The organism is Nocardioides iriomotensis, assembly GCF_004168035.1.
Classification (GTDB): Bacteria; Actinomycetota; Actinomycetes; order Propionibacteriales; family Nocardioidaceae; genus Nocardioides_B; species Nocardioides_B iriomotensis.
The window spans coordinates 392,921-450,591 of record NZ_SDPU01000035.1; the positions used below are offsets into that span (position 1 = coordinate 392,921).

General features: G+C 68.9%; 48 protein-coding genes and 1 riboswitch (2 of these 49 running past the window's edge). Of the genes, 20 read left to right on the top strand and 28 right to left on the bottom strand.

Annotated elements, in window-relative coordinates:
• From ETU37_RS21720 to ETU37_RS21740, 5 genes are all read right to left on the bottom strand, one after another.
• Window positions 1-198, bottom strand: partial view of a sugar phosphate isomerase/epimerase family protein gene (locus ETU37_RS21720; RefSeq protein ID WP_129989416.1) — the 5' end (the start) only. 627 nt of this gene lie to the left of the window's left edge; the window shows 198 of its 825 coding nt (coding positions 1-198); the start codon lies at window positions 196-198; its stop codon lies beyond the left edge, outside the window.
• On the bottom strand, window positions 195-968 hold the full coding sequence (locus tag ETU37_RS21725; protein WP_129989417.1) for a Rossmann-fold NAD(P)-binding domain-containing protein: 774 nt from the start codon (window positions 966-968) through the stop codon (window positions 195-197). Before ETU37_RS21725 ends, ETU37_RS21720 begins: the two co-directional genes overlap by 4 nt.
• A 40-nt stretch (window positions 969-1,008) precedes the next feature.
• Window positions 1,009-2,136: an FAD-dependent oxidoreductase gene (locus tag ETU37_RS21730; protein ID WP_129989418.1), complete on the bottom strand. Its 1,128-nt coding sequence runs from the start codon at window positions 2,134-2,136 to the stop codon at window positions 1,009-1,011.
• Window positions 2,129-3,136, bottom strand: coding sequence for a glycosyltransferase (locus ETU37_RS21735; RefSeq protein WP_129989419.1), 1,008 nt, complete (start codon window positions 3,134-3,136; stop codon window positions 2,129-2,131). The genes ETU37_RS21730 and ETU37_RS21735 overlap by 8 nt, the downstream gene beginning before the upstream one ends.
• Before the next feature lie 98 nt (window positions 3,137-3,234).
• Window positions 3,235-3,696, bottom strand: coding sequence for a hypothetical protein (locus ETU37_RS21740; protein ID WP_129989420.1), 462 nt, complete (start codon window positions 3,694-3,696; stop codon window positions 3,235-3,237).
• A 169-nt stretch (window positions 3,697-3,865) separates the two neighbouring features.
• Between ETU37_RS21740 and ETU37_RS21745 the strand changes: the two genes are divergently transcribed.
• The 3 genes from ETU37_RS21745 (at window position 3,866) to ETU37_RS21755 (ending at window position 7,140) form a co-directional block, all read left to right on the top strand.
• Entirely contained in the window at window positions 3,866-4,636 is a 771-nt protein-coding gene (locus ETU37_RS21745) for a hypothetical protein (RefSeq protein WP_129989421.1), read from the top strand.
• 25 nt (window positions 4,637-4,661) lie between these two features.
• Entirely contained in the window at window positions 4,662-6,014 is a 1,353-nt protein-coding gene (locus ETU37_RS21750) for a class II 3-deoxy-7-phosphoheptulonate synthase (RefSeq protein WP_129989422.1), read from the top strand.
• Between the two features lie 76 nt (window positions 6,015-6,090).
• The gene (locus tag ETU37_RS21755) at window positions 6,091-7,140 is read left to right on the top strand and encodes a threonine aldolase family protein (RefSeq protein WP_276319701.1); all 1,050 of its coding nucleotides are present in this window, start codon (window positions 6,091-6,093) and stop codon (window positions 7,138-7,140) included.
• Here the strand turns inward: ETU37_RS21755 and aroF are convergent.
• From aroF to ETU37_RS21805, 10 genes are all read right to left on the bottom strand, one after another.
• Window positions 7,068-8,108, bottom strand: a complete 1,041-nt coding sequence (gene aroF / locus ETU37_RS21760; RefSeq protein ID WP_240755885.1) for a 3-deoxy-7-phosphoheptulonate synthase — start codon at window positions 8,106-8,108, stop codon at window positions 7,068-7,070. The two genes, ETU37_RS21755 and aroF, sit on opposite strands and share 73 nt — an antisense overlap.
• A gap of 325 nt (window positions 8,109-8,433) precedes the next feature.
• The gene (locus tag ETU37_RS21765; protein WP_129989424.1) at window positions 8,434-9,270 is read right to left on the bottom strand and encodes a CAP domain-containing protein; all 837 of its coding nucleotides are present in this window, start codon (window positions 9,268-9,270) and stop codon (window positions 8,434-8,436) included.
• Window positions 9,271-9,366: 96 nt separating this feature from the next.
• Entirely contained in the window at window positions 9,367-10,344 is a 978-nt protein-coding gene (locus ETU37_RS21770; RefSeq protein ID WP_129989425.1) for a GNAT family N-acetyltransferase, read from the bottom strand.
• 47 nt (window positions 10,345-10,391) lie between these two features.
• Complete coding sequence (locus ETU37_RS21775) at window positions 10,392-11,291, bottom strand: DMT family transporter (protein WP_129989426.1); 900 nt, start codon at window positions 11,289-11,291, stop codon at window positions 10,392-10,394.
• On the bottom strand, window positions 11,288-12,151 hold the full coding sequence (locus ETU37_RS21780; protein WP_129989427.1) for a deoxyribonuclease IV: 864 nt from the start codon (window positions 12,149-12,151) through the stop codon (window positions 11,288-11,290). The genes ETU37_RS21775 and ETU37_RS21780 overlap by 4 nt, the downstream gene beginning before the upstream one ends.
• Before the next feature lie 33 nt (window positions 12,152-12,184).
• Window positions 12,185-14,230 (bottom strand): Stk1 family PASTA domain-containing Ser/Thr kinase, encoded by a 2,046-nt coding sequence (gene pknB, locus ETU37_RS21785; RefSeq protein ID WP_240755886.1) that lies wholly within the window; start codon window positions 14,228-14,230, stop codon window positions 12,185-12,187.
• Between the two features lie 166 nt (window positions 14,231-14,396).
• Window positions 14,397-15,338, bottom strand: coding sequence for a transglycosylase SLT domain-containing protein (locus ETU37_RS21790; protein ID WP_129989428.1), 942 nt, complete (start codon window positions 15,336-15,338; stop codon window positions 14,397-14,399).
• 129 nt (window positions 15,339-15,467) lie between these two features.
• Window positions 15,468-16,406 carry a formylglycine-generating enzyme family protein gene (locus ETU37_RS21795; RefSeq protein WP_129989429.1) on the bottom strand — a complete coding sequence of 313 codons (939 nt, stop codon included), beginning with the start codon at window positions 16,404-16,406 and terminating at the stop codon, window positions 15,468-15,470.
• Between the two features lie 18 nt (window positions 16,407-16,424).
• Window positions 16,425-18,035: an arylsulfatase gene (locus tag ETU37_RS21800; protein ID WP_206054111.1), complete on the bottom strand. Its 1,611-nt coding sequence runs from the start codon at window positions 18,033-18,035 to the stop codon at window positions 16,425-16,427.
• 121 nt (window positions 18,036-18,156) lie between these two features.
• A complete protein-coding gene (locus tag ETU37_RS21805; RefSeq protein WP_129989430.1) occupies window positions 18,157-20,028 on the bottom strand; it encodes a sulfatase family protein in 1,872 nt (623 codons plus the stop codon).
• A 173-nt stretch (window positions 20,029-20,201) separates the two neighbouring features.
• Here ETU37_RS21805 and ETU37_RS21810 point away from each other — a divergent pair, with 173 nt between their 5' ends.
• Together ETU37_RS21810 and ETU37_RS21815 are read left to right on the top strand one after the other, a co-directional pair.
• On the top strand, window positions 20,202-20,573 hold the full coding sequence (locus ETU37_RS21810) for an Rv2175c family DNA-binding protein (protein WP_206054112.1): 372 nt from the start codon (window positions 20,202-20,204) through the stop codon (window positions 20,571-20,573).
• Between the two features lie 85 nt (window positions 20,574-20,658).
• The gene (locus tag ETU37_RS21815) at window positions 20,659-21,099 is read left to right on the top strand and encodes a barstar family protein (protein WP_129989431.1); all 441 of its coding nucleotides are present in this window, start codon (window positions 20,659-20,661) and stop codon (window positions 21,097-21,099) included.
• A gap of 30 nt (window positions 21,100-21,129) precedes the next feature.
• Here the strand turns inward: ETU37_RS21815 and ETU37_RS21820 are convergent, their stop codons facing one another.
• The 4 genes from ETU37_RS21820 to ETU37_RS21830 form a co-directional block, all read right to left on the bottom strand.
• Window positions 21,130-21,486, bottom strand: coding sequence for a hypothetical protein (locus ETU37_RS21820; protein WP_129989432.1), 357 nt, complete (start codon window positions 21,484-21,486; stop codon window positions 21,130-21,132).
• A gap of 500 nt (window positions 21,487-21,986) precedes the next feature.
• Window positions 21,987-22,559 (bottom strand): DUF6318 family protein, encoded by a 573-nt coding sequence (locus tag ETU37_RS24010; RefSeq protein ID WP_420819123.1) that lies wholly within the window; start codon window positions 22,557-22,559, stop codon window positions 21,987-21,989.
• A gap of 87 nt (window positions 22,560-22,646) precedes the next feature.
• Window positions 22,647-23,150, bottom strand: coding sequence for a DUF6318 family protein (locus ETU37_RS21825; RefSeq protein ID WP_129989433.1), 504 nt, complete (start codon window positions 23,148-23,150; stop codon window positions 22,647-22,649).
• Between the two features lie 85 nt (window positions 23,151-23,235).
• The gene (locus ETU37_RS21830) at window positions 23,236-23,541 is read right to left on the bottom strand and encodes a hypothetical protein (RefSeq protein WP_129989434.1); all 306 of its coding nucleotides are present in this window, start codon (window positions 23,539-23,541) and stop codon (window positions 23,236-23,238) included.
• A gap of 772 nt (window positions 23,542-24,313) precedes the next feature.
• On the opposite strand from ETU37_RS21830, the gene nrdR reads away from it, so the two are divergent.
• The 6 genes from nrdR to vsr all read left to right on the top strand — a co-directional run bounded on the left by nrdR (window position 24,314) and on the right by vsr (window position 31,991).
• The gene (nrdR, locus tag ETU37_RS21835; RefSeq protein ID WP_129989435.1) at window positions 24,314-24,835 is read left to right on the top strand and encodes a transcriptional regulator NrdR; all 522 of its coding nucleotides are present in this window, start codon (window positions 24,314-24,316) and stop codon (window positions 24,833-24,835) included.
• Between the two features lie 172 nt (window positions 24,836-25,007).
• A complete protein-coding gene (locus tag ETU37_RS21840; RefSeq protein ID WP_129989436.1) occupies window positions 25,008-27,899 on the top strand; it encodes a vitamin B12-dependent ribonucleotide reductase in 2,892 nt (963 codons plus the stop codon).
• Window positions 27,900-27,967: 68 nt separating this feature from the next.
• A complete protein-coding gene (locus ETU37_RS21845) occupies window positions 27,968-28,900 on the top strand; it encodes a NaeI family type II restriction endonuclease (RefSeq protein ID WP_129989437.1) in 933 nt (310 codons plus the stop codon).
• Window positions 28,901-28,943: 43 nt separating this feature from the next.
• A complete protein-coding gene (locus ETU37_RS21850) occupies window positions 28,944-30,218 on the top strand; it encodes a DNA cytosine methyltransferase (protein WP_129989438.1) in 1,275 nt (424 codons plus the stop codon).
• 46 nt (window positions 30,219-30,264) lie between these two features.
• On the top strand, window positions 30,265-31,524 hold the full coding sequence (locus ETU37_RS21855; RefSeq protein ID WP_129989439.1) for a restriction endonuclease: 1,260 nt from the start codon (window positions 30,265-30,267) through the stop codon (window positions 31,522-31,524).
• An 83-nt stretch (window positions 31,525-31,607) separates the two neighbouring features.
• Window positions 31,608-31,991, top strand: coding sequence for a DNA mismatch endonuclease Vsr (gene vsr / locus ETU37_RS21860; protein ID WP_129989440.1), 384 nt, complete (start codon window positions 31,608-31,610; stop codon window positions 31,989-31,991).
• Window positions 31,992-32,015: 24 nt separating this feature from the next.
• On the opposite strand, the gene ETU37_RS21865 is transcribed toward vsr, so the two are convergent.
• Together ETU37_RS21865 and ETU37_RS21870 are read right to left on the bottom strand one after the other, a co-directional pair.
• Window positions 32,016-32,546 carry a hypothetical protein gene (locus tag ETU37_RS21865; RefSeq protein WP_129989441.1) on the bottom strand — a complete coding sequence of 177 codons (531 nt, stop codon included), beginning with the start codon at window positions 32,544-32,546 and terminating at the stop codon, window positions 32,016-32,018.
• 8 nt (window positions 32,547-32,554) lie between these two features.
• Window positions 32,555-33,685, bottom strand: a complete 1,131-nt coding sequence (locus ETU37_RS21870) for a DUF262 domain-containing protein (protein ID WP_129989442.1) — start codon at window positions 33,683-33,685, stop codon at window positions 32,555-32,557.
• A 282-nt stretch (window positions 33,686-33,967) separates the two neighbouring features.
• Here ETU37_RS21870 and ETU37_RS23520 point away from each other — a divergent pair, with 282 nt between their 5' ends.
• The 5 genes from ETU37_RS23520 to drmB are packed head-to-tail and all read left to right on the top strand — an operon-like array spanning window position 33,968 to window position 43,581.
• Entirely contained in the window at window positions 33,968-34,966 is a 999-nt protein-coding gene (locus tag ETU37_RS23520) for a hypothetical protein (protein ID WP_206054114.1), read from the top strand.
• Window positions 34,963-36,477, top strand: coding sequence for a hypothetical protein (locus ETU37_RS21880; RefSeq protein ID WP_165372637.1), 1,515 nt, complete (start codon window positions 34,963-34,965; stop codon window positions 36,475-36,477). The genes ETU37_RS23520 and ETU37_RS21880 overlap by 4 nt, the downstream gene beginning before the upstream one ends.
• Window positions 36,474-38,177, top strand: coding sequence for a nuclease-related domain-containing DEAD/DEAH box helicase (locus ETU37_RS21885; protein ID WP_129989443.1), 1,704 nt, complete (start codon window positions 36,474-36,476; stop codon window positions 38,175-38,177). Before ETU37_RS21880 ends, ETU37_RS21885 begins: the two co-directional genes overlap by 4 nt.
• The gene (locus ETU37_RS21890; RefSeq protein ID WP_129989444.1) at window positions 38,174-41,671 is read left to right on the top strand and encodes a helicase-related protein; all 3,498 of its coding nucleotides are present in this window, start codon (window positions 38,174-38,176) and stop codon (window positions 41,669-41,671) included. The genes ETU37_RS21885 and ETU37_RS21890 overlap by 4 nt, the downstream gene beginning before the upstream one ends.
• A complete protein-coding gene (drmB, locus tag ETU37_RS21895; RefSeq protein ID WP_165372638.1) occupies window positions 41,668-43,581 on the top strand; it encodes a DUF1998 domain-containing protein in 1,914 nt (637 codons plus the stop codon). The genes ETU37_RS21890 and drmB overlap by 4 nt, the downstream gene beginning before the upstream one ends.
• Before the next feature lie 888 nt (window positions 43,582-44,469).
• Here drmB and ETU37_RS21900 read toward each other — a convergent pair.
• The 6 genes from ETU37_RS21900 to ETU37_RS21925 all read right to left on the bottom strand — a co-directional run bounded on the left by ETU37_RS21900 (window position 44,470) and on the right by ETU37_RS21925 (window position 50,600).
• Entirely contained in the window at window positions 44,470-44,814 is a 345-nt protein-coding gene (locus tag ETU37_RS21900; RefSeq protein WP_276319702.1) for a transglycosylase family protein, read from the bottom strand.
• A 9-nt stretch (window positions 44,815-44,823) separates the two neighbouring features.
• A riboswitch (cyclic di-AMP (ydaO/yuaA leader) is annotated at window positions 44,824-44,983 on the bottom strand.
• 281 nt (window positions 44,984-45,264) lie between these two features.
• Entirely contained in the window at window positions 45,265-45,639 is a 375-nt protein-coding gene (locus tag ETU37_RS21905; RefSeq protein WP_129989446.1) for a hypothetical protein, read from the bottom strand.
• A 60-nt stretch (window positions 45,640-45,699) separates the two neighbouring features.
• Window positions 45,700-46,734 carry a ScyD/ScyE family protein gene (locus ETU37_RS21910; RefSeq protein ID WP_165372639.1) on the bottom strand — a complete coding sequence of 345 codons (1,035 nt, stop codon included), beginning with the start codon at window positions 46,732-46,734 and terminating at the stop codon, window positions 45,700-45,702.
• Between the two features lie 230 nt (window positions 46,735-46,964).
• Window positions 46,965-48,227 (bottom strand): diaminopimelate decarboxylase, encoded by a 1,263-nt coding sequence (lysA, locus tag ETU37_RS21915; RefSeq protein ID WP_129989448.1) that lies wholly within the window; start codon window positions 48,225-48,227, stop codon window positions 46,965-46,967.
• Window positions 48,228-48,233: 6 nt separating this feature from the next.
• The gene (locus ETU37_RS21920) at window positions 48,234-49,154 is read right to left on the bottom strand and encodes a universal stress protein (RefSeq protein ID WP_129989449.1); all 921 of its coding nucleotides are present in this window, start codon (window positions 49,152-49,154) and stop codon (window positions 48,234-48,236) included.
• Window positions 49,155-49,166: 12 nt separating this feature from the next.
• On the bottom strand, window positions 49,167-50,600 hold the full coding sequence (locus tag ETU37_RS21925) for an amino acid permease (protein WP_129989450.1): 1,434 nt from the start codon (window positions 50,598-50,600) through the stop codon (window positions 49,167-49,169).
• A 234-nt stretch (window positions 50,601-50,834) separates the two neighbouring features.
• Here ETU37_RS21925 and dacB point away from each other — a divergent pair, with 234 nt between their 5' ends.
• The 3 genes from dacB to ETU37_RS21940 are packed head-to-tail and all read left to right on the top strand — an operon-like array spanning window position 50,835 to window position 54,092.
• Window positions 50,835-52,397 (top strand): D-alanyl-D-alanine carboxypeptidase/D-alanyl-D-alanine endopeptidase, encoded by a 1,563-nt coding sequence (gene dacB, locus ETU37_RS21930; RefSeq protein WP_240755887.1) that lies wholly within the window; start codon window positions 50,835-50,837, stop codon window positions 52,395-52,397.
• A gap of 4 nt (window positions 52,398-52,401) precedes the next feature.
• A complete protein-coding gene (locus ETU37_RS21935; RefSeq protein WP_129989452.1) occupies window positions 52,402-53,619 on the top strand; it encodes a threonine synthase in 1,218 nt (405 codons plus the stop codon).
• Window positions 53,616-54,092 (top strand): nucleoside deaminase, encoded by a 477-nt coding sequence (locus tag ETU37_RS21940; protein ID WP_129989453.1) that lies wholly within the window; start codon window positions 53,616-53,618, stop codon window positions 54,090-54,092. The genes ETU37_RS21935 and ETU37_RS21940 overlap by 4 nt, the downstream gene beginning before the upstream one ends.
• Before the next feature lies 1 nt (window position 54,093).
• On the opposite strand, the gene ETU37_RS21945 is transcribed toward ETU37_RS21940, so the two are convergent.
• Window positions 54,094-55,377 carry an FUSC family protein gene (locus ETU37_RS21945; RefSeq protein ID WP_165372640.1) on the bottom strand — a complete coding sequence of 428 codons (1,284 nt, stop codon included), beginning with the start codon at window positions 55,375-55,377 and terminating at the stop codon, window positions 54,094-54,096.
• 73 nt (window positions 55,378-55,450) lie between these two features.
• Here ETU37_RS21945 and recC point away from each other — a divergent pair, with 73 nt between their 5' ends.
• Window positions 55,451-57,671, top strand: partial view of an exodeoxyribonuclease V subunit gamma gene (gene recC / locus ETU37_RS21950; protein ID WP_129989455.1) — the 5' portion only. The gene runs 1,223 nt beyond the window's last position; 2,221 of the gene's 3,444 nt are visible here — the first part of the coding sequence; it begins with the start codon at window positions 55,451-55,453; its stop codon lies off the right edge, out of view.

Here is a 57,671-nt window from a genome sequence, read left to right on the forward strand (position 1 = left end):
CATCCCGGTGATCTCGAAGCCCCGGACCTCCCAGGCCCGACGGACGTCGAGCAGGTCGGCGTCCGACGCGGTCAGCACGTCCGGGACGTACTTCGCGGGAGCGACGTCGACGGCGTCGACGCCGTAGGCGCGCAGGATCTCCGCGACGGCGTCGTCGTCGGCCGGCGACCAGGCGATGTTGGAGATGCTGATCCTCATGCCGACACCGCCCCGGCGGACTGTGCGTAGGCACGGATCGCCAGGATCGTGTCGCCCACGTCGTACTGGTAGGGACCGGAGGCGCCGAACACCTCCGCGTGCTTGGTGCGGAAGTCGTAGTGCGCAGGCGTCCTCTCGAGGGCGTTGGTGAACTCGCGACCGAAGGCTGCGGACGCGAGCTCTCCGACCGCCACCGGCGCGGCGGTCAGGTGGACGAGGTCCAGGCCGGCCGCGACGGCGGTGCGGACGTCCCACCATAGGTTGACCATCGGGTAGAACTGGAAGACGCTGCGGGCGTCCACGGCTTCGAGGTCGTTGTCGTGGAGCAGGTCGAAGATCACGTTCTTCTGCAGGCCCGGGCCGACCAGGCCAGGGAGCCGGACCACGGTCGAGGCCGGGAAGCGCTGCTGGACGAACTGCTCCAGGCGCCGCCGGTTCGCCCCGTAGGCGTGCAGCCCGTCGACGTCGACCTCGTCGTCCTCGTCGACGCCGACGGGTGACCCGAACACGTCGACTGTGCTGATCAACACGAAACGGTCGCAGGTGACCGTGTCGAGCCGTTCGATGAGGGAGTCGATCGTGGCGCGGTCCCGGTCGGGCTCGGCGTTCGCCTTCCACTTCTGGGCGGGCGCCCCCGCACAGACCAGGAGGTCGAAGGACTGTCCCACGATGTCCTGGATGTCCGTGGACCGGAAGTGGGCGTCGAAGAACGTCTGGCGCTTGAGAGTCGAACCGACGAAGCCGGAGTGTCCGACGAGTGCAGAGGTCACGGTGGCTCCTTGGTCGCTGATTGCTCGGTCAGGTGGCGGGCTAGAGGCTGGCGGCGTCGAGGCTCTCGAGGACGTCGTAGATGTTGTCGATCTTGCCGCCCAGCACGGAGAAGAACCCCGGCATTGCCGCGTCCTGCTCGACCAGGATCGGGCGGCCGTCGTCGTTCTCGTTCTTCATCAGCACGGCCTTGACCTCGAACGACGAGTCGACGTGGACCGACTCGGCGATCTTAGGCATGTAGCGGCCCGCGTCGCGCAGCATCCAGGCTGCCCGGCTGCCACCCTGGTAGCCGTCGAGACGGGCGTACGGGTCGAGCCCCGGCTGGTCGACCCAGCTCGAGTGCGGCGTGTAGCGGACGTGGGAGAGCGAGTGCAGGCCCCGGGAGGGGAAGGGCATGAGCGAGTAGAACGGCCCGTCCATGACGGTCACGCCGACGCGCGACAGGGCGGGCGGCACCTTGACCATGGCCATCTCGGTGATCTCCTGCTTGATGCCGGTGCGCACCCCGGCGAACGAGCCCCCCACCTGGTTGATGCCGGCGTAGGAACAGTTGAAGACCAACCGGGACACGACCTCGTCCGTGCCCCCCGGGCCCACCGTCGTTACTCGCAGCTCGGCGGGCGAGGCGGGCGAGACCTCGGTGGCCCGGGTCGATAGGCGTACGTCGACGTCGAGGCCCTCCAGCTCCTTGGCCGCCCACGACCCGAGCACGGTCGCGTCGAAGGCCCACTCGGCCACCTCGAAGATAGTGTCGATGAGCCGCGGCTGGAACAGGTTCGCGAACTGATCCGCCGCCGGAGCGACGGTCGCCCCGATCTCCCGGCAGAACTTCACGAACTGGCGCGAGGTCACCTTCGAGTTGCGCCGGGCGATGGCGTACAGCTTGGTGAAGTCCGTGACCACGGCGTCGGGCCAGTCGGAGATGAAGCGTGGAAGGTTCACCCGGCTGCGGAACGCCGTCGTGAAGCTCCGCGGGTAGTGGTAGCCGTTGTGCACGCGGGCCTGGTTGTGGAACGACGCCCTGGTGAGCAACTCGCCCTCGCGCTCGACCAGGCACACGCGCTTAAGCCCGCGTTGCCGGACCAGGTACGACGCGATGCAGACGCCGAAGAACCCACCCCCGATGACGAGCGCGTCGTGCTGGCTCCCCGGGGTGCCGTCACTCATCGTTGTCAGGAGCGGCGGAATTCACCACGGACTCCACGTTGAGTCGCTCGCGGCTGCTGATCCGGGCGCTCGTGAACTCCTGCGCCAGGTGGTAGTCGGGGGCCTCGTTGCTCAGCGCCGCCATGTGGAGGATGTATTCGCCGAGGACCAGCAGGACGAGCGAGAGGAGGAAGAACATGCCGGACTGCTGGAGGGACACGCTGGTCCAGCCCGGCTCGACGTCCTGCTTGACAAGGCCGATGGCCAGCACGTAAGCGGCGTACACGACGTTCGCGACGGCGCCGAAGAGGGACAGCGCCGTCACCGCCCGCAGCGGCGCCCGCGACGTCGACACCATGATCTGCATCCCCCGGTCGAAGCCGTCGACGACGGACCTCCGCTGGCGGGGGCTGAAACTCCGGGAGAAGGTCACGTAGTCGCGCACGAACCCACCCGTGGCGGGCAGCAGTCGGTAGGACACGGCCGGCCGGGGGTGGTGCATGACGTGGTTGACCACCTTGCGGCTCACGAGCCGGAACGTGGGCGCCTCCTTCGACAGCCGCACGCCGGTGAAGCCGCGGTACAGGCCCTCGAACACGCCCCGCGCGAGCCGGTAGCCGCGCGACCCCTTCTCGGGGCTCGCGTTGGTTGCGAACACGACGTCCGCGCCGCTCAGGGCCCTCTGGAGCATCGCGGGGACGACCGCGACGTCGTCGAGGAGGGGGTCGAGGACAACGACGTAGTCGCCGAGAGAGTTCTCCAGCCCCATCCAGCTGGCCGCGTCACGCCCGATCTCCTTGGTCAGGGCGTAGACCTGGATGTTCGGCAGGCCGCCCTCGCCGACGAGGGAACGGAGCGTGGCGATGGTGTCGTCGTCGGAGGCGTTGTCCACGACGACGATCTCGTAGTCGTTGACGAGCTCAGCCACGGCTGACCCGATGCGCACTAGCGCCTCCTCGAGCTCCGTGGCCGCGTTGCGGACCACGCAGACCAGGGACAGGAACAGCGGCTGACGTCGCACGCAACCCCCTCGATGGAACGTGTCCGAGCCCAGTACCAGGCGGACGGCCGGGGGAGACACTACCGGTGCGCCTGGGGCGGTCGGCGCAGGGTGACCCGTCAGGAGGCGACGATGCGTACCCGCGGGTTGTCCAGCGCGCGCACCATCGCGGCCATCACACCGCTGGCGCACATCCGCGTCGCCCCCACACGGAACAGCTCCAGACCGTCGCGGTGCACCCGCTCGACACCGGCCTGCGTCGACAGCGTGTCGTCCAGCGCGGCCGGGGCGGCGTCGTCGAAGAGCCGCCCGCGGGTCTCCGTGATCCGGACCAGGTAGTGGAAGGGCCCCAGCCGCTGGCCGCTGTGCGGCAGGGTCACGAACCGGTCGTCGGGCAGCACCGGCCGGGCATCGAGGGCCTCGTGGGCCAGGAGCTCGCCGACGCTCACCTCGGTCGACTCCAGGCTCGGCACCGTGTGGTCGGCGAGGGCCTCGACGTGCTCCTCGCACTGGCACAGGCCGAGCGCGGGCGGAGCCCACGGAGGCTCGACCGGCGTGCGCCAGCGCTCGAAAAGTCCCATAAGTCGAGGTTAGGAGTTTGGCGCCGCGCGTGTGGGCACTTTCGACGGACCGGTGTGAGCGTGGCCACGACCGTTTTGGCTGGTCACAGGCACACTGCTACGGTCGTCCGGCGTCCCCAGGGACGCTCGCGGGGGAGGGAACCTTGCAACGACTCTCGGGAAGGCCCCCATGCGACACCGTGCCCCCACGATCCTGTCCCGCGCCCGGGACCTCACCCAGCGCCGCGGGCTCGCCGCCGGCGCGGTGACCGTCCTCGGCGTCTCCGCCTGCGCAGGTCTCGTCGCGGTCAACGGCCACGACTTCAGCCCCGGCGACGCCGGCTCGGTCACCGCGGGCGTCTTCCCGGACCTGCGCACCGGTACGACGTACCCCGACGCGGCCGCCCTCGAGACGATGGCCTCCGAGCGCAGCGACGCCGCCGCCAACCGTGGCGACGCCCGCACCAGCCCGTCGGACAAGGTCTCCGAGGCGCCCGACCCGCAGGCCGCCGCCCCGGCGCCATCCGCGGCCACCCCGACCCCCGAGCCGGCGTCGCCGCAAGCGGGCGACGACGAGCCGCGCCAGAGCGCCGACCCGACGCCGAGCGACCCGGCCGGCTCATCGCCGAGCCCGTCGTCGCCGGAGTCCTCGTCGCCCGACCCGGAGGAGTCCGGCTCCTCCACCGCGCCGGCTCCGGCGCCCGCCACCGGACCCGAGACGACCGCGGTCACCGACCTCGCGGCGGCAGGCACCTGGACGGTCGTGCTGACGTCCGACACGGTCGCGTCGTTCGAGTGCAGCCTCGACGGCGGGGCGTGGACCGCCTGCGGCCCGGTCGCGACGTTCACCGGCCTCAGCAAGGGCAAGCACACGCTCGCCGTCCGGGCGATCGACGGCTCGGGCACGCCCGACTCCACCCCGGCCCAGCTGTCCACCACCCTGAACGGATCGGTGCTCTGACGACGGGCTCCCGTACGCTGGGTCGGTGACCCAGACCGTCCCGGACCTCGAATCGCTGCGCGCGCTCGGCGCCGCCCAGCAGCCGACGTGGCCCGACCCGTCCGCACTCGACGACGCCGTGGCCAAGCTCCGCGGCGTGCCGCCGCTGGTGTTCGCCGGCGAGTGCGACGACCTGAAGGCCAAGCTCGGAGCCGTCGCCCGGGGTGAGGCGTTCCTGCTGCAGGGCGGCGACTGCGCCGAGACGTTCGAGGGCGTCACCGCCGACAACGTCCGCAACAAGCTGCGCGTCCTGCTGCAGATGGCGGTCGTGCTCACCTACGCCGCGTCCGTCCCGGTCGTGAAGCTCGGCCGGATCGCCGGCCAGTACGCCAAGCCCCGCTCGTCCGACACCGAGACCCGCGACGGCGAGACCCTGCCGGCGTACCGCGGCGACGCCGTCAACGGCTTCGACTTCACCGGCGCGGCCCGGGTGCCCGACCCGCAGCGGCTGGTCGAGGTCTACCACTCGTCCGCGGCGACGCTGAACCTCGTGCGCGCGTTCGTCACCGGCGGCTACGCCGACCTGCGCCAGGTGCACACCTGGAACACCGACTTCGTCCGTGAGTCCCCGGTCGGTCGTCGCTACGAACGCCTCGCCGCCGAGATCGACCGCGCCCTCACGTTCATGAAGGCCATCGGCGCCGACCCCGACGAGTTCCACCGCGTCGACTTCCACTCCAGCCACGAGGCGCTGGTGCTGGAGTACGAGCACGCGCTCACGCGCATCGACTCGCGCACCCAGCAGCCCTACGACGTCTCCGGGCACTTCCTGTGGATCGGCGAGCGGACCCGGCAGCTCGACGGCGCCCACGTCGAGCTGCTGTCCAAGATCCGCAACCCGATCGGCGTGAAGCTCGGCCCGACGACCTCGCCCGACGACGCGCTCGCCCTGGCCGCGAAGCTCAACCCGGACAACGAGCCCGGCCGGCTGACCTTCATCACCCGCATGGGTGCGGGCAAGATCCGCGACCACCTGCCCGACCTGGTCGAGAAGGTCACCGCCGCCGGGGTCACCGTCGCGTGGGTGTGCGACCCGATGCACGGCAACACGTTCGAGGCGTCGTCCGGCTACAAGACCCGCCGCTTCGACGACGTGATCTCCGAGGTGCAGGGCTTCTTCGACGTGCACGGCGCGCTCGGCACCTGGCCCGGCGGCGTGCACGTCGAGCTCACCGGCGACGACGTCACCGAGTGCGTCGGCGGTGGCGAGGCGCTGCTCGAGGACGACCTGCACAACCGCTACGAGTCGGTGTGCGACCCGCGCCTCAACCGCGTGCAGTCCTTGGAGCTGGCCTTCCTCGTCGCCGAGATGCTCAGCGCCGCGCAGGTCAAGGACTGAACCGGCGGGGTCACGCCCGACGCGTCGAGCGGACCCCCGACCAGCTACCCGGTCTGCCCCACCTAGCATCGGCAAGGTGACCGCCACCGACGCACCCGGCCCGATCGATCTGCGCAGCGACACCGTCACCAAGCCCACCGAGGCGATGCGCGCGGCGATGGCCGCGGCGGAAGTCGGCGACGACGTGTACGGCGAGGACCCGACCGTCCGCGCGCTCGAGGAGCGGGTCGCCGACCTCTTCGGCAAGAAGGCCGCGCTGTTCACCCCGACCGGCTCGATGGCCAACCTGCTCGCCGTGCGCGCGCTGGTCTCGCCCGGCCAGGAGGTGCTGTGCGAGGCGCAGGCGCACATCGCGCGGGCGGAGCTCGGGGCGCACGGCGCGTTCTTCGGGGTCACGATGCGCACCTGGTCCCACCCGCGCGGCGGGGTCGACTTGCCCGCCATCGAGGCGATGTTCGCCCCCGACCTGTCTCCGTTCTTCGTCGCGACCAAGGCGATCTCGGTCGAGTGCACGCACAACTTCGCGGGCGGTCGCGTCGTGCCCCTCGCCGAGATCGAGTCGCTGCACCCGCTCGTGGAGCGGCACGACATCGGGCTGCACGTCGACGGTGCGCGGATCTGGAACGCGCACGTCGCGTCCGGCGTACCGCTGGCCGACTACGGCCGCGCCTGCGGCGTCCTCACCGTCTGCCTCAGCAAGGGGCTGGGCGCACCGGTCGGCTCCCTGGTGCTCGGACCGCGACGGATGATCGACGAGGCCCGCGTGTGGCGCAAGCGGCTCGGCGGTGGCATGCGTCAGGCCGGCGTGCTGGCCGCCGCCGGGCTGCACGCGCTCGACCACCACGTCGAGCGGCTGGCCGACGACCACTCCCACGCCCGGCTGCTCGCCGAGGCGTGCGGCGTCGACCCCGCCGAGGTGGAGACCAACATCGTCGTCCTCGACGTCCCCGACGCGGCCGCCGTGGTGGCGGCCGCGCGTGACGCCGGGGTGCTCGTGTCGGCGCTGGGGGAGCGGACGGTGCGGCTGGTCACCCACCTCGACGTGAGCCGCGATCAGGCGGAGGTCGCGGCCTCGGTCCTGGCCAAGGCGCTGGCGTCGACCCGGCCGAGCGCCGGCGGCAGCTGACGCACCGCCTGGGCGAGCGCCCGCAGCTCCGCGCCGAGCAGCGCCTGCGGGCCGTCGCACAGCGCGGTCTCCGGGTCCGGGTGCACGTCGACGATCACGCCGTCGGCGCCGACCGCGATCGCCGCGCGCGAGAGTGGGACCACCAGGTCCTTGCGGCCCGACGCGTGCGACGGGTCGACGATCACCGGCAGGTGGCTGGTCGCCTGGACCACGGGCACGGCCGAGATGTCGAGCGTGTTGCGGGTGCTCGGCTCGAAGGTCCGGATGCCGCGCTCGCACAGCACGATGTCGAGGTTGCCGCGCTGGGCGATGTACTCCGCCGCCATCAGCCACTCCTCGATCGTCGCGGTCATGCCGCGCTTGAGCAGCACCGGCTTGCCGGCCTCGCCGACCGCCTGGAGCAGCCCGAAGTTGGCGGCGTTCCGGGTGCCGATCTGCAGCATGTCGGCGTACTGCGCGACCACCGGCACGTCCCGCGCGTCGACGACCTCGGTGACCACGGGCAGCCCGGTCGCCTCGCGCACGGCGGCGAGGATCTCCAGGCCCTTCTCGCCCAGGCCCTGGAAGGCGTACGGCGAGGTGCGGGGCTTGTAGGCGCCGCCGCGCATGATCGTCGCGCCCGCCGCCTTGGCCATCTCGACGGCCTCGAGGGTCTGCTGGGGCGACTCGACCGCGCACGGTCCGGCCATGAACGTGAAGCTGTCCGGGCCCACCGGGACGCCGCGCACCCAGACCGTGCTCCGGTCGGGGTGGTGCTGCCGGCTGACCAGCTTGTACGGGTCGGAGATCCGGTGCACGTTCGCGACGCCGGGCAGGCTGCGCAGGTTGAGGCCGTGGAAGGAGTCGATGTCGCCGACGAGGCCGATGATGGTGCGGACGACGCCCTTGCTGACGAACGCCTCGCCCCCGACGCTCTCGACCTTCTCGACGACGTGGGCGATGTCCGCGTCCGTGGCTTCCGGTGTCATGACGACGACCATGGGTGGATCCCTTTCAAGTGTGCCGCCCGCTGGTGCGGGTCGTGCGCTGGTGGCGGGACGCCTCGGGCCACGTCGTCGGGGTCGGGCTGCCGTGCGCTGACAAAGCAGAACGCCCCTGGTGGCCCAGGGGCGTCGTGGTCGTGTGCAGGCCTCAGGCGGCCGCCGGACCGGGAGCCCCGGGCGGGTAGCCAAAGAAATAGGTGACGGTCTGCACCCGCAGACGGTAACCCACCGCGTCTCCCGGTGCGGACACCGGGACCAGGATGCGGACGCCGACTACCGATATCGGTAGTCCAAGCGTGACCCTCGGCGGTCAGTGGCTGGTGAACACCTGCACGACGTAGTAGCGGCGCAGGTAGCGGTCGTAGCCGACTCCGACGCCGGTCAGCCGGTACGACGTCTCCACGATGTTGTCGCGGTGGTCGGTCGAGCCCATCCACATGCGCAAGGCGTCGGCGCCGGTGCCGACGGAGCTCCAGAGCACGTTCTCGCCGTAGGTGTCGCGGGCGCCGCAGTCGCCCTCGACGACGGCGAGGTCCTGGTGGGCGAGCTGCCCGGTGCGGGCGAGGTGCTCGGCGTGCCGCTGCGCGTTGGCCATGAGGCAGGCGTCGGCCGTCAGGGCGGTCAGACCGGCGGCGGCGCGCTCGGCGTTCACCAGGTCGACGATCGCCAGGCGGGTGGTCTGGGGGTCGACCGCCGGTCCGGGCGGCAGCGACCCGACCAGCAGGACGACGCGGTGCTCACCGGCGGACCGGGCGTGCCCGAAGCCGAGGGCGACCTCCTGGGGTGCCGCGAGGAGCGGCCGCCGCGTGGAGGACCGCTTCAGCAGCCGCGCGGCCTGCTCGCTCGGGCCGGCCTCGGACGCGAAGCGCAGGCTCTGCACCCGGTCGACCTCGCACTTCCGGGCGACGGCGTCCAGTGCGCCGACGGCGCCGGGTCGCTCAGCCCAGCGCTGGGCCGTCCGGTCGAGGCAGCGTGCGGTCCCGCCGCGGGTGTGCAACCGGGTGAGCCCGCGCTCGGCGCGCTCGGCCTGGACCTGCGTGACGACCGTGGCCTGGTAGGCGTCGCTGCGCCGGACCGCGTCGGCCGGCGTGCCCAGAAGGCCGACCAGCACGACGCCGGCCAGCGCGGTCAGCAGCATGCTGCGCATCGGACCGGAGCCCCCCTCCCCGGGTGCACGAGCACCCGAAGGGAAGAGTGGCGTCCGACCTGGCCGGGTTTGCCGGTTTTTAGACGTTCTTTACCGTCAGTACCCGATCGTCCGGTGCAACCGCTGGAACGTCGGGACGAAGCCGAGCGCGGTCCAGGTGCGCGACGACAGCAGGTTGGTCGCCCGCCAGTCGGTGGCGACGACCGGGTAGCCGGTGTCCCGCGCCCAGGCGAGGACGGTCTCGCCGAGCGCGCGTCCGGCGCCGAGCCCGCGCGCCTCCGGCAGCACGGCCGCGAACCCGAGGAACCCGGCCTTCTCGGGCCGCATCAGACCCTCGTTGCTGCCGGACTTGGTGAGGTCGCAGGCCACCGCGGAGCCGATCACCCGGCCGTCGTGCTCGGCGACGAAGGTGGTGAACTCCGGGTCGTCGAAGTCCTCCTCCCACTCCTCCTGCGCCTCCTCGACACTGCCCTGCTCCCCGGCGGAGAACGTCGGCGACAGGCCCTGGTGCTGCGGCAGCGCGACGTCGAGGCGGGCCAACGTCGGGATGTCGTCACGGACGGCGCGGCGGACCACCAGCCCGACGGCGATGCGCGGGTCGGTGGCGAGCGGGGCGCGCAGCGCGTGCGCCTGCTGGTGGCCGAAGCCGAGCCGGTACCAGGCGTCGAGCAGGGCGACGTCGGTGGCCGGGACCACGACGTACTGGGCGGTGCGTCCCTCGTCGACCCACCGCGTCGCGGCGGCGGCGTACAGGTCCCGGACCGTCTCGGCCGGTTCGTCATCGGCGAGTGCCTGCCCGGCGGACTCGACCCACAGGTTGGGGCCCCAGGTCTTGCTCTGCTTCGGCGCGCCGAGCAGAAAGCCCACGACGGTGTCCCCACGGAGGGCCACGGCACCGGAGGCGTCGTCGGCGGCGAGGGCCGCCTCGACGCGCTCCTTGGCGGTCGCAGCGTCCTCGAACGCGGGGGAGAGGTCGGGCTGCGCGGCGCGGTGCCGGCGGTGCCGCGTCGCGAGCAGGCGGCCGGCGTCGGCCAGGTGCTCGTCGGTGAACGGCTGGATCTCGGGTCGGGTCATGGCGACATCGTGGGGTACGGCGTGCCGGGCGGCGACCGGTTTACGCATCAGACCGAGATGTGCGTGACCTCGGCCTCGATCTTGCGGCGCGGCGCCAGCTCGACGACCAGCATCGCGGCCAGCACCATCGTGCCGCCGACCAGCATCCGGGCGGTCAGCGACTCGCCGCCGAGCAGCACCGCGAAGAAGGCCGCGAACACCGGCTCCATGCTCATGATGATCGCGCTGCGCGTGGGCGGCAGGTGCGCCTGCGCCCAGGTCTGGGCCGCCATCGCCAGCGCCCCGGCGATCAGCGCCATGTAGACGAGCGCGAGCCAGTCGCGGCCGTTGTCGGGCAGCACGATCCCGTTCGGCAGGCTCACCAGGAAGCAGACCGCGGCGATCGACGCGAGCTGGATGATCGTCATGCCCATCGCCTCGGCCGAGGACGACCAGGCGCCAAGGCCGACGATGTGCAGCGCGAACAGCAGCGCCGACACGAACGTCAGCGCCTCGCCGTAGCCGATGCTGAACCCGCCCAGGGTCAGCACGCCCAGCCCGGCCAGCGCGAGCACGACCGCGCCCCACGTCATCCAGCCGATCCGCTGCCGCAGCAGCAGGGCGGCGAACAGCGGGGTCGCGACGACGTAGAGCCCGGTGATGAACCCGGACACGCTCGCCGCGGTGTGCTCGAGGCCCGTGGTCTGCAGCATCTGCGCGACGCCGTACAGCACGCCGAGCACGACGGCTGTACGCCGCCCGTGCGGGGTCAGCCGGAAGACCGGACGCGGGAACAGCAGGAAGGTGGCCGCCGCGGCGATCGCGAACCGGACCGCGAGGTAGTCGAGCACGGGCACGCGCTCGACCAGGTCCTTGGTGAGGAAGAACGTGCTGCCCCAGGCCGCGGTCACGCCGAGCAGTGCCAGCGCCGCGACCAGGGAGGTGCGGCGCTCGGTGGTCGTGGTCATGGGCGGAGCTTCTTGACCAGGTCGATCTGCCCGTCCTCGGGGTCCCGGGAGCCGGGCGTCTCGAGGATGACCGGCACCCCGTCCATCGCGTCGTGCGCGAGCAGCTCCTCGAAGGCGGGGATGCCGATGTGGCCCTCGCCGATGCGCTCGTGGCGGTCCTTGAACGCGCCGCGGACGTCCTGGGAGTCGTTGGCGTGCACCAGCCGCAGGCGTCCCGGTCCACCGATCTCCGCGAGCCGGTCGACCGTCGCGGTGGGGCCGCCGGGCTCGTCGAGCGGGGCGCCGGCGGCGAACACGTGGCAGGTGTCCAGGCAGATCCCGGCGCGCGGGTGGTGGTCGAGCGCGTCGAGGTACGGCGCGAGGTCGTCGACCCCGGCGCACAGCGACCGGCCCTGGCCGGCGGTGGGCTCGAGCAGCAGCCAGGGCGCGGTGTCGCCGTCGAGCGTGTCGAGCAAGGGCAGGAGGCCCTCGCGGACCTGCCGCATCGCCACGTCGTACGCCGCGGTGCCCTCGCTCTCGGCGACGCACGACCCGGTGTGCACCACGACGCCCTCGGCGCCGATCTCGACCGCCCGCCGGAGGTTGTGCGCGACGGAGGCGACGGACCGCTCGTAGGTGGCGGGGGTGGGCGAGCCGAGGTTGACGAGGTACGGCGCGTGCACGAACACCCGCATCGCCCGCTCGGCGCAGGCCGCGCGGAACGCCGCGTCGACGGCCGGGTCGCCGGGGGAGTGCGCCCAGCCGCGCGGGTTGCCGGCGAAGACCTGGATGGTCTCGCAGCCGGTCGCGTCGGCCTGCGCGAGCGCGCCCTTGACCAGGCCGGGACCGACCTGGACGTGGGTGCCGACGGGGTTGCGCATGGGCCCCAGCCTACGAGCCGAGGGTAAGGACCGTCAGACCAGGTAGAGGATGACGGTGCTGCCCTTGGGGGCCATCGAGCCGAAGCCCGGGTCGGCCGACTGGACGAACCCGAGGCCGAGGTAGCCGGGGCCGGGCTGCTCCTCGACGGTGAAGCCCAGGCCCTCGAGCGTGGCCCGTGCGTCGGCGACGCCCTGCGCGGTGAGGTCGGGGATCTGCACCATGACCGGGCCCTTTGACACGGTCAGCTCGACGGTGTCGCCGCGGAACACCCGGCCGTCGGTCGGGGACTGGGAGATCACCTTGCCCTCGGGCACGGTGTCGGAGTTCTCCGAGGAGGCGTCGATCTTGACTCCCTTGTCCTCGAAGTAGGCACGGGCCTTGTCGGCGTTCTTGCCGGTGAAGTCCTTGACCTCGATCGGCTTCGGGCCCCGGCTGACCACGATGTCGACCGCGGTGTCGGGACGCAGCTCGGTGCCGGCCTTCGGGTCGGAGGCGAGCACGGTGCCCTTGGCCACCCGCTCGTTGTAGCGGCGGGTCACGTCGCCGACGGCGAGGGTTTCCTCCTCGAGGAGGTCCTCGGCCTGGGTGAGGGAGTTCCCGCGCAACGCCGGCACCTGGTAGCGCTCGGGGCCGAGCGAGAGGAACACCGTGACCGTGCCGTCGTTGAGGATCCGCTCGCCACCGGCGGGGTCGGAGGTGACGACCAGTCCCTTGTCCACGGTCTCGGAGTAGCGCGGGTCGCCCTCGCGGTAGGTCAGGCCGGCGGCCTCGACCTGGGTGCGGGCCTGCGCGGCGGTGAGGTTCACGACGCCCGGCGTGGTGGTGTAGCGGCCGGCGCCGAACCACCAGCCGCCGACCCCCGCGGCGACGGCGAGAAGCAGCACGATCGCGAGCAGGATCGGGCCACGCTTGGACCGGCGTGGCTGCTGACGGATCGGCGCGCTCGGCCGGGAGACGTTGGCCGGCTGCCGGCGCGCGGCCGCGGGCGGGGGAGCGGTCGGCCGCTGCTCGGGGAGCTTGCCGATCACGGTCGTGCCGTCGTCGCCGCGCTCCACGCGGGCGATGACGTGGGAGATCCCGCCGACCTCGGCGGCCCGCGCGACCTGCCCCGGGGACAGGATCGTCGGGACGTCGTCCTCGGTGACGTAGTCGATGTCGTCCTCGCGCTGCACCGGGACCGTCGGGGCGAGGTCGGCGGTCAGCTCGGGGTCGTCGCGCACGCCGTGGTCGAGGGCGCCGTGCACCCGGCGTACCTGATGCAGCAGCACGCGGGCGTCGGCCGGCCGCAGCTCACGGTCGCGCGCGCAGGCGCGGGCGACCAGGGCGTCGACGTACGGCGGGATGCCCGGCACCTCCGCGGAGGGCGGCGGCACGTCCTCGTGGACGTGCTTGTAGGCGACCTGGATCGGTGACTCGCCCTCGTGCGGCTTGCGGCCGGTGAGCGTCTCGTAGAGCAGCACGCCGGCGGCGTACACGTCGGCGCGGGCGTCGGACTTGCCGTCGACGACCAGCTCGGGGGCCAGGTAGGAGACGGTGCCGATCAGCACGCCACCGGTCGCGGTGTGCTGGGTCTCGGCGCTCACCGCCCGGGCCAGCCCGAAGTCGGCGACCTTGATCCGGCCGTCGTCGGCGATCAGGACGTTCTCGGGCTTGACGTCGCGGTGGACCAGACCGGCCTGGTGCGCGGCGCCGAGCGCGGCGAGCACCGGCTCGATCAGCGTGAGCGCCTTGGCCGGCGCCATCGGCGCCTCCTTGCGGATCACGTCGCGCAGGGTGTGGCCGGGGATGTACTCCATGGCCAGGAAGAGCGTGCCGTCGTCGTCGCCCTGGTCGAAGACGCTGACGACGTTGGGGTGGGAGAGCCGGGCGGCGCTGCGTGCCTCGCGCACGAAGCGGGCCGCGAAGTCGTGGTCGTCCCCGAGCCCTGAGTGCATCACCTTGACCGCGCAGACCCGGTCCAGGCGCAGGTCGACGGCCTCGTAGACGGTCGCCATGCCGCCGCGGGCGATGCGGGGGCCGACGCGGTAGCGGCCGTCGAGGACACGCCCGATCAGCGGGTCCGCAGCGGTCTTGTCCACGTCGAGGCCTCCAGAGAACGGCCGACGTGTGGGGAAGCGTCGACCTCGTCAGCCCCGATTCTAGGTTCGGCGGCGGATCCGGGCCCACCACGGCGGGCGTCCGGCGTGGCGGGGGTCACCGCGTGCGGCGGCGTCGGGCCGGGGTCAGCCCCCGACTACCGCGGGGTCAGAGCGGGTCCCAGCCGGTGGCCAGCCGTCGCTTCAGGGCCATCACGTTGGCGACGTAGTGCTTGGTGGAGCGGTACATCCCGTGCTCCCGCACGCCGGCCAGGCCCTGGTAGTAGCCGGCGACCGCGTGCCGCGGACCGGCCTGCTGCCGGAGCAGCTTGAGCAGCACGACCCCGGCGGTGACGTTGTCGTGCAGGTTGCGCAGGTTGAGTGTCCGGCCGACCACCTGGGACATCCACACGCCGGTGGCCGGCATCACCTGCATCGCGCCGAGGGCGCCGGCGGAGGAGATGCGTTTCTGCTGCCAGCCGGACTCCATCCAGGAGACGGCGAGGGCCAGGTCGGGGTTCACGCCGTGGTAGCGGGAGCGCTTGGCGACGATCCGCCGCACCTCGCGGTGGCTGGCGCCGGCGTGCACCCAGCCGTGCTTCGCGTGCTGGTGCGCGTGGTGCTTCTTCGGCTTGTGGTGCTTCGGCTTGTGGTGCTTCGGCTTGTGGTGCTTCGGCTTGTGCTTCGCCGGTTTGGCCGGGGGCTTCGACGGCTTGGACTTCGGCTTCGACGTGGTCTTGTGCTTGTCGTGGTGGTGGCCGTAGTAGCCGGTGAAGTGGTCGCGGTGCTTCGTGCAGGCCCGGGCGCGCTTGACCACGACGGGGATCCGGACCACGTCGCCGACGTGCAGCACGGCGGAGTTCATCGCGATCAGCTCGTCGGTCCAGGCGTGGTACCGGGTGGCGATCCCGCTGGGTGTGTCGCCCAGGCGGACGACGTACTTCTTGATCTTGCGGTGCGGGTGCCCGGACCTGCTCTTGCTGACGAGGCTGACCTGCTCGGTGCGGGCCGGCTCGGCCGACGCGAGGACGACCGGTGCGCCCAGGAGGGTCACGGCGAGCGCGGTGACGCCGCCGGTGAGGTGGCGGAGGGCGCGGCGCAGGGAGGTCATCGGATCTCCTCCCGCACTCGTCGGCGTGGCGCCTTGACAAGAGACACGAAAGTGACTCGTGATGCGCCGGTCTACGACAGTGACTGATGAGGCAGCATCCGTCAAGCCGAACGGCGCAATCCGTCCCGCTCACTGGTCGGCGGCCACCCGGAAGCCCGTGTGCGAGGAGGTCGAGTCCGGGGTGTTCGCCGTCCTGGCCGAGACCCGGTACCGGTTGCAGAAGCTGTCGTGGCACATGAACGAGCCGCCGCGCACGACGCGCTGACCGGGGTCGGCCGGCCCGCCGGACACGGACCAGGGGTCGGTGCACCACTCCCAGACGTTGCCGACCATCTGGAAGAACCCGAGCCCGTTGGCCGGGAACGCCTTGACCGGCGCGGTCGCCGGCCAGCCGTCCTCGACGGTGTTGTGGTGCGGGAACGGGCCCTGCCAGATGTTGCAGCGGTGCCGGCCGCGCGGGGTCAGGTCGTCGCCCCAGGGGTACGTCGCCTGCTCGAGGCCGCCGCGGGCGGCGAGCTCCCACTCGGCCTCGGTGGGCAGCCGCAACCCGGCCCAGGTGGCGTAGGCCTCGGCGTCGGCCGCGCTGACGTGCACCACGGGGTGGTCGTCGAGGCCGTGCAGGTCGCTGCCCGGTCCCCAGGGCGTGCGCCAGGTGGCGCCGTCGAGGCGGCCCCACCACGGCGTCTCGGCGACGACGCCGACGACCTGGCAGCGCCGCGCGGCGGTGAGCAGGGGGACCGGGACGAACGACCAGCCCTCGGCCTCCGCGGTGGTGACGTGGCCGGTGCTGCGTACGAAGGCGGCGAACTGCCGGCTGGTGACGGTGGTGGCGCCGAGGGCGAACGCCTCGACGGTGACCGGCCGGACCGGTCCCTCCCCGTCGCCGGGGCGCGCCTCGGGACCCTCGCTGCCGGCGAGGTACGTCGACCCCGGCAGGTCGACGAGAGCCCGGCGAAGCCGGCGGCGCACCTCCTCGGGGGCGGTGCCGACCGTGGCCACCGTGCCGACCGCCGCCGGCGCGGTACCGGCGGCGGTCGGGGTGCGGGCGGGGCCGCAGCAGGCACTCATGCGTCGCTCATGCGTCGCTCATGCGTACTGGGTCCCGGGCTTCCACTGCCGCACGCGGACGCGGGCGGCCCAGGCCTGCCACTCGGCGTCGAGCTCGGTGACGGTCTCGGGCCGCTGGTCGGCGAGGTTGCGCGTCTCCGCCCGGTCACGGGTGACGTCGTAGAGCCGCCAGGGCTCGTCGTACCGGGCGACCAGCTTGTACCGGCCCTTGCGGATCGCCCGGTTGCCCTCGTGCTCCCAGAAGACCGGCCGGCCGTTGGTCCAGCCGCCGGGATCGGTGCCCTGCGCGACGGCCTGGAAGCTGCGGCCCTCCAGGGGCGGGACGGTGCGTCCGGCGCGGGTGGTGGGGTACGTCGCGCCGGCCGCGCCGAAGATCGTGGGCGCGAGGTCGATGAGGTGCAGTGGCTTGTCGACGACCCGGCCGGCCGGCACGCGCGCCGGCCACGACGCGAGCAGCGGCGTGGAGATGCCGCCCTCGTCGGTGTAGTGCTTGTAGCGGGTGAACGGTGTGTTGGAGGCGTGCGCCCACTCCAAGCCGTAGCTGGCGTAGGTGTTGCTCGGCCCGGGCCAGATGGTCGGGTTGTTGCCCGAGCGGACCGGGGAGCCGTCGACGCTGACCGTGCCGGCGCCGGCGTTCTTGCCGAGCACCTCGGCGCAGCCGCCGTTGTCGGAGAGGAAGAGCACGAGGGTGTCGTCGCGCACGCCGGTCTCCTCGAGCGCGTCGAGGATGCGGCCCACCCCGATGTCCATGCGGTGCACCTGGGCGGCGTACACCGCCATCCGGCGGTCCTGCCAGCTCTTGTTCGGGTCGTCGTCCCAGATCGTCGCGTCGGGATCGCGTGGCGGCAGCTCGCTGACCGACGACAGCAGGCCGAGCTGCCGCTGCCGGTCGAAGCGGGACCTGCGCAGGGCGTCCCAGCCGCCGAGGTAGCGGCCGCGGAACTGCTCGACGTCGGCCTCCGGGGCGTGCAGCGGCCAGTGCGGGCTGGTGAACGCGACGTAGCTGAAGAACGGTGCGTCGCCCCCGGCGAGCTCGTGGATGGCGTCGACGGCGTCGTCGGCGAGGGCGTCGGTGAGGTAGTAGTCGGGCTCGGTCGGCCGGCCGATCGGGCTCGCGTCGCGGTAGAGCGTGGGGCGGAAGTACGACGACTTGCCGCCGGTGGGGCCGTAGGAGCGGTCGAAGCCGCGGGCGTGCGGGGTGACGCCGTTCTGCCAGGTGCCGACGTGCCACTTGCCGCTCATCGCGGTGCGGTAGCCGGCGTCGCGCAGCACCTCGGCGATCGTGACGCAGTCGTCGTTGAGGCGGCCCTGGTACTCCGGGTAGCCGTGGTCGTCGGTCATGTACCCGACCCCGGTCTGGGTGGGGTAGAGGCCGGTGAGCGCGGACGCGCGGGTCGGGCAGCAGCGGGCGTTGTTGTAGAACTGCGTGAACGTCGCGCCCTCGGCGGCGATCCGGTCGATGTTCGGTGTCGGGATCTCCGAGCCGAAGCGGCCGATGTCCGAGAAGCCCATGTCGTCGGCCAGGATCAGTACGACGTTGGGCCGCCCGCCGGTGGGTGCGGCCGAGGCCGGTGCCGAACCTGCGACGCCGATCGCCGTGCCCGCCGCGGCCGCGGCCGTGGTCTGCAAGAGGGCACGGCGGGACAGTCCCCGAGATGACTGCACGATCTACCTCCACAAAGTCGAGTGAGTTGGAGGTATTTAACACCGGCCGGTTGCAGTCGCCAAGCACGTCCCGCCGTCGGCGCTGCTACGGCGTCGCGCGGCTCGGCGCCAGCTCGTCGACGAGGAGCTTCATCGGCTTGCCCGGGTCGAACCCGACGGGCGGGACCGGGTTGCGCGTGCGCAGGCTGCGCGGCAGCGGCATCGAGCACTCCGTGACGTCGCACTCGCGCAGCCGGTCGAGCTGCTTCGCGAGCAGGCGCACCACGGCGGCGTACCGGGGCCGCTCGACGAGGTTGGTGAGCTGCCGCGGGTCGCGGCGCATGTCGTAGAGCTCCTTGTCGTGGCTGGCGTGCTCGACGTACAGGTAGCGACCGGTGCGCACGCCTTGCGAGAAGCGCAGGCTCGACGGGCCGCGCTTGCGCTGCAGCAGCGGCGTGCGGGTGAGGGTGTCGTCGCTGAGCTCGCGGGGGCCGGTCTCTGTGAGGATCGGCCGGGTCCAGCCCTGGTCGCCGAACCGGGCGACGTCGAGCATGCTCACGCCGTCCAGCGGCTGGTCGGTGGTGACGCCGGTGGCCGCGAGGATGGTCGGGGCGAAGTCGATCATCAGGAACGGGTCGCGGCGCTCCTCGCCCTTGGGGATGCCGGGGCCGCGCATGACGAGCGGCACCCGGAGCGAGGGGTCGTAGGCGATGATCTTGCCCTGGCGCCGGCGGTGCTCACCGAGGAAGAAGCCGTTGTCCGACGTGAACATCACGTAGGTGTTGTCGAGCTGTCCGGTGCGGCGCAGCGTCGCCATGATGTTGGCGACCTCGTCGTCGACGACCGACAGCGCCTCGACCCGCTGGCGGTAGTCCTCGAGGATCGACTCCTTCTCGACGTCCACCAACGGCGGCTGGCTGCGGATGAACACCGGCTTGTCGGCGACGTCCTCACGGCCGAGCCACGGCGGGATCCGCTGGATCCGCTGGTCGAAGCGGCCCTTGACGTACTTCGGGCGCGCCGGGTTCTGCCAGGTCTGCCGCCAGCCGTCGGAGCGCAGGAACGGCTTGGGGTCGTCCTTCTCCTTCGGCGAGCCGACGTGCGGGGTGGCGAACGACGTCTGCATGAAGAACGGCTGCGGACTGCGCGCACCGCGACGGATCACCTCCTGGGTGATGTCGCTGTACAGGTTGGTCTGGTAGACGCCCTCGTGCGGCTCGAGCACGCCGTTGTCGGACAGCGTGGTGTCGAAGTAGCGGTACGTGCCGCCCTGGAGGTGCCGGGCCTCCGGCTCCTCCTTGACGTTGTCGACCGAGGGGCGCCAGTCGGTCCAGCCCGGAGGGATGTAGCGCAGCGACGACGAGCCGTCGAGCCGCTTCTGCCGGCCGTAGCCGTTGAGGTACTTGCCGACGAACGCCGTGTCGTAGCCGCCGTTCTCGTGCAGCCACCGCGGGAAGGTCTGGCGGTCGTCGAAGACGCGGAACCCGAACGGCGCCTTGTGCGACCAGACCTCGTGGTTGTGGGAGTACAGGCCACTGACGAACGACGCACGTGCGGGGCAGCACAACGGGTGCGGGCTGAACATGTTGGTGAACCGGACGCCCTGGTCCGCGATGAGCCGCTGGACGTTCGGCATGAACTGCAGGTCGTCGTCCCGCATGTCGTCCATCATCATGACGAGCACGTTGGGCCGGTCCTGGTCGCCGGTGATCCCCTCCGCCGTCACGCTGGGACGGCGCGCGTCGAACAGCTGCTGCTGGTACGGCGTCTGCCCCAGCCGCTTGCGCTGCTCGTCCTCGTCGAGCCTGGCCAGCGGCCCGGTGACGTTGCCGCTGAGGGCCGGCGTCCCGGTGTCGTCCTGGTCGGCGCTCGCGGTGGTCGTGGTGCCGGCGGTGGGCGCGGCCGTCCCGGGGAGCGCGAGGGTCGTGACGAGCAGGGTCAGCGCGGTCGCGGCGAGCACGGCCGTTCTGCGGGGCATCGAGGAGGCTCCTGGGTCGGGTACCGGGTGTCCTGGTGTCGCGCGCACGGCGCGGCAACAGTCGGGACGGTGAACCAGGTGCCTCCGTGCGCAGCCACTCTACGGAGCCGGGACACGCCGACTCACGTCGGGCAGGCGTGAGAAGGCTCTCGGTGACGTGCCAGCATTGAGCCGTGAGTACCACCGATTCCGGCCCCGGCCTCGACGAGCTCGTGGGGGAGTGGCTCGACTGGGGACAGGTGTCCGACGCGTTGCACATCAGTGTCTCCAAGGTGCGCCAGCTCATCCGCGAGCACCACCTGGCGGCCGCCGTACCCGTGCCCGGCGGGGGACAGAAGGTGCCGGCCGCGCTGATCATGGACGGCGAGATCGTCAAAGGCGTGCCCGGCGTGCTGACCGTCCTGCACGACGCGGCCTACGACGACCGGGATGCGCTCGCCTGGCTGTTCACGCCCGACGAGTCGCTGCCCGGCCGGCCGATCGACGCGCTGCGCGAGAACCGCGGGTCCGAGGTGAAGCGCCGCGCCCAGGCGCTGGGGTTCTGACTGTCCGCCGCCCCTGTTGCTCGCCGTACCGCAGGGCTACCCTGCGAAGGAACCAGTCCGGTGACCCTTCGGAGGTTCCAGCAGAATGAGCGGTCTCGCAGCACTCCTGGCAGGACACAACGCACCCGATCTCTACCAGTGGCACAGTGCCGCGCACGTGCCGGACGTCGAGCACGCGGTCGAGCACGCGGGCTGGAAGTTCGCCTACCTCGACGGCTGGACCATCGAGGACAAGCAGTCCTTCCTGAAGGCCTGCGGCCACGCCCTCGACGTCGACGGCGACCTCGGCGAGAACTTCGACGCGCTGTCGGACCGCCTGGCCGACGTGTCCGCGGGGGACCGCAACGGAGTGATCCTGCTGTGGGACGGGTGGAGCCCGTTCGCGCGCCACGACGAGCAAGCGTTCGGAGTGGCGCTTTCTGTTCTCGGGGGTCGCGCCAACGCCGACCGTGGCTGCAAGTTCGCCGCCATCCTGCGCGGCGACGGCCCGCCGCTCGACCTGCCCGAGCTCCCGGTCAAGCACTGACCCACTCCGGTTGGTCGAGCTTGTCGAGACCTACTCGTAGCTCCCCGACAGCACCGCCGTCGCCTCGGCGATCCGCAGGCTGCCCGCCGGACCGCTGATCGTGACCGTCTCGGGGATGTCCTGCCATGCGCCGCCGTTGACCCGGAACCGCGCCGCGTAGGTGACGTCCACGCTCGGCATCACCGTCACGTGCGCGTCGGTGTACTCGTGGATCACGTCCTTCGCCGGGAACCGCGCGCCGGGCGTGCTCGTCTGCGTCGACGTGCCGTCACCGTGGTGCCAGATGTACGTCGACGGCGTCGCCTCGACCTCGACCCGCTGGCCGAGCAGCGTGATCGTCCGGGCGAACGTCTCCGGCTCGGCGTAGAAGATCGTCGCGAAGTTCACCAGCGTCTTGTCTTCTGGCTGGGTCCTGGCCTCGAGGGCCGGCAGGCCGATGCGACGGAGGGCGGTCAGGACATCCCCTGGTCCGACTTCGGGTGGGCGTGGGGTGTCGGCTGGTCCAGGTGGGCGACCGAAGCATTGAAAAGCGATCGCAGTCCATCCGCCGCCTGCTTCCCTGCCCCACAGTCGCCACAACCGCTCGTTAGGGTCCGCGCAGGAGCGCGCCGACGCACAGTCGATCGCAGTGTCTCCTGCATCAGCGTCCGAGATGTCACGGCACACCGACACCCATCGATACTCCAAGAACGGCGAGCCAGTCGATTGGATCGGCTCGGAACCTGGCTGGCCGGGCGTTTGAGATCCGCCGTGGGTTTGCTTGCCGCCGATCCATGCGGCGTCGCCGTCCGCACCGCCGGAGATCTCGGGTCCCGGGGATTCGTTTGCGTTGGCCGATGGAGTGGCGATTGCGACGGCGGCCGCGAGAGCCACGACGAGTGCGCGCATCAGCTCTGAACCAATCGCGAGATGGTCCATGAGTTCTCCGTCGAACGCATGTAGATGTCGAGAATCCCTCGGATCTCGTCGGAAACGATCGGCTCTGAGTTGGGTTTCTCGTACCGTCGTTGACTGCTGACGAGGAGAGTCAGAGATATCGCTCGCTCGTTCTCCCGACCACCGCTCAAGACCTTGGTCCCGAGGACTCGCCATCCATCCCCTTCTAGATGGCCGCCCTTGGAGTAGACGTCTTGGATTCCGTCTGCCATTCCCCGGCATACGCGACAAGAGTCAGACGCGACAGCATTGATTGCTTCGACATCGCCCGTGGCGGAGGCGTAGTTGACGAGATCGACAAAGTGACGGGCGAAGGCCTTGGCCGCCCGTGTCGAACTTCCGCCGGCATCGGCAGGCAGCGAGGGGGGCGCCTCGGACGACGAACCGGTCGGACTCGGCGACTCAGTCGGCAGAGGGGCAGGTTTCGGCGGGTCGTCGCCCGACGTGCACGCTGACGTACCGAACCCGAGCAACCCCGCGGCCGCGACCGCGACCAACGAGCGGCGCCACCGAGAAGCGCGCATCCTCGACCCCCAAGACGACCGAACCGAACGCCCTGAACCTACCCAGGTCCGAGCCTCGGCTACCAGGGTCGATCGCGGATCTGTGGATCAGCGCGGCGAGAGGTCCTGGACCGCCCAGTCCCCGTCCTCACGGATGAGCTGGAACCGGAAGCCCTGGGTGCCGCCGGGGAACTCCTGCGGCTTCGACTTCTTCTTCAGGTACACCGTCTGCGGCGACACTTCGAACGTCACCATCAGCCCGACCTCGTCGTCCGTCGCGCCGGCCTCGGGGACGACCTTGTTGACAGCCCACCCGTCCGACTCGACGTGACCGCCGGCGGCGTAGATCTTGTCGAGCTGCCCCGCGAAGTCGGCGCACGCGGTGCAGTCGTCGGCCGCGAGCGACTTCAGCTCCTGCGTGTCCCCGCTAGCGGTCGCCTCGTTCAGCGTGTCGGTCCAGAACCCGACGAACTGCTCGGCCCCGGCCCGGCCCTCGTTGTCGGCATACGCCGGACGCTCGCCGGTCGTGTCGGCGGGGTCGTCGGAGCCGCAGGCCGCGGTCGACGAGAGCAGCAGAACAGCGGTCAGGGCAGGCAGGACGCGAGAAAGCACGTGGTCGATGGTGACACGCACGTGGCCACGAACCGGCACCGGGACCGTCACGGATCGGACACGGCCGGGTTCGTGCGAGCGCGTGTCAGCGAGTGCGGCGCCCCGTGGAGCGGCGCGGCTTGTACTCGCTCACCAGGCCGAGCGCCACGAGGACCCGCGCGACCAGCACGAAGAGCAGCAGCAGGCACAGAGTGGCGCCGATCGTCGCCCCGGCGGTGAACACCCACGCGACCTGGTCGCCGGCGCGCGCCACCCGGCCGAAGTCGATGGCAGCCTTCACGAGGAACACCCAGGCCACGCCGGCGGCGAGCGCGCCCAGCGCCAGCAGCAGCATCGAGAGCCGGCGCTCCGGATGCTTCTGCTTCTCCGCCCGTCGCCTGCCTTCGCTCACAGTCCCTCGTCCGGTCCTCGCCGCCGCCACTGACACGCCCTGATTCTGTCCCATGAACCACACCCGTCGCAGCCAATCGCCCGCCCGGTGGTCGATTGGTGTGCGCCGTGTCGCCGGGGCCGAGGACTGGACACCACGGCGCGCCTCGTTTCGCCGACCGATCGGTCGGGTAATCATCATCTCAAGAAGCAGTGCACGTTCCTCCAAACCGTGCAGTCGCCCCGAGTGCCCGGTGCAGGACCCACGCAGGCCGACTGAGCTCGGTGGCGAGGCCTCTGCACCGGGCCGGCGCATTTCTGATCAATCTCTCGCGTCGGCGTCCACCCGCGAATGGCCCGGACGGGCCGTGGACAGTGGCCGAACGGCCCGGTATGGACCCGTTCCGCGCTCACTGCGTGCGAGCCCCGCGACACGCCCGCGACCCGCCGTTCCGTGCCGCTCTTCCAAGGTCTGACCTGCGGTTTTACCTACGACACCAACGATCTTCGGTTTTCTTTCCCGATCTGGTTGCGCGCCTCGGGACGCCGACCTAGGGTTACCACTACATCTAGTAGTTACACCGTTGTGGTTTTCCACATCTAGGCCCACAGGCCGAGCGGGATTACCCACAAAAAACCGCTGGATGTCCCCACGTTACGCACAGTTTCGTCCCCAGATCCGGTGGCTCACCGCCGCCGGCACCCGGGCAGAAAACGTCGGTGGGGAGCGTTGAACTAGACGTGTGGACAACCACCGCCACAGGCACCACGAGACCGGGAGAGGAGTGGCCGCGATGCACTGTCCCTACTGCCGCCACACCGACACCCGCGTGCTCGACAGCCGGGTGGCCGACGACGGCGGAGCGATCCGCCGCCGGCGCACCTGCCAGGAGTGCGGCAAGCGGTTCACCACCGTCGAGCAGATGCAGCTGACCGTGCTCAAGCGCAGCGGGGCCAGCGAGCCGTTCGCCCGGGACAAGGCGATCCGCGGCGTCCGTAAGGCCTGCAAGGGCCGGCCGGTCTCCGAGGACGACCTGCAGTGCCTCGGCCAGAAGGTCGAGGACACCCTGCGCAGCGACGGCTGGGCCGAGGTGCCGGCCCACGAGGTCGGGATGGCCATCCTCGGCCCGCTCCGCGAGCTCGACGAGGTCGCCTACCTGCGTTTCGCCAGCGTCTACCGCGCGTTCGAGTCGGCCGACGACTTCGAGGCCGAGATCGCGATGCTGCGCGCCGAGCGCCCGCCGACCGCGGCCGAACCCGCCGACGACGCGTCGGCCGCCCGGTCGGCCGACGGCACCGCCGTACCCACCGGGTAACCCACAGACTGCCCGGCGCGTCGTGGGGAAGCGGCGCGTCGGGCAAACCAACTTCCCACCAGTCACATCTGAAGCACCTGTTCCGCAGACTTCGCCGCGATCGACCCGCGGCAAGCACCAACAGCAGAAGCCAGCAGCACCACCGAGAATCACAGGGGAAAGGAAGCACCACATGACGGAGACCGCGAACGGCCCGGCACGCAGCACCGCCGGGAGCCGGAAGGCCGGTGCCAAGGGCGGCATCAAGATGGAGCGCGTGTTCTCCACCGAGGGTGTGCACCCCTACGACGAGCTCACCTGGGAGCGTCGCGACGTCGTCCAGACCAACTGGAAGACCGGCGCCACCGTGTTCGAGCAGAAGGGCGTCGAGTTCCCCGACACCTGGTCGATCAACGCCTCGACGATCGTCACCACCAAGTACTTCCGCGGCGCCGTCGGCACCGACGCTCGCGAGTGGAGCCTCAAGCAGCTCATCGACCGGGTGGTGAAGACCTACACCAAGGCCGGCGCCGACCACGGTTACTTCGCGACCCCGGCCGACGCCGAGCTGTTCGAGCACGAGCTCACCTGGCTCCTGGTCAACCAGTACTTCTCGTTCAACTCCCCGGTCTGGTTCAACGTCGGCACGCAGAGCCCGCAGCAGGTCTCCGCGTGCTTCATCCTCTCCGTCGACGACTCGATGGACTCGATCCTGAACTGGTACAAGGAGGAGGGCTTCATCTTCAAGGGCGGCTCCGGTGCCGGCCTGAACCTCTCCCGCATCCGGTCCTCCAAGGAGCTGCTCTCCAGCGGCGGTACGGCGTCCGGCCCGGTCTCCTTCATGCGCGGTGCCGACGCGTCCGCGGGCACCATCAAGTCCGGTGGCGCCACGCGTCGCGCGGCCAAGATGGTCGTCCTCGACGTCGACCACCCGGACATCGAGGAGTTCGTGATGACCAAGGCGCGCGAGGAGGACAAGATCCGCGCGCTCCGCGACGCCGGGTTCGACATGGACCTGGGCGGCGCCGACATCACCTCGGTGCAGTACCAGAACGCCAACAACTCCGTCCGCGTCACCGACGAGTTCATGCGCGCGGTCGAGGAGGGCACCTCCTTCGGCCTCAAGGCCCGCGGCACCGGCGAGGTCATCGAGACCGTCGACGCCCGCGACCTGTTCAAGAAGATCGCGCAGGCGGCGTGGGAGTGCGCCGACCCGGGGCTGCAGTACGACGACACGATCAACGACTGGCACACCAACCCCGAGACCGGCCGGATCACCGCGTCCAACCCGTGCTCGGAGTACATGTCGCTCGACAACTCCTCCTGCAACCTGGCGTCGCTGAACCTGCTGAAGTTCCTCAAGGACGACGACACCTTCGACGCCGAGCTGTTCGCCAAGGCCGTCGAGGTGATCATCACCGCGATGGACATCTCGATCTGCTTCGCGGACTTCCCGACCGAGTCGATCGGTCAGACCACCGTCGACTACCGCCAGCTTGGCATCGGCTACGCCAACCTCGGCGCGCTGCTGATGGCGATGGGCCTGGGCTACGACTCCGACGGCGGCCGCTCCATGGCCGCGGCGATCACGTCGCTCATGACCGGCACGTCGTACAAGCGCTCGGCGGAGCTCGCCGCGGTCGTCGGCCCCTACAACGGCTACGCCCGCAACGCCGACGCCCACAAGCGGGTCATGCGCAAGCACCAGGCCGCCAACGACGCCGTGCGCACCCTGCACGTCGAGGACGCCCGCGTGCACAAGCTCGCCACCAAGGCGTGGGACGCCGTCGTCAAGACGGGGGAGAAGAACGGCTACCGCAACGCGCAGGCCTCCGTGCTCGCGCCGACCGGCACCATCGGCTTCATGATGGACTGCGACACCACCGGCATCGAGCCCGACTTCTCGCTGGTGAAGTTCAAGAAGCTCGTCGGCGGCGGCTCGATGCAGATCGTCAACCAGACCATCCCGCGTGCGCTGAAGAAGCTCGGCTACCAGACCGAGTCGATCGAGGCGATCGTCGAGTACATCTCCGAGCACGGCCACGTCATCGACGCGCCCGGCCTGAAGACCGAGCACTACGAGGTCTTCGACACCGCGATGGGCGCCCGATCGCTCAAGCCGATGGGCCACGTCCGGATGATGGCGGCCGCGCAGCCGTTCCTGTCCGGCGCGATCTCGAAGACCGTGAACCTGCCGGAGACGGCCACGGTTGAGGAGATCGAGGACGTCTACCTGCAGTCCTGGAAGCTCGGCCTCAAGGCGACCGCGATCTACCGCGACAACTGCAAGGTCGGTCAGCCCCTCGCCGACGGTGGCGGCAAGGCCAAGAAGGACGCCGCCGATGCGGCCGCGGCTGCGGAGTCCAAGGTCGAGACGGTCGTCGTCGAGCGTCCGGTTCGCAAGCGGCTGCCGAAGTCGCGTCCGTCGCGCACCACGTCGTTCACCGTCGGTGGCGCCGAGGGCTACATGACCGCCGGCTCCTACCCCGACGACGGTCTCGGCGAGGTCTTCCTCAAGCTCGGCAAGCAGGGCTCGACCCTGGCCGGCGTGATGGACGCCTTCTCCATGGCGATCTCGATCTCGCTGCAGTACGGCGTCCCGCTGGAGACCTACGTCTCGAAGTTCGTCAACATGAAGTTCGAGCCGGCCGGCCTCACCGACGACCCCGACGTCCGGATGAGCCAGTCGATCATGGACTACGTCTTCCGCCGCCTGGCCCTCGACTACCTGCCGTTCGAGACCCGCTCCGCGATGGGCATCTACTCGGCCGAGGAGCGTCAGCGCCAGCTCGAGACCGGCTCCTACGAGCCGATCGAGGAGGTCGCCGTCGACCAGACTTCGGTCGACCTCGAGGCGTCCGTGACCGAGGCCGTCGAGGCTGCCGTCAAGGAGGTCGAGGCCAAGGTCGAGACGGCCGCGGTGAAAGAGGCCCCGAAGGGCGCCCACACCTCCGCCGAGCTGCTCGAGGCGATCACGGGTACGGCGGTCGACAGCCCGCTGTGCTTCACCTGCGGCACCAAGATGCGTCCCGCCGGTAGCTGCTACGTCTGCGAGGGCTGCGGCTCCACCAGCGGCTGCAGCTGACAGAGCACTTGAGGTGGAGGCGTCGGGCGTCGATGCCTCCACCTATCACTTTGAAAGGTAATTGAGTCGTGGCCGTGCCGGTTGTGGGGGAGGAGCGTGACCGTGCACTCGAAGAGGTTTTTGAAACGCTCATCGCGCTCGATCCGGATCAGTCTCGAATCGCTGCAGCGCTGCGCCGCACCATCGATCAGTTGTACGACGGTCAAAACACGGGTCGCTACCGCTGGGATCAGCTCCACAAGACCGAAAAGACGCACTGCGGCACTTTGGTCGAGATCAACCTGCAGCGGGAGTTCAACTTCAAGGACGGCGTCCTCCTCGACTACGAGATCGCGAAGCATCAGGTCGACTGCAAGTACAGCCAATCCAGTGGTGGCTGGATGATCCCAAACGAGGCGCACGCGCAGGTGTGCTTGCTAGTGACAGCCGACGACGCGAAGTCGACCTTTAGCGCCGGAATTGTGCGGGCTCGCCGCGAATGGCTCAATGTGGGACGTAATCGCGACGCCAAGGCGACCCTGAGCAAGGCCGGCCGAGAAAACATCCTCTGGTTAGCGCGTAACGCACAATTGCCTCCAAACATTCTGCTGGGGCTCCCGGCCGATGACATCCTGGCGATCTTCGCTCCTCAATCCGGGCAGCGGCGCGTCAACGAACTATTCCGGAGGGCGCAAGGTCGCCGCATCACCCGTGGAGTGGTAGCTACGGTCGCCCAGCAGGCTGACTACATGAAGCGCGTACGCGGGAACGGCGGGGCCAGGAGTTCGCTCGCACCCGAGGGAATCATTGTTCTGGGTCACTACGGTGCACATCGGGCAGTCGGACGGTGTCTCGGGCTCGAGGAGCTGTTGGCAGGCGAAAGCATGAGTGTCCGAGTTGTGCCTGCCGACGAAGCCGACTATTGGACCGCCGAGATCGACGGACGGCTGTGGCGCGTCGCCGATGCACACGATCCGGTCGTCACGGCGCCAACGCTCCCACCAGTGTCGGCGGCGTGGTGAACGATGCCTTTAACTATCCGGGGTCGGGATACGGAGGAGAAGAGTGGCTGAGCTGAGTGTTGTTGAGATCTGTGCAGGCGCTGGCGGCCAGTCGCTTGGCCTGCATCGAGCCGGCTTCGACCACATGCTCTCTCTAGAGATCGACCCGCAGGCCGCCGCCACGCTCCGGCATAACCTCGAGCGAATTCAGGATCGCTCGCCGGACGTTCGCGTCGGCGACGTGGCGGACCAAGGACTGTGGAGGCCCGAGGACTACGAAGGCGTCGACCTACTGGCGGGTGGTGTGCCGTGCCCGCCCTTTTCTGTGGCGGGCAAGCAGCTAGGTAGTCAGGACGAACGAGACCTCTTCGCGTGGGCAGTCGAACTCGCCGGCCGAATCCAGCCCCGGGCATTGCTTCTCGAAAACGTCCGTGGTCTGTCAGCTCCACGGTTTGCGGGGTACCGGCAGGCAATCGCGGATCGCCTGGAGGAGCTCGACTACGCGTCCGCGTGGCGCATGCTGCACGCCAACGAGTTCGGTGTTCCACAGCTTCGTCCGCGTTTTGTCCTCGTGGCGATGCGACCAGATTCTGCAGCGCATTTCTCGTGGCCGACACCCCTCGAGGACTGCCCCAGCGTTGGGGACGTTCTGCGGGAGTCGATGGGCGAACGGGGATGGCGCTACGCGGACCGGTGGGCAGACCAGGCCGTGACGATCGCGCCCACGATCGTGGGGGGGAGCAAGAAGCACGGTGGTGCTGACCTTGGTCCCACTCGGGCTAAGCGTGCTTGGGCGCAGCTGATGGTCGACGGGCACGGTGTTGCAGACCATGCCCCGACGCGCAACGACCCCTCGTTCCGAACACGAATGCCTAAGCTGACCAACGAGATGGTTGCGCGGATCCAAGGGTGGCATCGCGGTGGTGAGGACTGGGAGTTCCTCGGCAGGAAGACGTCCACATATCGCCAGATTGGCAACGCGTTCCCTCCGCCCGTTGCGGAGGCGATCGGCAACTCGATCAACGCTGCGCTCAACGAGTCGGCGGCGGCTAGCGGTGGACTTGAGTCGACTGTTCACGATGACCTCTACAGACTTCTGAAGGGGTCATCGAAACTGCTTACGATGAACGACATCGTAAAGTCCCTCGGCCTTGGAAACGACCTATCCTCCATCGCTCGACGACTCCAAACGCTCAGCGAGGACTTCGTCCTCCATGAGATGGAGACGTCGCAGGGACTCGCATATGGACTTGGTGAGTTCAAGGCTTTCCGCGGCCAGGAAGACCACGGTCGGCACTCACACTTTGCTGATGCAAGAACGCGTGCTCGAGTGAGCTAGACGCATCGGGCTGCGCAGAAGCCGGAACCGGTGAAATCCTTAGCCCGTGTCTCAACACATCTCCGTGTCATTTGACGATCTGGCTACCAGTGATCTGGTCGTTGACGCGCTGTACGAGGGCGGACGAAGGGGGAACCGCGGCGATGATCCGATCGCGAAGCTCTTGCCCGTTGGTAACGCGGGTGGATTCCGCTTCGTAGGCAGCCCGACGGCAGGCACGGTCAGAGCGTTGGCGCTCTACACCTCGAACGCCGACGCTGATTGGCCCGATCGTCTGGATGCAGCAACTGGCACCTTCTCTTACTACGGGGACAACAAGGCACCTGGTCGGCAGCTTCATGACACGCCCCGCAAAGGCAACTTGTTCCTGAGCCTTGCGTTCGCGTTGGTTAGCGAAGGCGTTCTTGGCCGACGCCAGGTTCCTCCGATCTTGCTGTTCGCCAAGGGTGGCCGCGGCGCAGACGTCCATTTTCGTGGGCTCTTGGTGCCAAGTTCTCCGTTGGTGCCGGTTGACGAGCAGCTGGTCGCGATCTGGCGGAGTGCCGGAGACCAGCGGTTTCAGAACTATCGCGCAACGTTCTCGGTGCTAGACGTCCCATGTGTGTCTCGGGAATGGATCACGGCGGTGGTCAGTGGCGAAGACCCGGTTCGGCTGGCACCCCCTGCGTGGGAGAAATGGGTGCGGACTGGTGTCATTGAGCGTTTGCAAGCGCCGAAAGCGTTGGCGTTCAGGACGAGAGAAGATCAAATCCCCAAGCCCGGGGACGACAGTGAGATCGTCGCGGCGATTCATGAGCACTTCGCTGGCCGGCCGCATGACTTCGAGCAGTTCGCCGCCCAGATTTGGATGATGATCGCCCCTGCAACAGACGAAATTGAAGTAACGCGGCCTTCTCGCGACGGTGGCCGGGACGCGGTCGGACGCTACGCGATCGGTCCACCCGGCGATCTAGTGCGCATCGACTTCGCTCTCGAGGCCAAGTGTTACGGACCTCTCAACTCCGTGGGCGTCCGCGAGATGAGTCGGTTGATCTCCCGGCTGAGGCATCGCCAGTTCGGCGTGCTAGTTACGACTTCGTACGTCAACCGGCAGGCGTACCAGGAGGTCCGCGACGATGGCCACCCTATCGCCATCGTTTCAGGCCGTGACATCGTGGAGGTGCTCAAGCGCAGGGGCTGGGGGTCTCTCAGGGCAGTTAGGCAGTGGCTCGTGACTGAGTTCCCCAGGGCACAGGTCGGTCAAGTCGAGGTCGTGACTCCGGGGGTCATCGTGGAAGTTGACGAAAGTGTGGTTCGGTCCAATTGACGAGTAAGGGCGGGGACAACGAGGTGAACACGGACGCGCCCAGGTCCGGATCTTGGGCCTCCTCCCCGGGCGTTGCGTCTCGCATGCGTCGCCAGAAGGCGAGGGACACGCAGCCTGAGCTCGCCCTTCGTCGGCTTCTTCACAGCCGGGGGCTGCGGTACCGCGTGGATCGCGTCTTGCCACTGCCTGGGGTCCGCCGACGCGCCGACATCGTCTTTGGTCCTGCCAGAGTCGCGGTCTTCGTAGATGGCTGCTTCTGGCACGGATGCCCACTTCATGGCAACCCGGAGGTCAAGAGCAATACGTGGTACTGGCCGCAGAAGATCGAGCGCAACCGGGATCGAGATGCTGATACTGACCGTCGCCTGAGGGCTATCAACTGGCTGCCCATCCGCTTGTGGGCGCATGACGACCCCGCCGAGTGGGCCGACATCGTTACGACTGCAGTCCGGGCACGATCCCGCTAATAGCCGGGGCCGCGAACAGCTCCGCTATCCGGCAGCTTGCCTAACAATTCGCATTGCCATGTCTGGGAACTCAACAGCGGACCGAAAATGCTTCTCGATCTCGGAGGCGGTTGCCTCGAGCGTGGCTGTAGCGAGATTTTCGTGCACTATAGTGTTTCGGGCGGTACAAAGAAACATGAAGCTCTGACCAGCTTTATCAAATGGTTCGTTATCGGCTGCCTGAGCAGCATACAATTCATGGCAGGCGGTCCCGAAGCTCTTGAAGAAGCTTGTCGGCTTAGGCGAATCGAAATTGAACCATCGAAAAAACTTGCGCTCCAGAGACTCGCGTCGGATGAATTCGTAGGGCGTGCTGCCAAGTCCCGCGAAATACTCGTGCATGTGAAAGGACATTAGCGATTCGAGGTGCGACGCCGCCGCAAGTACGAACAATTTGCGGAAGTGTGTGTCCAGGGCGACGTGGTCGCTAACCGCGTCGGCTCCTAGCGAGTTCGAGAGAGAATGGTAGTCGTTAAAGAGTTGGTCCACTGGGCCGGCGGATGGCGGGAAGTCCATGCCGTGGCCTATCCGACATGCTCTGCGGCGGCCCGCAGCCGGGCGCGAACGTTGACCGTCTTAGTACTTCCTTCTTGCAGCGAGTTGACAAAGCGTTCATCGGCGGCGAGTTGGATCACCTGCTCGTAGGTAACGGATGCTCTGGAATTAGCCCATAAGGTTGCGACGACCGCTTCGAAAAGAAGCGGGCTAAATCGACCACTTCGTCGAAATGCCTCTGGCCCCGCCTGGTGGCACTGTTCGATTACGTGGCGAAGCCGCTTTTCGACGTCTGCTGCCCGATCTTGCGGCCATCCTCGTGCCGCTACGCAAAACGAGTTGATAAAAGTCGTCATAGGGCTTGAATAGATGTCGGATTTCATCGCTAGAGCGACCGAACGCAGGAGGATCTCGGCATCTTGCATTCGAGAGTCGGGCTCTTGCCTTCCAATGAGTTTGCGCCAGGAAGAATCGTGATTGATTTCATCAATGAGACTCATCAACTCAGAGCGATACAGCGATGCACGAATTTCCTGGGGGGCTAGGTTTACGCCGCCGCTGTTGAGGCGGTTGAAGATCTCGTACATGGCGTCATTGCCACGGGGGCTGACCTGCTTCACGACGACATTGCGCAACGCTCGAAGATCAAGCGTAGGCTTATATGTGTCAAGCTGCGTGTACTTCAATTTGTGGAATCGGTTCACGGATTGCGATTCGGGTGTTGAAAGATTCAGCGCGAAGTCTTGGAAAGCGGAGTCGTCAGCCAGCGCGGCTTCATCAAGTGGCCCGTTGCGAAGAAGGGCACGCAGATGACCACGCCTGGAAGGACGCGGAAAGCGTCCCTTCAGGTAAAAGTAGATAGTCAGAAGGCGCTGTTGCCCGTCGATCACGAGGTATCGATTTCGTTCTTCCTCATAGAGGAAGATTTGAGGTACGGGAAGCCCGACTAGTAGCGATTCGATGAGTCGTGACGCTCGTTTTATGTCCCACACATAATTGCGTTGAAAGTACGGGATTTGGATGGCCCCGGCTTCCATGTAGTTGCCGATTGTCAGAACGTTCCAGTCGTTGGGCGATGACAGGATGTCAAACTCTGTCGGCGTGGCCTCATCTAGGTCGTCGATTTCGTCGCTCGCAACCCAATCTTCACCCTCCGACATCGTGCTCCCCTCGTTGGACGCATGCAGACTGCAAAGTCGCCAAGTGAACGTGACGCACGTGAGCTTAGCTGGCTCTGTCCAGGGCAACGCCCAACGACGCACCGCTACACACCGCCGGCGAGCCAATGAGGGTCCACGTGAGGTGATTGAAGTGACCCTCCGAACCGCTTTCGCGCGTTCCTCGGAGATTCAGGCCGCGTTGGTCTAACCTTGCCTTCTCAAGCCTTACGAAGGTTGTGTACCGCGGGGGAATATGCCTTTGACTGCGTCACGAGCATCCACATGACAGTTGCATTTTCGCTGGCTGAGGACCCGGTGGCGGAGAGCATGCCGGCGCCGTGGATCGGACCGCTGATCGCTCTCGGGGCGCGGGCGGCGCGTTTTGCCCCCAAGGTCACGAATCGCCAACTTGTCGTGGCGGTTTCCCTTCCTCAACGTGACTTCGCGGCAACCCTTATCGCCGCTGGCTGGGTAATGGCCCAACCGGCGCCCGACTTGCCGGATCCACTGGAGATCTTGCGGGCGATCGAGCCGGGCACGGTCCTGCGAGTCGTCACTGAGCGCGACGTCATCCTGGATCAATTCAGGTGTCTCGACGAGGCGAAGACCCCGCCGCGTCTCCACCTGTCGAGCTCGCAGTGGCAGGTGCCGAAGATCCGGGCACTTCAGGTCGTCAACGGCGTTCTGCTCGACAAGCCGCTTCGGATGGCGCGTCCCCAGCCAGGCGCGATGGGGCGACTCGCACGAATGACGGATGGCTGGGACTCCTGTTTGGCGGCCCCCACGACAGACCTCGCCATTATTGGCACCCGCATCTGGCTTCACGAGGATCTCGACGCCTTCCTAAGTCGCGAAGGAGAAGCGGAGGCAGAGAAGCCCAAAGAGCTGGTCGAGGATCTTGCCAAAGCGAAAGAGAAGGGCAAGCCGTACAAGGTGGGGTTCGGGCACGGTGCCCTGCTCGACGTGGTGCTGCCCGAGTCGGGGAAGTCGGCGACAAGTTTCACCAAGGTCTATTCAGCAGCCCGGCTAGCCGACATGCTACCGCTCCCAAGCGCACTCAGCGCGGCAATCCTCGATGGCAGCGGTGCAATCAAATATGTGGCAGAGATCGAGACGTCTGTCGTGATCTGCATCCTGGACCGCTCTGTTGCCGACGAGACGGCAGCTGAGATGGTGGTGCAGTTGCGCAACACCCGTGGGGAGCCACTGTCCCTTACCGAGGACCTTCGTTGGCGCCCGCCAGCTGGGGTCGAAGCCCTCGCGTTCACGGTGGCGCTGTGAGCCGAATCGATGCGCTGAACCAGCGCTACGCCGCATGCGCCAACCTCGCGGAAAGCGGCGTCGAAATCGTTGCCGTCGGCGACCCGGCCGGCGCACGATTCAACGCCGCCGTCCGCCGTCTCTTGGTGCTGCTCAAGGACGAGGGTGGCGGCTATCTGGATGATGTCGTTGGCGCCGCGAAGGCGCTGCGCTGGCGGCAGATCACCCAGCCCCAGCCCCTTGACTTCAATCCCGGAATGCTCGAACTGGCAGGCGAGGTGAGCAAACACACCGCGAGGCTTCGGGGGGCAATCGGCGATCAGGCGTTGCTTGATGAGCTCGCGGCAGCGGCCGTCGAGGTGGCTGCGACTGACCCCGTCGCCGGCACCTTGCTACTGCATTCATGCGAGGAGATTGGCTCCGAATCGTGCGTCGTGATCGCCGCTAGCAAGGCCGCCGCCGCAGGGCTGAAGCCTTGGCTGCGCGACCACGGCGTCTTGGTGCTCACGGCGGGTGAACTCGAACGCGACCAACCCAAGAGCGAACAGGCATACGTCATCGGCCCTCCGAGGTTCTTTCGGTCGTCGTTGGTGACGGCGCCGGTGACGAGTGGGATCACTTTCATCCTGCCCGCGTGGTTCGGCGACCGGGGCGTGCCCCGATCGGCGATCGCTGCATATGCCGAAGGAGCGATCCGCATCGAGGCACGCGTGTTCACCGAGGGCGACACGACCGAGCCGGAGCTGGATCTCCCAGGCGACGCCGAGGACGAGAATGAGTTCCTTCCGCAGCCGGCGTGGGGTCATCGGCAATCAGGCGACCGTGAACCGACTAGCGAGGAAGTAGAAGCGCGCAAGGTGCTGCTCAGCGGCAACCTCGCGATGTGGCTCGACGATGGGGAGCGCATCCGCTCGCTCGACCCTGCTCAGCCAGTCGGCGAGCGCGTCACCTACACGGAGGTTCCCGCTGTCCGAGCGGGCACCTATCTGCTCCTGCGCCAAGGCGCGACCGAGCGTGGCGCGCTGTACCAGGCCGCCATCGCCCGGGTAGCCCGCGGTGAGGTCATACACCAGGCTCAGGCGGCGTGGAAGCACCTTCTCACCGACAGGCTGCACGAGGCCGGCTACCGGCAGGTCGTGAAGCAGTTGCGGACTGCAGGGGTCATGGCAGCTGACCAGGCGCGTGCGTGGACGACCCCACACCTCATCCGGCCGCACAGCGACCAGGACTTCGAACGCTTGCTGCAGTGGCTCGGCATCAACACCCAGCCGACGTTCGGATATGCGTCAATGCTGCGGAAGACCCTCTATCAGGTGAGTGCTGAAATCGGAAAGCAACTTGAAGCAGCCGTTTCAGCCGCTGACCTTTCGGAGCTGGAGACCACCGGGTACCTCAGCCTCGATGTCAAAGCAGAGGGCTTCCGGGGCATTCTGGCCACCCGCGTCCTGGCGATTTCACCCTTTACGGAAATCGTGCCCCGGCACGATGCGAGGGTGCCTTTTGAAGATCGGAGTGGACAGTGGCTCGAATGATGCCCGCCTTCTGCCCGGACGATGCGCCACCGGGGGAGAAGGCCGTCTACGCGGCGCTACAGGAGAGCAGCGAAACCGGCGATTGGATGGTGCTCCACTCGCTCGGTATCGCCGCCCACGTCCGCCAAGTCGAGGGTGAAGCTGACTTCGTCGTGATCGTCCCTGGTGCTGGCATCCTCGTCATCGAGGTAAAGTCCCATCAATCAATTGACCGCCGCAGTGACGGAACCTGGAAGCTCGGGAACGACGCACCCACCGCACGGGGACCGTTCCAGCAGGCCAGTGGCGCGATGCACAGCTTGCGCGACTATCTGGAAAAGATGAGCGTCGACCTGCGGTCAGTGCCGATGTTGTCGGCTGTCTGGTTCACCGGTGTCCGCGCCCGCGCGATGCTGCCGCCTAACCCGGAGTGGCACGACTGGCAGGTACTGGACTCGAAAGACCTAAAGACGGCATCGAGCGCAATCCTGCGGACGCTCGCCGCCGGGACCAAGCACCTCGACGACAAGATCAAGTACTTCGCGTACGGCGGCGTCGGCCCGGACGGAGAAGCTACAGACAAGATTGCCAGAATGCTTCGCCCCAAGTTCGAGCTGGCCACCGTCGCCGGAGACCGCAGGCGCGCCCGCGAGTCTCAGTTGATCTCTTTCATCGAAGAACAGTTCCTCGCCCTCGACGCCGTGGCCGAGAACGGCAGCGTGTTGTTCTCGGGGCCAGCCGGGTGTGGGAAAACCTTCCTCGCCATGGAGTCTGCCCGCCGCGAACTGGCGACTGGCAAGCAAGGATGGCTTCTCTGCTTCAACCGCTTCCTCGGCCACCGCCTGAAGCAGGACATGGCTGACCTCGACGGCCTGACGGTTGGCACCTTCCACCAGGAGTTGCTCCGCCTCGCCGGGCTCGCCCGTGCGCCCGACAACCCGACCTCCGAATTCTGGAACGAGGTACTGCCGGAGCGGGCCATGGAGGCACTCATTGACGGTGGTGCATCGCTGACCAGCGACTTCCTGATCGTCGACGAGATTCAGGACATCGCCACCGAGCCTTACCTGGACATCATGGATTTAATGGTCGATGGCGGGCTGAAGGCAGGACGGGTGCTGCTGTTCGGGGACTTCGAGCGGCAGGCGATTTTTGAGAATGAGACGGGGCGCGAGCGCCTCCGCGCGCGTGCGCCGTACATGACGAGTCACAAGCTAATGCAGAACTGCCGCAATCTGCCGCGCATCGGCTACCAGGTGAACCTGCTCAGCCACCTCGAACCGGGTTATCAGCAGTTCCGCCGCCTCGACGATGGCGTGGACCCTGAGTTTCGCCAATACCGGGCAAAGCAGGACCAGTCCGCCCTGCTTGTTTCGGCCATCCGCGGCCTAAAGGACGAGGGATACGAGCTCAACGAGATCGTCGTGCTCAGCCCACAGCGCGACGGCTCTACAGCGACTACCACGCAAGACCCGTGGCTCCGGCAGATCTTGAAGCCCGCCGACGGGCTGCCCTCCCGGGCTGGACAGGTTCAGTACTCGACCATCCATGCCTTCAAGGGGCTGGAAGCGCCGGCGGTTGTCGTCACCGACCTCGACCAATCTGCGACCACAGACAACTTCGATTCGTTGCTTTACGTCGGACTCACGCGAGCAACTGATCGACTCATCGCCCTCATCGAAAGAAGCACGCTCAGGAGAGCTGTAGGAGGCACCGCATGAGCGGACTCGAAGCCCGCGCCATCATCGAAGCCGAGTTGCGACGCGAGCTATTCGGACCCCTCGGAGACGAGGAACCCGCTGGAAGGCCGGTCGACTGCTCCAGCGGCACGATCACCTTCGCCACCGCCGAGGAGAGCCGGGGCCAGTTCCACGACGGCACCAGTAAGCAGGAGATCCTCACAATCGGGACGCCGCTGTCTCGGTACGGCATCGGCGTGCTCTACAGCGGAGCAGCCGTGGGCGGTACGGCCATAGGCGAGGCTAATGGATACGACGTCGACCTGACCGGCTTCCCGGGCGTAGCCACTAGCGAAGAAGACCCCGACGGCCCGCCGGTCGAGATCAAGGGATCGCTCCGCCATGACGTAGCCGACTCCGACGATTTCGACCTGACGGACGCTAACAGGTTCAAGCCGTCCGCGATGGCCATCTCCTTTCAGTGCCGCGTCCCCGCTACCGGCTCGCTGCACGTAAGAGTTGTCGGCGCCCACTACGAAAAGTTAAGCGTCCACATCCCCGGAGTCAGCAAGCCAGTTGACTGGTGGCGCCGCCGCCCCTTCGCGCTCGTCGGCACCGTGCCGGGACGCGTGCTCCGGGACGAAATCAACCGTCTGAAGATCGTGAGTACCAGCCCGGAGGGCGACGTACCGGGCATCGCCCCCACGACGCGCATCTTCAGTCGACCCGTTCCAGGGGAGCATGATCCTGACCTGCGGCTCGTGACCGTCGCGGTGGTCAACAACGTTTTGGGTACCGGGCCGAGCAGCGCCTTATTCCAGATGGGCTTCACCGTCACCCCAGCGGACGGTCTCGTGATCGAGCCATACCCCGAAGTCGAGCTCCCTGACCGAAACGACGAGGACCAATCCATCGATCTGCTGTACCGCAACAAGCGCACCTACGCGATTGGGCATGGGTGCGCTGCTGAATGGGACGGTGGTGCACGGTCACCGGTGCCACACGTTCGGGCGGTGGCGATGCCGGCTTTCGAGGTGGTCAGCCTGACACCGAACATCTACCGCACGGATGCAGAGGGCAACTACTTGTTGGACACCAAAGGTCAGCGCCAGTCGGTAACGGTCAGCATGAAGGCCTTGGCTGACGGAACCAACGAGGGCGCGGAACAGGTAGAGACCGTGCTCCGGCTCTACGACGAGTGGATCGAAGCCAGGAGGGCTGAGATCGACGACCTCCCCGAGCGATTCCGCCCGGCGGCTACACGTCACATGGAACTGGCGGGTGACGCACTCAAGCGGATGCAGGTTGGCTGGGACTTGGTGGGCTCAAACGACGTCGCGGCCCGGGCGTTCCGTTGGGCCAACGAGGCGATGTTCTATCAGCAGGTTCGTTCCAACTTCCCGCTGCGAGAGGTCGAGCGTGGCCGCGACGACGTGCTCCGAGTCAAGGGCGTTCACCCCCAGCCGACCATCCCCGAGGGGAGGGGGACCTGGCGTCCCTTCCAGATCGCCTTCATCCTCGCCAGTCTGCCGGAGTTGGTCGAGCCGACTCGAAAGACTCGCTCGCTCGTCGACCTAATCTTCTTCCCGACTGGTGGCGGTAAGACCGAGGCATATCTCGGCGCGTGCGCGATCAGCCTGCTAGCTCGGCGCCTGAGGAATCCGGAGGACGTCGGCACGGACACTTTGATGCGGTACACGCTGCGGCTATTGACCGCGCAACAGTTCCTGCGCGCTGCCTCGCTGGTGTGCGTTCTGGAAGACATTCGCGACCAGAACGCAGAAACGCTCGGAGAATCGCCGTTCGGGATCGGAATCTGGCTCGGTGGATCATCGACCCCCAACAGCTGGAAGAAGGCCGTCGATGTGCTGGCCAAGCTCCGCCGCAACCCACACGAGCAGAACCTCTTTCTCCTGCTGCGCTGCCCGTGGTGCGGGACTCAGATGGGCACGAAGCCGAAGGGCAGAGGCGGACAGGACGTCATCGGGTACGAGCAAGTCGGGCAGAAGGTTTCATTGCGCTGCGTCGACTCCCAGTGTCGCTACTCCCGGAGATCCGGTCTGCCCGTTCATGTGGTCGACGAAGACATCTACGCAGTGCGCCCCTCCATTGTGATCGGCACCGTCGACAAGTTTGCCATGATGGCTTGGCGTCCTGAGGCGCGGAACCTCTTCGGTTTCGATGACCACGGCGAGCGGGTGCTTTCGCCGCCCGGCCTGATCATCCAAGACGAGCTGCACCTCATCTCCGGGCCACTCGGCTCCATGGTGGGGCTGTATGAGCCCGTCATCGACGAGCTGTGCACCGACCGTCGCGGCGAGGCACCCATCCCGCCCAAGATCATCGCCTCGACCGCCACCATCCGGCGGTTTGAGGACCAAATCAAGGGACTTTTCGGTCGTCAAGAAGTGGCGCTATTCCCGCCTCATGGCTTGGAGGAGGGACACTCCTTCTTCGCCGAACCGGCTCGGCTTCCGGATGGCACGCTGGAACGGGGACGCCGCTATATCGGCGTCATGAGCGCCTCGCTCGGCTCACTGCAGACTGTCCAGACCCGCGTTGCCGCAGCCACCCTCCAGGGTGCCACCAAGGTGCCCGAGGAAGACCGCGATGGATACTGGACCAACCTCAATTTCCTAAACTCCTTGCGCGAGCTCGGTAACACCGTCTCCCTGCTGGAGTCCGACGTCCCTGACTATCTGACTGGCCTCGTGCGCCGCGACGGCATCGATCCGCGTTGGCCGAACCGCACCATGGAGCTGACGTCCCGGCGCCGTTCGGATGAGATCCCCAAGGCGATCGAGCAGCTTCAAGTTCGCTATGTGCCGGACCAGCAGCGCCAGGACGCTGTCGACATCTGCCTCGCCTCGAACATCATCGAGGTCGGGGTCGACATCGACCGCCTCGGCCTGATGACCATCGTCGGCCAGCCAAAGACCACCGCGCAGTACATCCAGGTCAGCGGCCGCGTCGGTCGACGTGCGGATGTCAGCCCCGGACTGGTCATCACCGTCTACGGTGCCGCCAAGCCCCGTGACCGCAGCCATTACGAGCGCTTCCGGACATACCATCAGCAGCTCTACGCCCAGGTCGAGCCGACCTCAGTGACGCCTTTCGCTACACCGGTCCTGCGTCGGGCGCTCCACGCAGCCGCCGTGGCGTACGTCCGCCAGACCTCGCCCGAGGACCTTCCTCCATACCCGTTTCCCGCCAACGGGTACCGGGAGGCGATCGAGCTTCTCCGCGAACGCGCGCTTATTGCCGACAAGGGGGAAGTGCCTGTGCTGGAGCGCATGGCTGAAAAGCGCGCCCGCCAGTGGGACGGCTGGGAGCGGACGATCTGGGAAGCCAACCCCGCACCGTGGGGTGACCCCAAGCAGGGGCTCATGCGCTACGCCGGCACGCTCCCAGATCTCGACAGCAAAGCCACCATATGGGATGTGCCAACCAGCATGAGAAACGTCGATGCTGAGTGCCGACTAGCAATCTCGATGGCCTACATCTACGCCGATGCCGCCACGGAGGACGGACTATGAGCACCGGAGCAATGCGGCGAGCCCAGCTCGTCACCCCTTTCGGCGTCGGTGCAATGAGCGTGCTCGTCAACGGCACCTCGGTGATCACCGCCGGGCTCGATCACTGGTATGAGTCCGGTGACGCCAGCTCGCTCGCTCTGGAGGAGTACCAGGAGCACGACTGGCGGCTCGAAGCGCGCCTCCGAGTCTCGGAGTTCCGGCTGCCCCCAGACTTCCGCTACCAGGGACAGGGCAACGACAACCGAAACGTCAAGCTGACCGTGCCGGTGCTGCGTTTTCCCCGCTGGTGCTTCTGCATGTTCTGCAAGCGAATGGAACTCTCCACCCTCACCATGCAGCAGCCCATGGTCTGCAAGGACAAGAAGCACGCTGACTGGAAGTACAAGCCCCGCATGTCGCAGGTTCCGTTCGTCGCGGTCTGCGCTGATGGGCACCTGGATGACTTCCCGTTCGACAAATGGGTGCACCGAGCACATCGGCCGTCGTGCAATGGGACTCTGCGCTTGAAGTCCCTCGGGGGCGGTGGCCTTGAGGGTCAGCGCGTGGTGTGCGATGGCTGCCAGAGGGAGAGGACGCTGCGAGGCATCACCGAAGCTCGCTTCGTCAACGGCGAAGAACACAGCAACCTGAGCGACCAGCTCTCGTCGCCCGACGATCCGTACCTCTGCACGGGAGCCCGGCCTTGGCTAGCGAAGCTCGAAGGTGCCTGCGGCCAGCCCACGCGCGGAGCCCTGCGCGCGGCGGGCAACGTCTACTTCCCTAAGGTTGAGTCCTCGATCTACCTGCCGCGCAAGGAGGGTGCAGTCAGCGAGGAAATGCACGAGCTGATGCGCCACCCGGCTGTTAGCGGCACTATGCGAACCCTCCACAGTATTTTTGGTGCCGAACTCGACGTCGAGATGCTCCGTGCCCAGTTGCTCAAGAACGTTCCGCCCGAGCTCTTCGGCCCGATCTCCAACGAAGAGCTAATCGCTGGCTACTGCGATCTCCTTGGCGTCGGCGAGGACGAACCGAAGTCGGGCGAGGAGTCCGACGCCGAGCTGCTCACCGGCGACGACGAGTGGCGTTACCCGGAGTTCCAGCACATCCGCGAGACTCCGAAGGACGACTACCTGACGGCAACCAACCCCGGCATCCACGCCGACCTCCACCCCCATCTGGAGCGGGTCCGCTCGGTCGATGTCCTCCGCGAAACCAGAGCGCTGCGCGGCTTCACCCGGGTCCGGGACGATGTGCTGAAGCTAAGTGTAGGCAAGAAGTTGCTGCGGCGAGAGCCGCTTCCGCCGGTCCAAGACTGGCTGCCCGCCTACGTCGTCAAGGGCGAGGGCATCTACTTCGAACTCGATCCTGGGCGCCTGGCAGCCTGGGAAGCCCGAGCCGAGGTACAAGCCCGCGCCCAGAAGATCACCGACCACTACGGGCAGGTCGCCTCGCAGCGCGGACTTCAAGATCGGACGCTGCGCCCGCGCTTTGTACTCCTCCACACGCTCGGGCACCTGCTCATAAATGAGCTTGTCTTCGCCTGTGGATACAGCTCGGCCTCACTCCGCGAGCGACTCTACGTGTCCACGGCGGATGGCCGAGAGATGGCAGGGCTGCTGATCTACACGGCAGCCGGCGACTCTGAAGGCACGATGGGCGGTCTGGTGCGCATGGCGCGCCCGGACAACCTGCGGTCTGTCTTCGCCTCAGCGATTTCAGACGCGCGCTGGTGCTCAACTGACCCGGTCTGTATGGATGCCGGGGAGAAGGGGCAAGGCCCTGACTCCTGCAACCTCGCGGCTTGTCACGGCTGCGCGCTCCTGCCGGAGACTAGCTGTGAGGAGTTCAATCGATTCCTCGACCGGGGCATGGTGATTGGGACTTTCGAGGACCCATTGCTTGGATACTTCGCTGATCTCTCCGCGTGATTCAGGAGATACTTCCTGCCAGCGTGCTTCGTCAGCCCGTAACCAGCCGCGTTGGGTCAGGGCCTGGCCAAGCTCAGGGGCCGAACATCGGGCAGAAGGTGTGCCGGACCGGACCCCGACATCGCGGAAACTCGAAACGATCCGGCCGGACCGTCAGCCCTATCAAACGCGGCCGAATGACGACTGCCGGTGGGGATAGCCCGCTTTCAGCGACCACATTTTTCGCGGCGCACGGCTGGTCGAGCTCCACGAGCCCGACCTTACGCACATCGTGAAGTGTGGAGCCGAGCCGACGAGGGGGAGTTGTTCGATGGTATGCACGACCTGTCGTCGTGACGTGGTCTCTGTTGAGCCCAGGACAGGACCCATCGTCGCGCGCGTGCAGGCTGACGTCGCGTCGGCGCCCGAAGAATCGTCCAAGACTTGTGAGGTGCGACCCTGCGGAGGGTGCCAACACTGCGGGCGAGCGGAGTCCTGCCGCCGCCCGACCCTCTGCGGAGAGACGCCGCCGCGGGCGAGTCCGCGTCGGTGCCGCGGTCGCGCAGCGCGTCAACGCAGCGGCGAGTTTGACTCTTCCACCGTGTCCGGGGCTATCCATGGATGCGCGAGCTGTAGTCGATCAGAGTGTCCGCCCGCTGGCTCAGCTGAGCGGGACGAGCGTGCCCTCGCCGACGTTCAGGTAGACCGCAGGGGGTGACGTCGGTGTCAGCGTTCTGTGATCGCTCGATCAGCTGGTCACATGGGCACCAACATGCGCTCTTCGTCTTGCCGCTGCGTCCCCGAACTGCGCGGTTCGAGCAGGGCTGCAGTTGACAGGCATGCATAGATCGGCCCGGCCTTCCCGGCGGGCGGGCCGGGCCGATCGCCGAGTCTTCGCGGGGGGAATGATCAGCGCAAGCCGATGCGATCCGAGCAGGCGGGCCAGGCTCGCCAGCCCTGGCTGTTCTGCACGCGCTCGGCGACGCGGATCTGCTCGCCCTTCGTGGCTCGGTGCGCGAACCGCGCGAACTTGCCGCCGCCGTAGCCGCGCCACGTGGAGCCGCTGAACTGCAGGCCGCCGTAGTAGCCGTTGCCGGTGTTGATGTGCCATCGACCGCCGGACTCGCACTGGGCCAGCCTGTCCCAGACTCGTCCGGACGCCGCGTTGGCGGAGCTCGCGGGCCCCACGACACTGAGCGCGCTCGCCACGAGCAGCGTGAGCAGCATCAGCAGACCGGCGCGCGTCATCCTCATTTCGGACATGGTTGATCCCTTCCACGCCTACGAGGTGAGCTGTCGGGTTCGGGCGGAAGTTGCCCGGCCGCGCGTGAGGCGGCTTCACCCCAAGGAACCGATCTGGCCGGCTCCGGGAATTGGGTCCCCCGCTCCTGCCTGTCAACGGTGGACTGGGCGCACCGGCAGGCAGGATTCGGCGTCCGGTGGCCACCCCCGGCAGTAACGCGGGGACCCATCCAGAGTGCGAGAGATGCCGGGGTCAGCCAAATCAGCAAAGGCCAAGAGGGGGCTGCTGCACGACTCCCCGGGGCGTGTCGGACCCCGCTTTGTCGCGGATCGCCCGCTTTCACGCGCCATGCAGTGCCCAGGCGTGTGCCCGTTCTCACAGGGCTTCCTGCGCGAGCCCGCGCACGGTATGCCCGGTTTCAGCAGAGTCGCCGGCCGTCGCACTTCTGCTGCGACGATCGGTCAGTCGTGCCGGAAGCCGCCCATGAAGCGGCGGAAGAGACCGCCACGGCGGGCAAGCGGCGGCGCTGGTGGAGGCGTCGTCGCCTTCCGGGTCGCGATGGGCTTGTCGTAGTCGGTCCGGACGATCGCCTCGATGATCTGCTCGTCGGTGTAGTCGGCCGAGCCCTCGATAACGGGCACGTAGCCGACGAGCATCCCGTTGCGCATCACCTGCGCCTCGAGCTCGGCGGTGTTGTCGGAGTCCCACGTGGCCTCGCGGCCGTCGGGGAGCTTCACGACGATGCCGAACTGGTAGACGCCCACCCGGGCCAGGTCCGCGTTGGTGCCGCGGTCGCGCAGCGCGTCGACGACACGGCGAGCCTTGATCTCTTCCACGTGTTCGAGACTAGCCAGGGATCTGGAGTCGGCTGTTCACCCGAGTGTCCGTCCGCCGGCTCAGCCCAGCGGGACGGACATCACCTCGCCCTTGTTCGGGCACACTGCGCAGGTGGTGACATAGGCGTTGGAGCCCTTGAAGGCCACGCCGTACGGCGCGAACAGGCCCGCTGCCACCGCGGGGTGGGTGGTCCCGCCGGGCACGACCTGCCGCAGCGACCCGATCGGCGGACCGCCCGAGGCGAGGCCGGCGTCGGAGATCTGCACCGCGTAGAGCGTCCCGTTGTGCCAACCGAGGTCTGTGACGTTGGTCAGCCCGCTCGCGTAGACCGTCGGCGCCTCACCGGGCACCGCGCGGTAGATCTGCGCCGCGTTCATCACGAACGGGAAGCCGGTCAGCTGGCTGATGTAGTAGGCGCCGTCGGGCCCCTTGACCACGGAGGTGGGGACGGCCTGGAACTCGTCCGAGCCGGCGTACGACCGGTCGGGGAAGACGGCCAGGACCTTGACCCCGCGGTCGCGGTGCACCTTCAGCCAGTCGTTGCCGCCGGCATCGGTGACCAGGAACTTCTTCTTCTTCTTCAGCACGGAGACTGGGTTGCTGTCCGGCGCGGTGGGGTGCGGGTTCTCCCTGGCCTCGAAGCCGCCCAGGTCGGCGATCTCCTTCAGCTCACCGTCCTGGTGGCCGCCACGCAGGTTCGCGGCGACCAGCATGGCCATCCACCGGCCCTTCTTCGGCAGGTCCTCGCGCACCGCCGGGTCGGCGCCCAGCCCGACCGTGAACGCGATGCGGTGGTCGCCGTACGGGATCACGTCGGACGGGCCGATGGCTCCGGCTCCGTCCTTGTCCGCCAACGAGGGGAGCTTCTTGACCAGGCGCTCCAGGTTGCCTCCGCGGAGCCGGGTGATCGCCCCCGACTTGCCGAAGCACACCGGTGACCCCTCGGGACCGGGCATGCACGGGCCCTTCCCGCCGACGCCGGCCTCGGCGATGAGGAAGCCGACGCCCTTCTTGAAGGTGATCTGGCGGGGGTTGTCGAGCCCGGAGGCCACGCTCACCGGGGCGGAGGACCGCGGCTGCGCGGTCTCTGCCACCGAAGCAGCAGGGACGACAGCCAGGGGGAGGGCTATCGCCGCCCCCGCGATGAGAAGGGCCTGGATCGGAGACTTCGAGCGCACCATGATCTCTCCCGGTCGTCGACAGATGGACTCAGTCGACCCCGCGAGATACGGACCGTCCAGTCGTCCGAAGTGACTACTGCGGAGGGCAGGGGTGCGGCGTAGCGTGGAGAGCTTCTCGCGTGCCGGCAACAGGTCGAACGGCGTCAGTCCACGTCCCGCGCCAGGAGCTCGTCCCACGTCTCCCTACGTACGACGAGGCGCGCCCGCCCGTCGCCCGCGAACACCACCGGGATCCTCCGGTTGCCGTTGTAGTTGTTGGCCATCGTGAAGCAGTAGGCCCCGGTCGCGGGGACGGCGAGCAGGTCACCCACCGCAGGGCTTGCGAGGTCGACCCCGTCGACGAGGACGTCGCCGCTCTCGCAGTGCCGGCCGACGACGGTGACGCGCTCGAGGTCCGGGCCGTCGAAGCGGCCGACGACGCCGGCCTCGAAGCGCTGCCCGAACAGCGCGACCTCGAGGTTGTCGCCCATGCCGCCGTCGACGGCGACGAACGTGCTTCCGCCGCGCTTGACGGTCGTGACCCGGTAGAGCGTGCACGCGGCGGTCGCGACCATGCTGCGCCCCGGCTCGATGATGATCTCCGCGTCGGCGGGCAGGTGCTGCTCGGCGGCACCGACCAGCGCGTCGAGGTAGCTCCCCGCGCTCGGTGGGTCGTCGGACCAGGTGTAGCGCGCGCCCAGACCCCCGCCCAGGTCGTAGACCGGAAAGTCGCCGAGCGCCGCGAGCGGTGCCACCGACCGGGCGAAGGGATCCACGTCGAGGATCTGGGATCCGACGTGGACGTGCAGCCCGCGCATCCGCAGCTTCGGGCTGCGCGAGATGCGCTCGATCAGCGGCGCGGCCTGGGTCGGCGCGAGGCCGAACTTGGAGCCGACGTGACCCGTCTGCACGTGGCTGTGCGTGTCGGCGGTGACGCCCGGGATGACTCGGACGAGGACCTCCTGGCGGGCGCCGGCGCTGACGATGGCCTCGAGCCGGTCCACGTCGTCGGCGTTGTCCACGACGACGAGGCCGAGCCGGTGCTCGATCGCCAGGGCGATCTCCTCGTCGGTCTTCGCGTTCCCGTGCAGGACGACCAGTCCCGGGTCCACGCCGGCCTTCAGGGCGCTGAGGATCTCGCCGCCACCCGCCGCGTCGAGACCGAGTCCTTCCTCGACCATCACCCGCTGCACCGCGGTGCTGGGGAACGCCTTGGAGGCGAAGACCACCCGGGACCTCGCCCACCGGGCAGCCAGCTCGCCGGCGTACTCACGCGCGCGCTCGCGCAGGGCCTGCTCCGCGACGACCAGCACGGGCGTGCCGAACTCGTCGGCGAGGGCGTCGGCGCGGCAGCCTCCGACGACCAGCGTCCCGTCCGCGGCGAGCGAGCTGCCGGGCGGGAACAGGGAGAGCAGGTCGGCCGTCACCGGCGCTCAGGTCCGGACCGCCCGGTCGGCAAGCTCCTCCGCCTTCTGCCGCGGTACGACGACGACCGGGACGGGGGAGTGGCGCATGATCTTGGTCGCCCGCGAGCCGAGGAACACGCGTGCCGCCGGCCCCAGCTCGCTCGATCCCATCACCAGCACGTCACCGTCGCGCCAACCGACGTCGTCGATCGCCTCCACCCAGCTGCGACCCCGGCCGATGACGGTCTCGACGTCGTGCGGCACCTCCGCGAGCTCCTGGACCTGGGCGAGTGCGGCGCCGGCGGACTGCCTGACCTTCTCCGTCCACTCCTGCAGGACCAGGTCCTCGGAGTCGGTGCCGAGCGTGGTCGTGTAGTCCGGTCGCGACCAGACCGCGAACGACGCGATCCGCAGCGCGGCATGCATCAGAGCGGCGACGGAGCCGGCCGCCACCACGAGGCTCTCGGCCTGGCTCGACTCGCCGTACGCAACGGTCACCCGGTCCACCGTGCCGCCCGGCCGGCAGCGGTACCCCCGCGGTGCCACCGCGAGGGGGACCGGGGAGCTGTGCAGGAGGCGGTCGCTGACGCTCCCGAGGGCGATGTGCCCGAACCCGCCGGCCGAGGACGAGCCGAGCACGACCAGGTCGGCCGCCCGCCGTGCGGCGAGCTCCAGCAGGCCGACCGGCGCCGAGCGGGCACTGTGCCTGACGAACCTGGCCGGGACGTCGGCCGGGATGCCGGCTCTCGCCTGGTCGAGCGCGCTGTCCGCCGTGTCGTTCAGGGCGCTGCGGTACTCCGCGTCGATCCGTGCCATGCCGGGGACCCAGGGCGCAGGCACGACGCACGTCACCAGCAGGTCCTCGCCGGACGAGCGCGCCAGCATGACGCCGAGGTTGAGGGCGGCGCCACCCCGCTCATCGGTGGCGTAGCCCACGATGATCGTCATGGCCGTTGTCTCCTAGTCGTGGATGAGCCCGACGTGCTCGTGCCGACCGAGGTGGGAGTGCTTGAAGCCGTAGAGGAAGTACCACACCAGGGCGACCGAGACCCAGATCAGGAAGACCCAGATCGTGACCGCCCGCAGGTCGAGGATGATCCAGAGGCTCCCGGCGATCGAGAGCACCGGGGTCACCGGGTAGAACGGCACCTTGAAGCCGCGTGGCAGCTCGGGGTGCGTCCGGCGGAGCACCATCACGCCGATCGAGACGACCAGGAAGGCGACCAGCGTGCCGATGCTGGTCATCTCGGCCAGGAAGTTGATCGGGATGAGCCCGGCGAGCAGCGCGATGACGACCGCGACGATGATGGTGTTCGGCACCGGTGTCAGCGTGCGGGGGTTCACCTTGTGGAACAGCTCGGGAAGCATGCCGTCGCGGGACATCGCGAAGAGGATGCGGGTCTGTCCGTAGATCACGACGAGCGTGACGCTGAAGATCGAGATCACCGCACCCGCCGCCAGGACCGTGCCCGGCCAGCTCGACCCGGTCACGTCCTCGAGGATCGCGGCCAGCCCGGCCTCCTGGCCCTCGAAGTCCGTGTACTTCTGGGCGGCGACCGCCACCACCGAGACCGCGATGTACAGCGTGGTGACGACCACCAGCGCGATCAGGATGGCCAGCGGCAACGTCCGCCGTGGGTCCTTCACCTCCTCGCCGGCGGTCGAGACGGCGTCGAGACCGATGTAGGAGAAGAAGATGATTCCCGCCGCCGACGTGATGCCGGCGAGGCCGAACGGTGCGAACGGCTCGAGGTTGGCGGAGTTCCAGCCACCGATTCCGATCACGATGAACATCAGCAGGACGGTGATCTTGATGAGCACCATGATCGCGTTGGTCTTGGCTGACTCACTGGTCCCGCGGATCAGGAGCAGCGTGCACAGCAGCACCAGGAGCACCGCCGGCAGGTTGAACACGCCGCCCTGCTCGGGGGCCTGCGAGAGGCTGTCGGGGAGAGCGACGCCGAACAGGTTGTCGACGAGCGCGTTGATGTACTCCGACCACCCCACGGCCACCGCGGCGGCCGAGACGCCGTACTCCAGCAGCAGGCAGGCGGCGACGCCGACCGCCGGGAGCTCGCCGAGCGTGGCGTAGGCGTAGGAGTACGACGAGCCGGACACCGGCACCGCGCTGGCGAGCTCGGCGTAGCAGACCGCGGTCAGACCGGCGACCGTGCCCGCGATCACGAAGGAGATGATCACCGCGGGGCCGGCGACGGGTACCGCCTGCGAGAGCACGAAGAAGATTCCCGTGCCGATCGTGGCTCCCACGCCGAACATCGAGAGCTGGAACAGGCCGATCGACCTGGCCAGCTCGCTACCGCCGGTGTCGGCCCCGGACTCGGCTGACATCTCCGGAACCGGCTTGCGGCGGAACAGCTGCTTGACTGTCGGCATCGTCCCTCCTCCGCGGAGGGCCCAGGGCAGCGGCGCGACTCCGCTCCTGACCCAGTCTCGCTCTCACCGATGCCCTCGCGCATCATCCGCCTCGGACGATGCTGCCGCCGTGTCGACTCCCAGGTCTCGACCTGAGGCCGTCCGTGGCCCAGGATGGAGCCTCCTCGGGCGCTCGGGCCCGGGCTGACCTTCTCGGGAGATGCCTTGTCCAGGATCAGTGGACTCGTCCTTGCCGTGACGACCGCGGTCACGGCCACCAGCGGCCTCGTCGCCACGAACCTCACCACCGCACCGGCCGCCCAGGTCGCGCAGACGCAGGCGGCCGACCCGGCGCTGACGTTGGCGATCGACACGATCCTCGCCGACCCGCGGTTCACCGGGTCGATGGTGTCGGTCGCGGTGCGCGACGCGAACACCGGCGAGGCGCTCTACGAGCGCAACACGGGCCAGCGGCTCAACCCGGCGTCGAACATGAAGCTGTTCACCTCGGCGGCGGCGATGGACGCGCTCGGGCCGGACCACCGGTTCACGACCGACGTGCTGGCGACGGCTCCGGTGGTGGGCGGCAAGGTGCGGTCGGACCTGTTCCTGCGCGGGGGTGGCGACCCGACGATGCTGGCCGAGGACTACCGCGACCTGGCCGCGCAGCTCAAGGCGGCGGGGGTGCAGCGGGTCGACGGCAACCTCGTGGCCGACGACTCCTACTTCGACGACGTACCCCTGGCGACGGCGTGGAGCTGGGACGACGAGCCCTACTACTACAGCGCGGTCACGTCGGCGCTGACCGTGGCGCCGGACACCGACTACGACTCCGGTACGGCGATCGTGGAGACGAGCCCCGGAAGCCCGGGCGCCAAGCCGACGGTCGCGCTGCAGCCGGCGACCGACGCGGTCACGATCGTCAACAACGCGACGACCGGCGCGGCCGGGTCGGCCAACACGCTGTCGGTCGAGCGGGAGCACGCAAGCGACAAGGTGTTCGTGACCGGCAGCATCCCGGCCGGCGCGAGCATCAACCAGGAGTGGGTGACGGTGCCCGACCCGACGACCTACGCCGCGGACGTCTTCGCCCGCGCCCTCAGGGCCCAGGGGATCACGGTCAGCGGCGCGGTCAGGGAGGGCGCCACCCCGGGCGCTGCGAAGGTGCTCGCCAGCCACGACTCGATGGCGCTGTCGGGGCTGCTCGTCCCGTTCATGAAGCTCTCCAACAACATGCACGCCGAGGCGCTCGTCAAGACCCTGGGCGCGGAGGCGACCGGCACCGGCAGCTGGCAGGCCGGGCTCGCCCAGGTACGTGCGTACGCCCAGGAGAAGGGCGTCGACACGAACGTCATCCGGATCTCCGACGGTTCTGGCCTGAGCCGGTTCGACCTGCTGACCACGGACGCCGTGGCCGACCTGCTGGTCGCGGCGAAGCAGGAGCCCTGGTTCCAGGCCTGGTACGACGCCCTCCCGATCGCCGGTAACGCCGACCGGTTCACCGGCGGCACGCTGCGCAGCCGGATGCGCAACACCGCGGCCACCGACAACCTGCACGGCAAGACGGGGTCGATGACCTCGGTGACGGCGCTGTCCGGCTACGTCTCCAACGCCGACGGCCGCGAGCTGGTGTTCTCGATGATCAGCAACAACTACCTGGCGAGCCCGCGCAGCCAGGAGGACGCGCTCGGCGTCACGCTCGCGCAGTGGAGCGAGGCCGACGGTGCGGCGCCGCCGACGGCGGACTCCCGCAGCCTGCGCCGGAGCACCGACTACGGACCCGCCGACATCGAGTGCTCGTGGGCCAAGGCATGCTGATCGGGTGACTTACTCCTATCTCTCCCACCTGGAGTGCTCGCGGACCGGCGAGCGGTACGACGCGGACGAGGTGCAGGGCGTCAGCAGGGTCGGCGCCCCGCTCCTCGTGCGCTACGACCTCGAGGCCGCCCGCGGGGCCGTCAGCCGCGACGAGGTGGAGCGCCGCCCGCACGACCTGTGGCGCTACCACGAGCTGCTCCCGGTCCGCGACGCTCGGCACGTCACGACGCTGGGGGAGGGGATGACACCGCTGCTGCCGATGACGACGTACGGCAGCCAGGTCGGCATCCCCCACCTGCTGATGAAGGACGAGGGCCTCGTCCCCACCGGCAGCTTCAAGGCACGCGGCGCGGCGGTCGGGGTGTCCCGCGCCCGCGAGCTCGGGGTCAAGGCGGTCGCGATGCCGACCAACGGCAACGCCGGCGCCGCGTGGTCGGTGTATGCCGCCCGCGCCGGGCTCGGCAGCCTGATCGTGATGCCGCAGGACGCCCCGGAGATCACCCGCCGCGAGTGCGTCGTCTCGGGCGCCGAGCTGTACCTCGTCGACGGCCTGATCAACCACGCCGGCGCGCTGGTCAAGGCGGCGGTCGAGCAGCGCACCGGCTACCAGGAGGTCTCCACCCTCAAGGAGCCGTACCGCATCGAGGGCAAGAAGACGATGGGCTACGAGATCGCCGAGCAGCTCGGCTGGCAGGTGCCCGACGTGATCCTCTACCCGGCCGGCGGCGGCGTCGGCCTCATCGGGATCCACAAGGCGATGCTCGAGATGCAGCAGCTCGGCTGGATCGGCGACAAGCTGCCGCGCCTCGTCGCCGTCCAGGCCGAGGGCTGCCGGCCGATCGTCGACGCGTTCGAGCAGGGCAAGGACGAGTCCGAGCTCAAGGACGGCACGCACACGCTCGCGTTCGGGATCAACGTGCCCAAGGCGCTCGGCGACTTCCTGGTCCTCCAGGCCGTCCGCGAGTCGGGCGGTACGGCGGTCGCCGTCACCGACGACGACATCCTGGCCGAGCTCGCCACGCTCGCCGCCGCCGAGGGGTCGTGGGTGTGCCCCGAGGGGGCTGCCTGCTTCGCCGCGGCGCGCCGGCTGCGCGAGGACGGCTGGATCCGCGAGGACGAGCAGGTCGTCGTGCTCAACACCGGCACCGGCCTGAAGTACCCCGAGACCGTCGGCGTCGTCGTCCCGGTCCTCGCCCGCGACGGCCAGGTGCCCGCGCGATGAGCATCACCGAGCAGGATCTCGTACACCTCCGGCGTTGTGTCGAGCTCGCCCGGGAGGGGATCGAGGCCGGCGACGAGCCGTTCGGGTCCGTGCTGGTCGACGCCGACGGCGAGGTGCGCTTCGAGGACCGCAACCGCGTCGCCGGCGGGGACGAGACGCGGCACCCGGAGTTCGAGATCGCCCGCTGGGCCGCCGAGCACCTCACGCCCGACGAGCGCGCGGCCGCGACCGTCTACACCTCCGGCGAGCACTGCCCGATGTGCTCGGCCGCCCACGGCTGGGTCGGCCTCGGCCGCATCGTCTACGTCGCCTCCTCGGCGATGCTGACCGGCTGGCTCACCGAGTGGGGCGTCGCGCCGGGACCGGTCGCGCCGCTGCCCGTCCAGGACGTCGTGCGCGACGCCGTCGTCGACGGCCCGGCCCCCGAGCTCGTCGAGGAGATCAAGGAGCTGCAGCGGCGCCGGTTCGGGTGAGCTACCGGCGGGGCCGACGGCGCCGCGTGGTGGGCAGCACCTGGGTCTCGTCCTCCGGGCCGGGCTCCGGCGCGCCCGGGGGAGCCGGCACCACCGGCGGCCGCAGCGAGGTCGCCGGCAGCGCGAGCCGCACCTGACGCCGCACCCGCTCGTCGAGGTCGAGCTCGCGCAGCGTGCGGCGCACGGTGGACAGCACCGCGGCGTGCAGCTCGAGGAGGTCGCGGCCGATGTCCGCGGCCATCATCTCCTCGAGCCGGGCACGCGCCTCGTGCACGCCGTCGAGGGCCGCCCGCACGACCTCGGCGTCCTCGGGCGACGGCCGCCGGGTCGGGTCCGCGTCGTCACGCACCATCTGGCCGAAGGCGTCGATGCCGCCGGCGAGCTCGCGGAACGTCTCCGCCAGGCCGAGCAGCACGTCCTCGGCCACCTCGTCGTCCAGCCACGGCGCGCCGTACGACGTGTCGGCCAGCGCCCGCAGCATCGCGCGCACCGCCACCGCGGTGTGCTCGAGCGACTCGAGCCCCTGGCGCAGCCCGGGCTCGACCCGGGCGGTGCCGACCGCGCGCACGTTGAGCCGTCGGCCCTCCTCGGCGCGCACCAAGAGCTCGTCGATGCGGGGTACGTCGCGGGTGATGGCGCGGCTCTCGTCGTGCCAGCCCCGCGCCGCCGCGGCGAGGTCGCCCTTGCGCTCGGCCAGCTCGCCGAGCTCGTCGGCAGCCCGGCCGAGCAGCTCGCTGAGGTCGTCCGCGAGTCCGTCGATGGCCGCGCCGGCGTCGCTGCTGACCACCTGGGGCGGGAACAGCAGGTTCGCGACGATCGCGACCGCGGCGCCGACCAGAGTCTCCGCGATGCGCTGGCTCGCGGCGTGCTCGGCCCCGAGCGTTCCGACGCCGAGGACGAGCATGCCGCTGATCGCCACCTCGACGAGGTTCGAGCGAAGCCGGAGCGCCTGGCCCAGCGTGATCGCCACGAAGATGAGCAGCCCGAGCGTCCACCAGGTCAACGGCACCAAGGTGGCGAACACGACCGCGAGCGACACCCCCGACACCACCGCCACCACCCGGTCGAGGCCGCTGGCCAGGAGCGACACCGGCGTCACCTGGACGACGAGCATCGCGGTGAGCGGAGCCAGCAACGGCTGCGTTCCGGGGAAGATCAGGATGGCGACCACGTAGCTGGCCGTCGCCGCCACCGTGATCCGCAGCGACCACAGCAGGGCGGCGCGACCGTCGCGGCGGAGCCGATCGAGCTCCCGCCTCCCGAGGTGTCGCCAGCGGTCCAGCACCGTCCCATCCTTCCGCGCGCAGCCCCGCGCGGCCAACCGCCGTACCGTCGGCGGCCCGTGACATCCTGCGGGCGTGACCCTGCAGATCCATCGCGCCGAGCGGACGGACCTGCTGGCCGACGGGCTGGCGGGCCTCCTCGCCACGCCCCTCGACGACCCGTTCGCCGAGGAGCTCGTGGTCGTGCCGGCCCGCGGCGTCGAGCGCTGGCTGACCCAGCGGCTTTCGCACCGGCTCGGCGTCGGTGAGCGCGGCGGCGACGGCGTCTGCGCGGGCGTCCGCTTCCTCAGCCCGCACTCCCTCGTGGCGCTGCTGCTCGGCAAGGAGCGCGACGACCCGTGGGACCCCGACCGGCTGGTGTGGCCGCTGCTCGAGGTCGTCGACGGCTCCCTCGACGAGCCCTGGTGCCGCACGCTCGCGACCCACCTCGGGCACGGCGTCCCCGGCGACGAGGGCACGCTGCGGCGCAGCCGCCGCTACTCCGTCGCGCGCCGGCTGGCCGGGCTGTTCGCGTCGTACGCCGTGCAACGGCCGCAGGTCGTCACCGACTGGCGCGAGGGACGCGACACCGACGGCGTCGGCCACCCGGTCGAGGACGACCTGGCCTGGCAGCCCGAGCTGTGGCGCCGGCTCGTCGCCCGCGTCGACGCCGCGCCACCCGACGTCCGCCACGCCGAGACGCTCGACCGGCTCCGCGCCGGCGGCGAGGGGCTCGACCTGCCGCCGCGGCTGTCGCTGTTCGGGCACACCCGGCTGCCCCGCACCGAGGTCGAGCTGCTCACCGCCCTGGGCGTGCTGCGCGACGTGCACCTGTGGCTGCCCCAGGTCTCCTCGCGGCTGTGGGACGACCTCGCCCCTGACGCCGGCGGTCCGGTGGCCCGCGCCGACGACCGGTCGATCCTGCGCGTCGGCCACCCCCTGCTCGGGTCGCTCGGCCGCGACGCACGCGAGCTGCAGCGCACCCTGGGCGACACCCCCTCGACCACCACGACCGCGGCGGCGGCCACCACCGGCGCGGCCGGCACCGACCTGCTCGGCTGGCTGCACGACGACCTGCGCGCCAACGCCGAGCCCGACGCCGCCACTCGCACCGCCCGCATCCTCGACCCCGCCGACCGGTCGGTCCAGGTGCACGCCTGCCACGGCGCCGCCCGGCAGGTCGACGTGCTGCGCGAGGTGCTCGTCGGGTTGCTCGAGGACGACCCCACCCTCGAGCCGCGCGACATCCTCGTGATGTGTCCCGACATCGAGGCGTTCGCCCCGCTCGTCCAGGCCGGTTTCGGCCTCGCCGACCTTCCGGGTGAGCGGCCGGGCCACCCCGGTCACCGGCTCCGCCTGCGGCTCGCCGACCGAGCCCTTGCCAGCACCAACCCGCGGCTCGCCGTCGCCGCCACCCTCACCGAGCTCGCCGGCGGCCGCGTCACCGCCACCGAGGTGCTCGACCTCGCGACCGCCGAGCCGGTCCGCCGGCGCTTCGGCTTCAGCGACGACGACGTCGCCCAGCTCGCCGTGTGGGTCGAGCAGGCCGGCATCCGCTGGGGCGTGGACGCCGCCCACCGGCGGACCTACGACCTCGACCTCGCCGACAACACCTGGGCGGCCGGGCTCAGCCGCATCCTGCTCGGCGCCGCCGTCGCCGAGCACGAGGGCGGCGAGCACCGCGTCGTCGGCGACACCCTCCCCGTCGACGGCGTCTCCAGCGGCGGCATCGAGCTGGCCGGCAGCTTCGCGGAGTACGTCGACCGGCTGCGCACCTTCGTCGAGGCCGCCGACGCCGCCACCACCGTCGGCCAGTGGGTCCGCGCCCTGGCCGACGGCGTGCACGGCGTCACCGCGGTCGGCACTCGCGACCTGTGGCAGCAGGCCCAGTTCGACCGCGAGCTCGCCCGGATCGTCGACTCCGCCCGCGGCAGCGACAGCTGCGGTGGCAATGACGCCGCGACCGGCGGGGACGACGGCGACGCCGCCACCGGCCTGCTGCTCGCCGACGTGCGGCAGCTCCTCGCGCACCGGCTCGGGGGCCGGCCGACCCGCGCCAACTTCCGCACCGGCACGCTCACCGTCTGCACGATGGTCCCGATGCGCTCCGTGCCGCACCGGGTGGTCTGCCTGCTCGGCCTCGACGACGGGGTGTTCCCGCGCAGCACCTCGGTCGACGGCGACGACGTCCTGGCCCGGCACCCGATGACGGGGGAGCGCGACGTGCGCAGCGAGGACCGCCAGCTGTTCCTCGACGCGATCATGGCCGCGACCGAGACGCTCGTCGTCACCTACACCGGCGCCAACGAGCACACCG

Bases quoted from the DNA above. Each gene is read 5' to 3' on its own strand.
- ETU37_RS21730 (WP_129989418.1), bottom strand. From the start codon at position 2,136: ATGAGTGACGGCACCCCGGGGAGCCAGCACGACGCGCTCGTCATCGGG.
- ETU37_RS21740 (WP_129989420.1), bottom strand. From the start codon at position 3,696: ATGGGACTTTTCGAGCGCTGGCGCACGCCGGTCGAGCCTCCGTGGGCT.
- ETU37_RS21745 (WP_129989421.1), top strand. From the start codon at position 3,866: ATGCGACACCGTGCCCCCACGATCCTGTCCCGCGCCCGGGACCTCACC.
- aroF (WP_240755885.1), bottom strand. From the start codon at position 8,108: ATGACACCGGAAGCCACGGACGCGGACATCGCCCACGTCGTCGAGAAG.
- ETU37_RS21765 (WP_129989424.1), bottom strand. From the start codon at position 9,270: ATGCGCAGCATGCTGCTGACCGCGCTGGCCGGCGTCGTGCTGGTCGGC.
- ETU37_RS21770 (WP_129989425.1), bottom strand. From the start codon at position 10,344: ATGACCCGACCCGAGATCCAGCCGTTCACCGACGAGCACCTGGCCGAC.
- ETU37_RS21775 (WP_129989426.1), bottom strand. From the start codon at position 11,291: ATGACCACGACCACCGAGCGCCGCACCTCCCTGGTCGCGGCGCTGGCA.
- ETU37_RS21780 (WP_129989427.1), bottom strand. From the start codon at position 12,151: ATGCGCAACCCCGTCGGCACCCACGTCCAGGTCGGTCCCGGCCTGGTC.
- ETU37_RS21790 (WP_129989428.1), bottom strand. From the start codon at position 15,338: ATGACCTCCCTGCGCCGCGCCCTCCGCCACCTCACCGGCGGCGTCACC.
- ETU37_RS21795 (WP_129989429.1), bottom strand. From the start codon at position 16,406: ATGAGTGCCTGCTGCGGCCCCGCCCGCACCCCGACCGCCGCCGGTACC.
- ETU37_RS21805 (WP_129989430.1), bottom strand. From the start codon at position 20,028: ATGCCCCGCAGAACGGCCGTGCTCGCCGCGACCGCGCTGACCCTGCTC.
- ETU37_RS21815 (WP_129989431.1), top strand. From the start codon at position 20,659: ATGAGCGGTCTCGCAGCACTCCTGGCAGGACACAACGCACCCGATCTC.
- ETU37_RS24010 (WP_420819123.1), bottom strand. From the start codon at position 22,559: ATGCGCGCTTCTCGGTGGCGCCGCTCGTTGGTCGCGGTCGCGGCCGCG.
- nrdR (WP_129989435.1), top strand. From the start codon at position 24,314: ATGCACTGTCCCTACTGCCGCCACACCGACACCCGCGTGCTCGACAGC.
- ETU37_RS21840 (WP_129989436.1), top strand. From the start codon at position 25,008: ATGACGGAGACCGCGAACGGCCCGGCACGCAGCACCGCCGGGAGCCGG.
- vsr (WP_129989440.1), top strand. From the start codon at position 31,608: ATGCGTCGCCAGAAGGCGAGGGACACGCAGCCTGAGCTCGCCCTTCGT.
- ETU37_RS21865 (WP_129989441.1), bottom strand. From the start codon at position 32,546: ATGGACTTCCCGCCATCCGCCGGCCCAGTGGACCAACTCTTTAACGAC.
- ETU37_RS21870 (WP_129989442.1), bottom strand. From the start codon at position 33,685: ATGTCGGAGGGTGAAGATTGGGTTGCGAGCGACGAAATCGACGACCTA.
- ETU37_RS23520 (WP_206054114.1), top strand. From the start codon at position 33,968: ATGACAGTTGCATTTTCGCTGGCTGAGGACCCGGTGGCGGAGAGCATG.
- ETU37_RS21885 (WP_129989443.1), top strand. From the start codon at position 36,474: ATGATGCCCGCCTTCTGCCCGGACGATGCGCCACCGGGGGAGAAGGCC.
- ETU37_RS21890 (WP_129989444.1), top strand. From the start codon at position 38,174: ATGAGCGGACTCGAAGCCCGCGCCATCATCGAAGCCGAGTTGCGACGC.
- drmB (WP_165372638.1), top strand. From the start codon at position 41,668: ATGAGCACCGGAGCAATGCGGCGAGCCCAGCTCGTCACCCCTTTCGGC.
- ETU37_RS21900 (WP_276319702.1), bottom strand. From the start codon at position 44,814: ATGAGGATGACGCGCGCCGGTCTGCTGATGCTGCTCACGCTGCTCGTG.
- ETU37_RS21920 (WP_129989449.1), bottom strand. From the start codon at position 49,154: ATGACGATCATCGTGGGCTACGCCACCGATGAGCGGGGTGGCGCCGCC.
- ETU37_RS21925 (WP_129989450.1), bottom strand. From the start codon at position 50,600: ATGCCGACAGTCAAGCAGCTGTTCCGCCGCAAGCCGGTTCCGGAGATG.
- ETU37_RS21940 (WP_129989453.1), top strand. From the start codon at position 53,616: ATGAGCATCACCGAGCAGGATCTCGTACACCTCCGGCGTTGTGTCGAG.